This window comes from Phytobacter palmae (assembly GCF_039409775.1).
Lineage (GTDB): Bacteria > Pseudomonadota > Gammaproteobacteria > Enterobacterales > Enterobacteriaceae > Phytobacter > Phytobacter palmae.
In genome coordinates this window covers 1-50263 of sequence record NZ_JBCIVJ010000025.1, presented here as the reverse complement: position 1 = coordinate 50263, position 50263 = coordinate 1, and the positions used below count along the sequence as shown (strand labels likewise).

Genomic DNA, 50263 nt, shown 5'->3' with positions numbered 1-50263 from the left:
CGCATGATAAAGGAATTTTTCATGCCTGTTCTTTATATTCAGGTTCGTAAAAATCATATCACCGTTCGCGACATTGCGCGTAAGCAGAATGTATCCGGCAGCGGTGCCTTTAGCAGTCAACGTCTTCTTATTGCTGATTTTTTTAAAGCCGAAAAAGTACTGTGGGACCTTATCGAGCAGATTCGTCCCAGTTCATGGTTAAGGAAACTGCTGCGCACAGATCGCTTTGATATAGTTATCAGCGCGTTGGAAATGAATGAGGGTGGATTATCACCAGTCGAAGAACGTATCTTGCAGGAAGTCGTCGCTGGTGCGACACGGATGCGTTATCGTCGGTTGATAACCCACGCACAATCAACGCCACTGAGCGATGATGCTGTGATGGCGTTAATTGCGCAACGGTAAAAAGATTTAAGCGAGTAACCTCACTTCTGATAGCGTAAATGCAGCAGCGGATATGACCTGCCGGAATCATCCTTTTCGCTTCGCCCGGTTACCCTAAAACCCAGCTTAAGGTAGAACCCAATGGCTTGCTCGTTCTGCTCATTAACGTTGGTCGTTAAGTCGGGCGCCAGTAACAGAGCGTGTTCTACCAGTCGTTTCCCCACCCCGCTGCCGCGAACGTCAGGATCAATAAACAGTGCATCCATATGCTTTTCGGTGAGTAGCATAAACCCGACGGGTTCATCCTGTTCATTGGCGGCAACCCAAAGTGGCGCCGCCGGTAAAAACGCACTCACCTGTTCTTCCAGTTCTGCCCGATAATCTTTAGACAAAAAGTCATGTGTAGCATCGACTGAGCGGCACCAGATAGCTATCAGTCTCTCTCCTTCTTCAGGTCGCGAACGACGAATACTAATAACCATATTGTCTCCTGTTATGCGTGCTTATATTCTAACGCAAATACTTCCATGAAACTTTCTCACCTTCTACATGCAGACTCGACATTTGCTTTATTCCTGGGTATCTTCGGCTATCTGGATGTCTAAACGTTTAAACGTATGCAGTGAGGATATAAGTTATGCCGATTCGGGTGCAGGACGAGCTACCAGCCGTCAATTTCTTGCGTGATGAAAATGTCTTCGTGATGACGACATCGCGTGCTACAGGTCAGGAAATTCGTCCGCTCAAAGTGCTTATCCTCAACCTGATGCCGAAGAAGATTGAGACAGAGAACCAGTTTCTGAGGTTACTCTCCAACTCGCCACTGCAGGTGGACATCAAGCTACTGCGCATTGACGCGCGTGAATCACGCAATACGCCAGTGGAACACCTCAATAACTTCTACTGTAACTTCGATGAAATCAGCGAAGAAAACTTCGATGGCTTGATTGTCACCGGTGCGCCACTGGGTCTGGTCGAATTTAATGATGTTGCCTACTGGCCGCAGATTAAACAGGTACTGGAGTGGGCAAAAGATCATGTCACTTCCACACTGTTTGTCTGTTGGGCAGTACAAGCCGCACTGAATATCCTTTACGGTATTCCTAAGCAAACCCGTAGTGAAAAGCTTTCCGGCGTCTATGAGCACCACATTTTGCATCCACATGCTCTGCTGACCCGTGGTTTTGATGATACTTTCCTCGCACCGCACTCACGCTATGCCGATTTCCCCGCTGCGCTGATTCGTGATTATACCGACCTGGAAATCCTGGCTGAGACCGATCAGGGCGATGCCTATCTGTTTGCAAGTAAAGATAAGCGTATTGCCTTTGTTACTGGTCATCCTGAGTACGACGCAAATACCCTGGCGGGTGAATATTTCCGTGATGTTGAGGCCGGACTGTCGCCGGACATTCCCTATAACTATTTCCCGAAAAACGATCCCCGGAATAAACCACATGCGACATGGCGTAGCCATGGCAATCTGCTGTTTACCAACTGGCTGAACTATTACGTTTACCAGATTACGCCGTTTGATCTGAGCCATATGAATCCAACGCTTGATTAACGTTTCAGCAAGATCCTAAAGCGTTTCAGCATCCCATTTCAGGCACCTTCGGGTGCCTTTTTCATGCCTGAAATCCCCTCCATCAAATGATCAAATTTTAAATTTATTGTAATCAATAGGTTAACTTCATTTTTAAATTAAAATGGAAATTGTTTTTGATTTTGAAAATTAAATGAGTAGTCTTAATTGTGCTGAACGAAAACCATACAACGATCTTTCGTTCGCGTTGGGGAGTGTACGCGGATCAACGATGAGGAGCAGCGCAATGACACAACAGGCAACGACGACAGGTGAGTTGGCTTTTAACAAGCCTTATGGCGAAATGGAAAAGCAAATTCTGACCCCGGAAGCGGTCGAATTCCTTACTGAACTGGTGACACGCTTTACGCCACAGCGCAATAAGTTACTGGCCGCGCGTATGCGACAGCAGCAGGATATCGACAACGGAAAGCTGCCTGATTTTATTTCGGAAACGAATTCCATTCGCGAGGGTGACTGGACCATTCGAGGTATTCCACAGGATTTACAGGATCGCCGTGTTGAAATCACCGGGCCGGTTGAACGCAAGATGGTGATCAATGCGCTCAATGCCAATGTGAAAGTGTTCATGGCGGATTTCGAAGATTCCCTTTCGCCGGACTGGAATAAAGTGATTGATGGCCAAATTAATCTGCGTGATGCAGTGAACGGCACCATCAGCTATACCAACGAAGCCGGAAAAATCTACCAACTCAAACCCGATCCGGCGGTCCTGATATGTCGCGTCCGTGGCCTGCATCTGCCAGAAAAGCATGTCACCTGGCGCGGCGAAGCCATTCCCGGCAGTCTCTTCGACTTTGCACTTTATTTCTTCCACAACCATAAAGCGTTGCTGGCAAAAGGCAGCGGTCCTTACTTTTATCTGCCCAAGACCCAGGCGTGGCAGGAAGCGGCATGGTGGAGTGAAGTCTTCTGCTATGCCGAAGACCGCTTCGGCCTGCCGCGCGGCACCATCAAGGCCACTTTGCTGATTGAGACGCTGCCTGCCGTCTTCCAGATGGATGAAATCCTCTATGCGTTGCGTGACCACATTGTTGGTCTGAACTGTGGTCGTTGGGATTACATCTTTAGCTATATCAAAACCTTAAAAAACCACCCGGATCGTGTACTGCCCGATCGTCAGGTGGTCACGATGGATAAACCGTTCCTGAGCGCCTATTCGCGGCTGCTGATTAAGACCTGTCACCGCCGCGGCGCGTTCGCAATGGGCGGAATGGCGGCATTTATTCCCAGTAAAGATGCTGAGCGGAACAACCAGGTGCTCAATAAAGTGAAAGCGGACAAATTGCTGGAAGCCAACAACGGCCATGACGGCACGTGGATTGCGCATCCGGGGCTGGCAGATACCGCTATGGCTGTCTTTAACGAAGTGCTGGGTGCAAATAAAAACCAGCTGACGGTGACTCGCGAGAGCGATGCCCCCACCACGGCAGATCAACTGCTGGCTGCCTGCGATGGCGAACGGACAGAAGAGGGGATGCGCGCCAACATTCGCGTGGCCGTTCAGTACATTGAAGCGTGGATCTCCGGCAACGGCTGCGTACCGATTTACGGTCTGATGGAAGATGCGGCAACGGCTGAAATTTCGCGCACATCAATCTGGCAGTGGATCCATCACGAGAAAACGCTCAGCAATGGTAAGCCGGTCACGAAGGCCCTGTTCCGTCAAATGCTGGCCGAAGAGATGCTGGTGATTCAGGAAGAGCTGGGGGAACACCGCTTTAGTAGCGGACGTTTCGATGATGCCGCTCGCCTGATGGAACAGATCACGACCTCTGATGAGTTAATCGACTTCCTGACGTTGCCAGGCTACCGCCTGCTGGCCTGATGACCCAGGCAATTTTGTTCGCCATTAGTGGCCCCGGGCAGGGCTCAAAACCTTACGTACTCTAAGTACGCTGCGGTTTTGCGCGCCTTCCCGTGACCAGACTGCTTTCACCAATAACGCCTGGGAAGCCAGGACGATAATATGGAGCATCTGCACATGAAAACCCGTACCCAACAAATCGAAGAACTGCAAAAAGAATGGACTAAACCTCGCTGGGAAGGCATCACCCGTCCTTATAGCGCGGAAGAAGTGGTGAAATTACGTGGCTCGGTGAACCCGGAATGCACGCTGGCGCAGATGGGGGCAGCCAAAATGTGGCGTCTGCTGCATGGTGAGGCGAAAAAAGGCTATATCAACAGCCTTGGCGCGTTGACTGGCGGGCAGGCATTGCAGCAGGCGAAAGCAGGCATCGAAGCGATTTATCTGTCGGGCTGGCAGGTAGCGGCAGATGCGAACCTGGCCTCCAGCATGTATCCGGATCAATCGCTCTACCCGGCCAACTCCGTTCCGGCGGTGGTCGATCGGATCAACAACACCTTCCGCCGTGCGGATCAGATCCAATGGTCTGCCGGTATTGAACCAAACGATCCACGTTACACCGATTATTTCCTGCCGATCGTGGCGGACGCCGAAGCCGGTTTTGGCGGCGTGCTGAATGCCTTTGAACTGATGAAATCGATGATTGAAGCCGGTGCAGCGGCCGTTCACTTCGAAGATCAGCTGGCCTCGGTGAAAAAATGCGGTCATATGGGCGGGAAAGTGCTGGTACCGACACAAGAGGCGATTCAGAAACTGGTGGCCGCGCGTCTGGCGGCAGATGTAATGGGCGTACCGACGCTGGTGATTGCCCGTACCGATGCGGATGCTGCGGACCTGATCACTTCCGATTGCGACCCTTATGATAGCGAATTCATCACCGGCGAGCGTACCAGCGAAGGATTCTACCGTACCCGCGCTGGGATCGAACAGGCTATTAGCCGTGGTCTGGCGTATGCTCCGTACGCCGATCTGGTGTGGTGTGAAACCTCAACACCTGATCTGGCGCTGGCGAAACGCTTTGCCGATGCTATTCATGCGAAATTCCCGGGCAAACTGCTGGCGTATAACTGCTCACCGTCCTTCAACTGGCAGAAAAACCTGGATGATAAAACCATTGCCAGCTTCCAGCAGCAGCTGTCGGATATGGGCTACAAATATCAGTTTATTACCCTGGCGGGCATTCACAGTATGTGGTTCAACATGTTCGATCTCGCACACGCCTACGCACAGGGTGAGGGGATGCGGCACTACGTCGAAAAAGTGCAGCAGCCTGAATTTGCTGCCGCCAAAGAGGGCTACACCTTCGTTTCTCACCAGCAGGAGGTGGGCACCGGCTACTTCGATAAAGTGACCACCATTATTCAGGGCGGGGCGTCTTCTGTTACCGCGTTAACAGGCTCGACGGAAGAAGCTCAGTTCTGACGCCCCTCACTTTAACCCTCTCCCCACGGGAGAGGGGATCGGTGTTCAGGGCTGGCTGGATAATATTTCCTCCTCTCCCTGTCTGGAGAGGGGCAGGGTGAGGGGAAAGATGCGATGTCGCGTGGCATGGAATTACTGATTGCACAAACCATTCTGCAAGGTTTCGACGCGCAATACGGGCGCTTTCTGGAAGTCACTGCCGGCGCACAGCAGCGTTTCGAACTGGCTGACTGGCATGCCGTTCAGCAGGCGATGAAGCAGCGTATCCATCTTTACGATCACCACGTCGGGCTGGTTGTGGAACAGTTGCGCTGCATCACCGACAGCCAGCGACCGGACGCTGAATTTCTGCTGCGGGTGAAAGAGCATTACACTCGTCTTTTGCCGGATTACCCGCGCTTCGAAATTGCGGAGAGTTTTTTTAACTCCGTTTACTGCCGCTTGTTCGATCACCGCTCGCTTAGCCCCGAGCGCCTGTTTATTTTTAGCTCACAGCCGGAACGACGCTTTCGTACCATTCCGCGCCCGCTGGCAAAGGACTTCTGGCCTGAGCGTGGCTGGGAATCCCTGTTAACCAAGGTACTATCCGATCTGCCGTTGCGCCTGCCCTGGCAGGATAAAACGCGGGACGTTGGTTATATCATTACTCACCTGACAGAGACGTTTGGCGCAGATACGTTGCGTCAGTCCCATTTGCAGGTAGCAAACGAGCTGTTTTACCGTAATAAAGCGGCGTGGCTGGTGGGCAAATTGATCACCCCTGCGGGCACGTTTCCCTTCCTGTTGCCGATTCATCGTACGGACGAAGGCGAGCTGTTTGTCGATACCTGTCTGACTTCACACTCGGAAGCCAGTATCGTCTTCGGCTTCGCTCGCTCCTATTTTATGGTATATGCCCCGCTACCGGCAGCCACCGTCGAGTGGCTACGGGAGATCCTGCCGGGGAAAACCACTGCCGAACTGTATATGGCTATTGGTTGCCAGAAGCATGGTAAGACTGAAAGCTATCGCGAATACCTGAACTATATCCACGCCTCGGACGAACAGTTTATTGAGGCTCCGGGCATTCGCGGCATGGTGATGCTGGTCTTTACACTGCCGGGCTTTGATAGGGTCTTTAAGATCATCAAAGATAAATTCCCGCCACAAAAAGAGATGAGCGCGGCGCATGTACGTGCCTGCTATCAACTGGTAAAGGAACATGATCGCGTCGGGCGAATGGCGGATACGCAGGAGTTCGAACACTTTGTTCTGGAAAAGCGCCAGATTGACCCGGCGTTAATGGCGCTATTGCTCCAGGAGGCGCCGCAGAAAATCACGGACCTTGGGGATCGCATCTCCATCAGCCATCTCTATATTGAGCGTCGCATGGTGCCGCTTAATATCTGGTTTGAGCGGGTTCGTGGTTCGCAGTTGCGCGATGCGGTGGAAGAGTACGGGAACGCCATCCGTCAGCTTGCTGCAGCGAATATTTTTCCCGGCGATATGCTGTTTAAAAACTTTGGCGTCACCCGACACGGGCGCGTGGTGTTCTACGACTATGACGAGATCTGTTATATGACAGAGGTCAACTTCCGTGATATTCCACCGCCGCGTTATCCGGAAGATGAATTGAGTGCTGAACCCTGGTACAGCGTCGCGCCAGGGGATGTGTTCCCGGAGGAGTTCCGCCATTGGTTGTGCGCCGATCCGGAAATCGGCCCGCTGTTTGAAGAGATGCATGCCGATCTACTGCGTGCCGATTACTGGCGGAGCCTGCAGGAACGCATCAAAAATGGCCATGTTGAGGACGTCTATGCCTACCGTCGTCGCCAGCGCTTTTGCGTTCGCTATGGCAACCTGCAGCAGGCGGGGTAAACAGGCAGCCTGGTTTAAGCTACCTCAACGACGGCAAATTCTTCAAAAATCAGCTCCATATCCGCAGTCCAGGTGCCTTCACGTTCGAAGAATGCCTGATGCGCCGATTGCCAGTAAGCCAGGCTCAAATCACCTTCACCTTCCAGCGCGGCGAGCTCAGAACTCATTTCGTTAAAACGGATGAGCCTGAGCGCCAGAGTGCGTATCACGCATACCGCTTTACCTTTGCCGTCCAGCACTATGTGATATGCCCCAGGGGCCACGGGTGGTTGTTCTTGCTGATAGCTGGCAAGCGAGCAGCAGGTTCCGCGCTTCTTCCCCGCAACGACCAGGGCCGCCAGCTCGTCGGCCAGTTCCGGTGAATCGCCGAACGACCAGCAAAAAGCCGAAGGATATTTATCCTGCCAGTATGATTTCAGGTCAGCCATTTTGCCGCATTCCTCCCCAGGCGGCCGTCACCTCTTTGGCCCCTTTAATCGCCAGCGCGCCCAGCTCAGTCACACGGTCATCGGTGATGCGGGAAATCGGCCCCGAAATAGAGATCGCGGCAAACGGTACGCCGTGTTCATCATAAATGCAGGCGGCGACGCAGCGCAGGCCAAGTGCATGTTCTTCATCATCAAACGAGTACCCGCGCTTGCGAGTCTGGGCCAGGTCTTCTTTCAGATGCACTGGTGATACCAGCGTGGCATGGGTATAGGCATGCAACCCTTTGCGGTGCAGCAGACCGGAGACCTGGTCATCGTTCAAGTAGGCGAGAAACGCCTTGCCTGCGCCGGAAGCGTGCATCGGCAGCTTCCCGCCAATGGGCGCTGACATGCGCATCAGTTGGGTACACTGCACCTGGTCTATAATTATGGCCTGATGATCGCTTTGGTCGAGCACCGCAAGGTTGACCGTCTCGCCGGAATCTTCCATTAGTTTGCGCAGGATGGGATGGACTATCGCCATCAGGTTGCGGCTTTGCAAAAAGCTGCTGCCGACGATAAACGCGTGGGCACCAACGGACCAGTGACCGAGTTCGCCTACCTGTCGTACAAAGCCGAGCTGTTGCATGGTAGTGAGCAGACGGTGGGTGGTGGAGTTGGGCAGACCGGCCTGTTGCGCCAGCTCGGTGAGCGCAACGCTACCATGGGATTCGGCGATTGACTCAAGCAGTTTGAGTCCACGCGTCAGAGACTGGACTTGCCCGGTAGCCTGAGCGGCGGGGGCGGCGGGTTTTCTGCCGCGTTTAGCGGGAACAGTGGCAACCATGGCTGACTCCTTTTCTGTATCGTGGAAATCATTTTCGTTTTATTTAATTATAATGCAACTCTGACGCGGACTGATCGGATGAGTTCAAATGAACATCTCTCATGTTAACCCTGTGTGCCTTTTCCGCTCTGTCAGTTTGTGCCAGTATGTCCTGCTGGCCTTTTGGCCTGGTTGAGCGTTGTCGGGAGCACGTGTGAGCAGCAAAGTTGAGCAACTGCAACAGCAGTTAAAAGAACGAATTTTGGTTCTGGACGGGGGCATGGGCACCATGATTCAGAATCAGCGTCTCAGTGAGCAGGATTTTCGCGGCGAGCGATTCGCTGACTGGCCCTGCGACCTCAAAGGTAACAATGACCTGCTGGTTATTACAAAGCCTGAGGTGATTGCCGCTATCCATTCCGCCTATTTTGAAGCGGGCGCGGATATCATTGAGACCAATACCTTTAACTCCACAACTATCGCGATGGCGGATTACCAGATGGAATCCCTGTCAGCGGAGATCAACTTTGCGGCCGCCAGACTTGCCCGTGCATGTGCCGATGAATGGACTGCCCGTACGCCGGACAAACCGCGTTATGTCGCCGGTGTTCTTGGCCCAACCAACCGCACAGCCTCTATTTCGCCGGATGTTAACGATCCCGCGTTTCGTAATATCACTTTTGACCAGCTGGTGGCTGCCTATCGCGAGTCCACCAAAGCGCTGGTGGAAGGCGGTTGTGACCTGATCCTGATCGAAACGGTGTTCGATACCCTGAACGCCAAAGCTGCCATTTTCGCGGTGAAAGAAGAGCTGGAGGCGCTGGGCGTCGAACTGCCGATCATGATTTCCGGCACCATTACCGATGCATCCGGGCGTACGCTTTCCGGGCAAACCACAGAAGCCTTCTATAACTCATTGCGCCACGCCGATGCGCTCACCTTCGGCCTCAACTGCGCACTGGGGCCGGACGAGTTGCGCCAGTACGTGCAGGAACTCTCGCGTATTGCCGAATGCTACGTCACTGCGCACCCGAACGCAGGTTTACCAAACGCCTTTGGCGAATACGATCTTGATGCCGACACCATGGCCGCGCAAATTCGCGAATGGGCAGAGTCCGGCTTCCTGAACGTGGTTGGCGGCTGCTGCGGCACCACACCTGAACATATTAAAGCCATGAGCGATGCCGTCGCTGGCCTGCCCCCGCGTAAACTTCCGGAGATCCCCGTCGCCTGCCGTCTGGCGGGCCTGGAGCCACTGAATATTGGCGATGACAGCCTGTTTGTTAACGTAGGTGAACGCACCAACGTTACTGGTTCGGCAAAATTCAAGCGTCTCATCAAAGAAGAGAAGTACAACGAAGCGCTGGATGTGGCGCGTCAGCAGGTAGAGAACGGCGCGCAAATCATCGATATCAATATGGATGAGGGGATGCTCGACGCCGAAGCGGCGATGGTGCGTTTTCTCAACCTGATTGCTGGCGAACCGGACATTGCCCGTGTGCCAATTATGATCGATTCCTCAAAATGGGATGTGATCGAGAAAGGGCTGAAATGCATTCAGGGTAAAGGCATCGTTAACTCTATCTCAATGAAAGAGGGGGTGGATGCCTTTGTCCAGCATGCGAAGATGGTGCGCCGCTACGGTGCCGCCGTGGTGGTGATGGCCTTTGATGAAGTCGGACAGGCAGATACCCGCGAGCGCAAAATCGAAATTTGCCGTCGGGCGTACAATATTCTGACCAAAGAGGTGGGTTTCCCGCCTGAAGACATTATTTTTGACCCGAATATCTTTGCGGTCGCCACCGGGATCGAAGAGCACAACAACTACGCCCAGGACTTTATTGGCGCCTGCGAAGACATCAAACGCGAACTGCCCCATGCGTTGATCTCCGGCGGCGTCTCTAACGTCTCGTTCTCATTCCGTGGTAATGACCCGGTACGTGAAGCGATCCATGCGGTCTTCCTCTATTACGCCATCCGTAATGGCATGGACATGGGGATCGTCAACGCCGGACAACTGGCGATTTACGACGACCTGCCGACAGAACTGCGCGATGCGGTGGAAGATGTCATTCTTAACCGCCGCGATGACAGCACAGAACGCTTGCTGGATCTGGCGGAAAAATACCGTGGCAGCAAAACCGACGATACCGCCAACGCCCAGCAGGCGGAATGGCGGACCTGGGATGTGAAAAAGCGTCTGGAATATTCGCTGGTCAAAGGTATCACCGAGTTTATCGAAGAGGACACCGAAGAAGCCCGTCAGCAGGCTGCCCGCCCGATTGAGGTGATTGAAGGGCCGCTGATGGACGGCATGAACGTGGTCGGCGATCTGTTCGGCGAGGGCAAAATGTTCCTGCCGCAGGTGGTAAAATCCGCACGCGTTATGAAACAGGCGGTGGCCTACCTCGAGCCGTTTATTGAAGCCAGTAAAGAGAAAGGCTCCAGCAACGGCAAAATGGTTATCGCCACTGTGAAAGGCGATGTCCACGACATCGGCAAAAATATCGTCGGCGTGGTCTTGCAGTGTAATAACTACGAAATCGTCGACCTGGGCGTCATGGTGCCGACGGACAAAATCCTCAAAACTGCCCGTGAAGTGAACGCCGATCTGATTGGCCTGTCTGGCCTTATCACTCCGTCGCTGGATGAAATGGTCAACGTAGCGAAAGAGATGGAGCGTCAGGGCTTTACGATCCCGTTGCTGATTGGCGGCGCGACGACATCGAAAGCGCACACGGCGGTAAAAATCGAGCAGAACTACAGCGGCCCGACGGTCTATGTGCAAAACGCCTCGCGTACCGTGGGGGTGGTGTCATCGCTGCTGTCTGATGCCCAGCACGATGATTTTGTCGCCCGCACGCGTAAAGAGTACGAAACCGTCCGTATCCAGCATGGACGTAAAAAGCCGCGCACCCCGCCAGTGACGCTTGAGGCCGCCCGCGAAAACGATCTGGCATTCGACTGGCAGAGCTACACCCCGCCGGTGGCGCATCGCCTGGGCGTGCAGGAGGTAGAGGCAAGCATCGAAACCCTGCGTAACTACATCGACTGGACGCCGTTTTTTATGACCTGGTCGCTGGCCGGGAAATATCCGCGCATTCTCGAAGATGAGATTGTCGGGGAGGAGGCGCAGCGCCTGTTCAAAGATGCCAACGATATGCTTGACCAGTTGAGCGCGACAAAAGCGCTGAACCCGCGCGGTGTGGTGGGCTTATTCCCGGCGAACCGTGTCGGCGACGATGTTGAGATCTATCGCGATGAGACCCGCACTCAGGTGCTCGCGGTAAGTCGTCATCTGCGTCAGCAGACCGAGAAAGTCGGTTTCGCTAACTACTGTCTGGCCGATTTTGTCGCGCCGAAGCTGAGCGGTAAAGAAGATTACATTGGTGCGTTTGCCGTTACCGGTGGTCTTGAAGAGGACGCACTGGCAGAGGCGTACGACGCGCAGCATGATGATTACAACAAAATCATGGTCAAAGCGGTGGCAGATCGCCTGGCGGAAGCCTTTGCGGAATATCTGCATGAGCGTGTGCGCAAAGTCTATTGGGGCTATGCACCCAACGAGAACCTCAGCAATGAAGAGCTGATCCGCGAGAATTACCAGGGGATTCGCCCGGCGCCGGGATATCCAGCCTGTCCGGAGCACACGGAAAAGGGCACGATCTGGCAGTTGCTGGATGTGGAAACCCATACCGGTATGAAGCTGACGGAATCCTTCGCCATGTGGCCGGGTGCCTCGGTCTCCGGCTGGTATTTTAGCCACCCTGACAGCAAATATTTCGCCGTGGCGCAGATTCAGCGCGACCAGGTTGAAGACTACGCATTGCGTAAGGGAATGAGCGTGGCGGAAGTAGAACGCTGGCTGGCGCCGAATCTGGGCTATGACGCGGACTAATCGCAGCCTGTTATCCCTCTACCGGCCTGTTTTCAGGCCGGTTTTTTTATACCCGTCAGGTGCTTACTACAGACATATTTAAATCGCCGGAAATATTTTTTGATTATTTTTTATTAATCGTATGACAAATATAGTTTGTTATCTCTGGCCTTAAAATATATAACTGTACAGACGGTTGAGATCGTGCGGTAAAATAATAACGTATTAAAAGTGATACCTTAAAAATATATTAAAATTCCAGTGTTATTTTTGATACTTTAAAAGTCCCTCAATAAATCAGGTTATGTGATCGCTGTTAGTAACTCAGCATAGTTGCATTTAATAAAATAGCCAAATAAACACAGCGCTTTTATTACCTGAATCAGAGCCAAATAAATCTGGCTCTAATCTATATTACTGAGGCCATATTATGGAAACCGTTCAAAATACCCTCGTCGCTCGCGAAAGCAGTGGCTGGAGAAAAAGTGATACCGTCTGGATGCTGGGGCTGTACGGTACTGCGATCGGCGCAGGGGTGCTTTTCCTGCCGATCAACGCCGGGGTTGGTGGTTTAATTCCGTTAATCATCATGGCAATTCTCGCATTCCCGATGACATTTTTCGCCCACCGTGGTTTAACCCGTTTCGTTTTATCGGGTAAAAATCCGGGTGAAGATATTACGGAAGTGGTTGAAGAGCATTTCGGTATCGGTGCCGGTAAACTGATTACATTGCTCTACTTCTTCGCTATTTATCCGATCTTGTTGGTCTATAGCGTTGCAATTACCAACACCGTCGACAGCTTTATTACTCACCAGCTTGGCCTGGTTTCTCCACCGCGTGCCATTTTGTCACTGATTCTGATTATTGGCATGATGGCTATTGTCCGCTTTGGCGAAAAAATGATTGTTAAGGCGATGAGCGTACTGGTATTCCCGTTCGTTGCTGCGCTGATGATGCTGGCGCTGTATTTGATCCCGCAATGGAACGGTGCGGTTCTGGATACCTTATCACTGAACAACGCCGCGCCATCCGGTCACGGTCTGTGGATGACGCTGTGGCTGGCAATTCCGGTAATGGTTTTCTCGTTTAACCACTCGCCGATTATCTCCTCTTTTGCGGTGGCTAAACGCGAAGAGTACGGTCAGGATGCCGAGCGCAAATGTTCCCGTATACTTGGCTTTGCACATATCATGATGGTACTGACCGTGATGTTCTTTGTGTTCAGCTGCGTACTGAGCCTGTCCCCGGAAAACCTGGCGGAAGCGAAAGCACAAAACATCTCCATTCTCTCTTATCTGGCAAACCATTTTAACGCGCCAGTGATTGCCTGGATGGCGCCGATTATCGCCATGATTGCCATTACCAAATCTTTCCTCGGCCACTACCTCGGCGCGCGTGAAGGTTTCAACGGTATGGTGATTAAGTCTCTGCGTAGCAAAGGCAAATCCATTGAAATCAATAAACTGAACAAAATCACTGCGCTGTTTATGCTGGTGACCACCTGGATTGTTGCGACCCTGAACCCAAGCATCCTGGGCATGATTGAAACGCTGGGTGGCCCGGTTATCGCGATGATTCTGTTCCTGATGCCGATGTATGCCATCAACAAAGTACCGGCTATGCGCAAGTACAGCGGTCACATCAGCAACGCGTTTGTAGTGCTGATGGGCCTGATTGCCATCTCCGCCATCTTCTTCTCTCTGTTCAGCTAAGGTTTCAGCGCCGCCTGTCACAGGCGGCGCATCCGTTTTGCTTTGTAACCGCATGGGTGCCACATGATTAGCGTTTTCGATATTTTCAAAATCAGCATCGGGCCGTCCAGCTCACACACTGTTGGGCCGATGAAAGCAGGAAAACATTTTGTTGATACCCTGCAGGAAAAAGGCCTGCTGCATAAAGTGACTCGTCTGGTGGTGGATGTATATGGTTCCCTGTCATTAACAGGTAAAGGCCACCATACCGATATCGCGATTATCCTGGGGCTGTCCGGGTATTTGCCGGATACCGTCGATATCGATGCCATTCCCGGAATTATTCGCGATGTAAACACCATGCATCGTCTGTTTATTGAAGAAGGTCAGCGGGAAATTGAGTTCCCGGTGGCGGAATGCATGCGTTTTCACAATGAGTTTCTGCCGCTGCATGAAAATGGCATGAGCATTACGGCGTTTTGCGAAGGCAAAATCGTCCACTTCCAGACCTATTATTCTATCGGTGGCGGTTTTATCGTCACGGAGGAAAATTTTGGTAAGAATCAGGACGCGGATGTCGATCTTCCGTTCCCGTTCTATTCTGCCCGCAACCTGCTGGCGCATTGCCATGACAACTGCCTGTCTATTTCTGCGGTGATGATGAAAAATGAGATCGCCCGACACGGCAGGGAGTACGTGGAGCAAAACATGGCGAAAATCTGGGAGACCATGAGAAATGCCATTAACCGTGGTATGAACACGGAAGGCATTTTGCCCGGGCCGTTGAAAGTACCGCGTCGTGCCTCTGCACTGCATCGTGTACTGGCGCCGCAAAGCCAGTCTATTACACCGTTAAGCGCAATGGACTGGGTCAATATGTTTGCCATGGCCGTGGGCGAAGAGAACGCGGCGGGTGGGCGTGTGGTCACTGCGCCGACCAATGGTGCCTGCGGTATCATTCCGGCAGTACTGGCCTATTATGATCGCTTTATCAAGGCGGTGACGCCGGAAATTTATATGCGCTACTACCTGACGGCGGGCGCGATTGGCATTCTGTATAAGATGAATGCGTCTATTTCCGGGGCTGAAGTCGGCTGCCAGGGTGAAGTGGGCGTAGCCTGTTCGATGGCCTCCGCCGGACTGGCCGAGCTGCTGGGTGGCAGCCCGGAGAAAGTGTGCATCGCGGCAGAAATCGGCATGGAGCATAACCTTGGGTTGACCTGCGATCCGGTCGCCGGGCAGGTTCAGGTGCCGTGCATTGAGCGTAACGCGATTGCGGCAGTGAAGGCCATTAACTCAGCGAGCATGGCGATGTACCGCACCAGCGATCCGAAGGTCTCACTGGATAAAGTCATCGAAACGATGTTTGAGACGGGCAAAGACATGAACGCCAAATACCGTGAAACCGCACGAGGCGGTCTGGCGATTAAAGTCGCGGTATGTGAGTCCTGAGTCCCACAAAAAACCGCCTGTTTACAGGCGGTTTTTTTTGATGGTGCAAGCTTACCGGGACATCTCCCAAAACTATTTAGCTTTTTTCTCTGTATCAGGCGGCAGGAAAGACCATACCACACTGTGAGAAGCCGATGAGGTATACCATTCGTTAATGGTGGCGCTAGCGTCGCTGGCCTGCGCAGCGGCGGCAAATTTTTCTTTTGGCTGGTGGGCTTTTTTGCGGATGCGGATGCGCGAAGGGGTCGCGGCATTAATTTGCGCGTTAAAGGTGCGAATGTGCGAATCGAATAAAACCGACTCCAGCTGGTGCAGACGATCCAGACCACGCAGAATACCGATCAACGTACTCAGGGTAACAGACTCGCCTAATTCAACGCGTTTGATGGTTGCAGCGCCGACTTGTGCGCGCTCGGCCAGCTCAATCTGGGATAGCCCGAGCTGCATTCGCGTTTCTTTAATTCTGCGGCACAGTTCAGAAATAATTTCACTGTCGGACATAGTACTGAAACGCATCTTAATTCCCCTACTGCGTAATAACTCATGGCAGATTATTTAGCATATTAATTTATAAATAAAGCGGTTATTTTCTCTTTTGCGAGAGTAACAACATTGTTTTTCTTTAACAAAGTTTCTACAGAAGAAACGATAATTAAAGACAAGCCGCTGAATATGAAAGGCGCCACAGTTGTCCATTTTATTATTCATTCTCGTATTGATAATGCAGTTTACTCTGTTTTGTTTATCTCTTTATTACATCTTTCCCTTTATACTGGTAAAAAGCGCTATGCATAACAGGGAAGCAGTAATGATATGAGTTATAAAGATAAAATATTTACATTCTGGGGAGCGATGGATTTGCTGGCCATCGGGAGCTACCTTTTCTATTCCTTAAAAATGGGTCACGTACCGATCTGGTCCGATATCCAGCTTTTCTACAGCCAACTGACGTTAATGGAAGTCAGGGGTGCTGACCGTATTTTTCTGCAAACGCTCTTTTTTATCCACTCAGGGCTGTTGTTATCGCTATGTTTTTCGGCATACGCCTTTCTCGTAAAAAAGAACATACGTTTCCTGTTCATTGGGTTGCAGGAAATGATGCGTATTTTATCGCTCACCTGCTCGGTCGCCCTTTTTCCGCTGCTCCTGCAATTTATGCGAATTGATGACGCGTTCGTTGCCCTTATTTTGTTCGTTATTTCCGAAACGCTTAAGGTTGGTTCGTTGCTGTGGCTGAGAAAACGGGGATTGTTAACGTAATGTTGAATTCACATGTCTCTTTATGGTGCGTAAGTCTTTATACTTAGATTCAATAATCCTTGCTCTGACCGACAGAGCCTTTTCTCCCCGACTCGCAGGTTAAAACCGGGAAGAGGGGAAAACGAAAGGAATCGACAACGATTAGGAGAACCAGAATACGTGTTAATTTTGCTTCACTTACTCTCTTCTGTTGCCCTGTTAGTGTGGGGCACGCATATCGTACGTACCGGTGTCATGCGCGTTTTTGGCGCACGACTGCGCACAGTACTGAGCCGCAGTATTGAAAAGAAGTCTCTCGCTTTTAGCGCAGGGATTGGCGTGACCGCACTGGTACAAAGCAGCAATGCCACCACCATGCTGGTGACGTCGTTTGTTGCCCAGGACCTGGTGGCGCTCGCGCCAGCGCTGGTGATTGTGCTGGGAGCTGACGTGGGGACTGCGTTGATGGCGCGTGTTCTCACCTTCGATCTCTCGTGGTTATCACCGTTGCTGATATTCGTCGGCGTGATTTTTTTCCTGGGACGCAAACAAACACGCGAAGGCCAACTGGGGCGTGTCAGCATCGGTCTCGGCCTGATTTTACTGGCGCTTGAGCTGATTGTTCAGGCGGTAACCCCTATTACTCAGGCCGATGGCGTTCAGGTGATCTTCGCCTCGTTGACGGGCGACATCATTCTGGATGCTCTGATTGGCGCGGTGTTCGCAATCATCAGCTATTCAAGTCTGGCGGCGGTGTTACTGACCGCCACGCTGACCACGGCGGGGATCATCTCCTTCCCGGTGGCGCTCTGTCTGGTGATTGGCGCCAACCTTGGCTCTGGCCTGCTGGCGATGCTCAACAACAGTACCGCCAACGCCGCAGCACGGCGCGTGGCGCTGGGCAGTTTGCTGTTTAAGCTGGTAGGGAGCCTGATAATTCTGCCGTTTGTGCACTTACTGGCCGATGTGATGGGTAAGCTACCGCTGGCTAAAGCCGAACTGGTCATCTACTTCCACGTCTTCTACAACCTGATTCGCTGCCTGGCAATGGTGCCTTTTGTGGGTGTGATGGCGACCTTCTGTGAACGTTTGATTCGTGATGAACCGGAGCTGGATGCACGCCTGAAACCAAAACATCTGGACAGTTCCGCACTGGATACGCCAACGCTTGCGCTGGCAAACGCGGCCCGGGAAACACTACGGATGGGCGATGCGATGGAGCTGATGCTGGAAGGGTTACATAAAGTGATGCACGGTGCGCCCAGGGAGGAAAAAGACCTGCGTAAGCTCGCCGATGACATTAATGTGCTGTACACCGCTATCAAACTCTATCTTGCGCGTATGCCAAAAGAAGAGCTGGCGGAAGAGGAGTCAAAACGCTGGGCTGAGATTATTGAGATGTCGCTTAACCTGGAGCAGGCCTCTGACATTGTGGAGCGCATGGGCAGTGAAATCGCTGATAAATCACTGGCGGCACGGCGGGCTTTTTCCGTTGAAGGGTTGAAAGAGCTCGATACGTTACATGAACTGTTACTCAGCAATTTGAAACTGGCGATGTCGGTCTTTTTCTCCGCCGATGTGACCAGCGCGCGCCGCCTGCGTCGCAGTAAACACCGTTTTCGCATCCTCAACCGTCGTTACTCTCATGCTCATGTTGACAGGCTGCATCAGCAGAATGTGCAAAGTATTGAAACCAGCTCGCTGCACCTGGGGCTGTTGGGTGACATGAAACGCCTTAACTCGCTGTTCTGTTCGGTCGCTTACAGCGTGCTGGAGCAGCCGGATGAAGATGATGAAAGGGATGAGTATTAACCTCAGCGGTTTCGCGGTTGGTCAAAAGGCAATGAAGATATCAGGACCACGCTTCGTTGCCTTAAAACGCTGGCAGTAGGGAGCAAATCGTTTTCCGCCAGCGTCGGGATGCGAGAAAGCGCAGATTTTCTTAGCCTTCTGATAAGATATATTGCGCTTTTACAGGAGAATTTATGCTGCCAGACTCATCAACCCGATTAAATAAATACATCAGCGAAAGTGGAATTTGCTCGCGCCGCGAAGCCGATCGCTACATAGAACAAGGCAATGTTTTCCTCAACGGTAAACGTGCCACCATCGGCGATCAGGTCAAGCCTGGCGATGTCGTAAAGGTAAACGGTCAGTTGATTGAGCCACGCGAGGCCGAGGATCTGGTCTTTATCGCACTGAATAAACCCGTGGGTATTGTCAGTACTACGGAAGACAGTGAAAAAGACAACATTGTCGATTTTGTTAACCACAGTAAACGCGTTTTCCCCATTGGTCGTCTCGATAAAGACTCCCAGGGGCTGATTTTTCTCACCAACCATGGCGACCTGGTGAACAAGATTTTGCGTGCCGGCAATGATCATGAAAAAGAGTATCTGGTAACGGTGGACAAACCCGTGACCGATGAATTTATTCGTGGCATGGGAGCAGGCGTACCGATTCTGGGGACGGTGACGAAAAAGTGCAAAGTCAAAAAAGAGGCGCCGTTTGTCTTTCGTATCACCCTGATTCAGGGCCTGAATCGCCAGATTCGCCGTATGTGTGAACATTTTGGCTATGAAGTCACTAAGCTTGAGCGTACCCGGATTATGAATGTGGGGCTGGCTGGCCTGCCGCTCGGTGAATGGCGCGATCTGACCGATGACGAGTTGATCACGCTGTTTAAGCTTATTGAGAACTCATCGTCCGAGGCGAAGCCAAAGGCAAAGAATAAACCGAAAACTGCGACGACCACCGCAAAGAAACCCGCTTCCAGTGGGGCGAAAAATATGGCAAAAACCCCGGCGGAAATGGCTTCGCGTAAACGCTTTACTCAGCCGGGGCGCAAGAAGAAAGGGCGTTAACGTCTGCCGCGTGTCGAGGTGTTGGCCGACCAGGAAAAGGTGGCCGCTTCATCCGGTTTGTAAGCCTGCTTTTTCTTTATCTGGCGGGCTTTTTTTGCCTCCGCTTCACGCTCAACCATCAATTTATCGATGTACTCTTTTTTCACGCTGTTGGTTTCGACGTTGGTAAGAACCCGTCCGTGCGCAATACGCGCGCGGTCGAGCAAGGTTTTCAGTTCACGTTGCTCGCGCTCGGTCATCTCTTTTTGGGTAATACGGGGGAGTGCCATGTGGGTGCCCTCGGTCAGGAAGTGGATCCAGTGTACGGTACAGGCGTGAGGGCTTACAGCAAATTATCATCTGCAAACCACAATGATTCGTTTCCCCGGTACGCGAAGCGCCACCGGGGAAACGCGAATCTGACAAATACCGACCGGGCGACGGCTTATCAGCTCTCTTTTACTACTGCGCGTGGTTTGTCTGAGATCGGCTTACCGGACCAGTAACCCGCCAGCAGCGAGCCGGACAGATTATGCCAGACCGAGAACAGGGCGCCTGGCAGTGCAGCCAGCGGCGAGAAGTAGATTTTACCGAGCGCGGCAGCAAGGCCTGAGTTCTGCATTCCCACTTCGATGGCCAGTGTGCGGCAGGTGGATTCGTCAAAACCGAACAGACGACCACCCCAGTAGCCGCCCAGCAGGCCGATACTGTTGTGCAAAATCACCGCGACGATAACCACCACACCCACGGAAGCGATGTGCGAGGCGGAACCGGCCACCACGGCGCTGATAATCGCCAGGATACAAACCATCGAAAATGCGGGTAGATACGGCTCTACCGCCTTTACCACACGCGGAAACAGATGGTGGACAATCAAACCAAGCCCAATGGGAATAACCACAATTTGCAGGATACTCAGCAGCATACCCGTGATGTCCACCTGAATATGGGCATCGACATACAGACGCGTCAGCAGCGGTGTGGCGATCACGCCAACTAATGTGGAGACCGAAGAGATGGTCACGGAGAGCGCTACATCGCCCTTAGCCAGATAGATCATGACGTTGGAAGCCGTACCGCTGGCCACGCTACCCACCAGTACCATCCCGGCAGAGAGATCCGGCGGCATTTTGAAAATCATCGCCAGCAGCCAGGCGGCCAGCGGCATCACCAGATAGTGCAGGAAAATGCCTGCGGCAACCGGGGCCGGGCGGGAAAGCACGCGTTTGAAGTCGTCAATTTTCAGGTGCACACCCATGCCGAACATAATCAACATGAGTAGCGTGGTGACCCAGGGACCGATTGGGATAAAGGTCGAGGGTGTGTACCAGGCAAGCACAGAGAGCAGCAGCGCCCATAACGGGAACAGCCGGGTGAGTACAGCGAGCATAGTGTTTTCCTTTAAGGCGTTGTGTTGTGTTTCGTTATAAAAAAGGCCGGGTTCGAGCCCGGCCGTAAATACTGTTTATCGCGTGCGGAAATTTTATTCAAACAAATTAAGATGAAGAGGATTCATGTAGCAGAGCGGACGTTTTCCCAGCTCAGCCCGAAGCGAGCAAGGTATTTTCGCAGACGATCAGCATCATTGGGCCTGGCTTTTTTCAGGCGCGAAACGGCAAACAGTTCGCGCCCGGCATCGGAAAGAGAGTGGTGACGACGACAGACCTCCAGTACTGTTTCCAGTTGGCGTTGCTCAAACAGATCGACCTCCTCCGCTAACGGGGGAAGTGTGGGAGCGACCTGCCAGGCGTGCTGTAAACGTCCGATCTCTTCGTCGGCGATGGACAGAGTGATGCGCCCCTGTTCGGCCAGCGTCGCCATACGGGCAATCGACGAACTCAGTTCACGAAAGTTGCCGCGCCACTGTGCCTGCCCGGAACAGGCAAATGCCAGATAATGTTCGCGCGCGTCTTTGTCGAAACGGATGTGAGTCTGGGCTTCGGCGCTAAAGCGCTGGAGTTCGAATTCAATATTCGGCGCGATATCTTCCCGTCTTTCAGCGAGCCCCGGCAGGGCAAAAGTCCACATATTGATACGCGCGTAGAGATCTTCGCGGAATTTTCCTTCCAGTACCCACTGGCGCATGTCGCGGTGCGTTCCGGCGATAAGCTGAAAATCACTGTGGACCTCTTTATCTGCGCCAAAGGGGAAGAAGGTTTTTTCTTCAATGGCTTTAAGCAACATGGCCTGTTCATCCAGACCCAGCTCCGCAATTTCATCCAGAAACAGCACCCCCCCATCGGCTTCACGCAGTAGCCCTGTTCGCGGCGTTAGCGCGCCGGTAAAGGCCCCTTTTACATGACCAAACAACGTCGACATGGCGTTATCGCCGCGCAATGTGGCGCAGTTAACTGCGACGAGTTTGCCCGCAACCCGATAGCGGGACTGGCGCAACTGAAAAATACGTTTTGCCAGGAAGGACTTGCCCGCCCCGGTCGGGCCGGTCAGTAGAATCGGTGCCGTAGAACGCAAAGCCACCCGTTCAATTTGATCGATGAGTTTATTGAATGTCGCATTACGCGTATCGATACCGGCTTTGAGCAGCGAGACTGACTGCTGTTGTTCGCGTTGAAAGCGGCTGGTCAAGGTTGCATAGCGGCTTAAATCGAGATCGATAACCGAGTAAACGCCGGCGGCAATATCTTCTTCCGAAGCCCCTTTCGGTGCCGGGCTGGTTTGCAGCAGGCTGGCGGGCAGATAGCGGGCCTCTGTCAGTAGAAACCAGCAGATCTGCGCCACGTGCGTGCCGGTGGTGATATGCACCAGATACTCTTCGTTATCCGTATCGAAATCGTAGTGGCTGGCGAAATCCAGAAACGCGGCATACACCTCTTCAAAATCCCACGGATCGCGAATGTTCACTGTATGAGGGCGTACGGTAGTTTGCGGTGAAAGTAGGGCGATATCTTCCGCCAGCTGTTGGGCCATGCCTTCATCGCGCGGTTGATGGAGCAGCTCCAGCCGATCAACCGGAAAATCGGGCTGCTGGCATAACCCAACGGTTGGCCGCCATTTGCGAAAGCGATTGGCTCGCTTGCCGCGTTTATCCAAAACCGTTCCCGGTACGCCAATCACCACTCTGCGCTTTTGCATTTTTATCCTTAAAGATAAATAACGATAAATAAATATAAAAAAATTATCGGGATACCAGCAAGCAACCAGACGAATGAAAAATTAAAATACTTAAATATTAATCACTTAAATTTTTATTTTTCATTTGCACGTTCCTGGCACACTTCTGGCAATACCTGATACGTCACAACGCTGAGCACGCAGGGGATTATGCCCCGCCAGCGCACCTGGAACGGTAATACGTTATCCGTGGGGCGTTCTGTCAGCAGAGAGACACTTAAGGGTTCGATTCCCAACTCACCTGTCCGGTGAACACTGGTTGTGTTCGTAAACGCGCCATCGGGTTGTTCATGGTGGCAATGAACCGGCGCCGATAAGGGCTCCGGGTCGCAGGCAAAACAGGCTGGCAGTGATGGCCTGTTTCCCTCCGGCTCCGATCCTGCATTCGCGCTGGTACGTGAAAATTTAAGGAAAATCAAATGAATAAGAAAATCACTATTCGTCAGGGACAACTGGGCCTGCTGGTAAAAGCGGGTGATTACACAAAAATTCTAACGGCAGGAGAGCACCGCCTTTCCTGGTTTGGTAAGCAAGAGGTCATGTTCGTTGAGCTCAATGGCAGCGATGTGCCGGCAGAGCTGGCGAATTATCTGCGCCGTTTCAGACCTGAGTGGGTCGGGGCGTACTGCCTGAGCGTCGATACCGCCGGGCATGAAGTGGCCGCGCTCTACCGTGACGGAATCCTGGTGGAAATTATCCCCCCGGCGTCACGCCGCCTCTTCTGGCAGGACGGTAGCCTGAGCGTGGAGTTGACAGATACCCGGGATGTACGCGTACCGGAGAGCATCATGAATGCCGTATTGCAGCCACGTAGCGGCACAGCCGTTAAAGGACGGGATGCCATACTGACAGTTAGCGTCGCGGCATGGCACGTCGGTGTAGTAAAAATCGATGGTGTAACACAACCCTTGTTACCGCCGGGATTGAGCGCTTACTGGAAAGTGAACCATCTGGTTGATGCAGATGTTGTCGATACACGTTTGCAACTGATGGAAGTGTCCGGCCAGGAAATTCTGACCAAAGACAAAGTGAACCTGCGCATCAACCTGGGGGCGAACTGGCAATACAGCGATGTGTTACAGGCATTCAGCCAGTTGACCAAACCACTGGACCACCTGTATCGCGAATTGCAGTTTGCCCTGCGTGAAGCGGTGGGGACTCGTACGCTGGACGAACTGCTTGAAGACAAGCAGATCATCGATGAGGTGGTCAGTGCCCAGGTGAAAACACGTATGGCTCCCTTTGGTATGGATGTCGCATCGCTGGGTGTACGGGACATCGTGTTGCCGGGCGATATGAAAACCATCCTGGCGAAGCTGGTGGAAGCGGAAAAATCGGCGCAGGCGAATGTGATTCGTCGTCGTGAAGAAACGGCGGCAACCCGCTCATTGCTCAATACCGCGAAAGTAATGGAAAACAACCCGGTAGCGCTGCGCTTAAAAGAGCTGGAAACGCTGGAAAAAGTGGCTGAACGTATCGATAAAATCTCGGTATTCGGTGGCCTCGATAACGTCCTGAATGGGCTGGTGAGTATTAAAGGATAATCAAATGCAGCATAACGAATTTCAACTGCTGACGGCGCAGAACAGTGCGCCGATAAAAATGTGGACTCACGGGGTTCCGGTAGAGCCAGAGGCGCGTGAGCAGTTGCAGAACACCGCGAAGATGCCGTTTATTTTTCAGCATCTGGCGGTAATGCCCGATGTACATCTCGGTAAAGGTTCCACCATCGGCAGCGTGATCCCGACCAAAGGGGCCATTATCCCGGCGGCGGTTGGGGTGGATATTGGTTGCGGAATGATCGCCGTACGCACCTCGCTGGTGGCAAGCGATCTGCCGGATAACCTGAGCGGGCTTCGCAACGCAATCGAACAGGCGGTGCCGCATGGACGTACCAGCACGCGTTCCGGGCGTGATAAAGGGGCCTGGGAAACGCCGCCGCAGGAAGTGGATAGCCACTGGTCAATGCTGGCGGCGCGGTTTAAACGTCTGACGGATAACTATCCGCAGTTGTTGAAAACCAATAATTATCAGCATCTGGGAACGCTGGGTACGGGCAACCATTTTATTGAGGTCTGCCTGGATGAACAGCAGCGTGTGTGGGTGATGTTACATAGCGGTTCGCGTGGAGTGGGTAACGCCATCGGTACCCTGTTTATCTCACTGGCGCAGGAGGATATGCGGCAGCATATGGCGAACCTGCCGGATAAAAACCTGGCCTATTTCCGGGAGGGGAGTAAGCACTACGATGACTACATGGAAGCCGTGTCGTGGGCGCAGGATTTTGCCCGTCATAATCGGGAAGTGATGATGTCGCGCGTACTGGCGGCGCTGTCACGTATTGTAACAAAACCGTTTATGACCCAGCAGGAGGCGGTGAATTGTCACCATAACTACGTGCAAAAAGAGACCCATTTCGGCGAAGAGGTACTGGTAACGCGAAAAGGGGCGGTATCCGCGCAGAAGGGACAGATGGGAATTATTCCCGGTTCGATGGGGGCGAAAAGCTTTATCGTGCGTGGGTTGGGAAATGAAGAGAGCTTCTGCTCCTGTAGCCATGGCGCAGGGCGTACGATGAGCCGTACGGCAGCGAAAAAGCGCTTTACTGTTGATGACCAGATTCGGGCTACTGCTCACGTTGAGTGTCGTAAAGATAGTGACGTTATTGATGAAATCCCGATGGCCTATAAAGATATCGATGCGGTCATGGCGGCTCAGGCGTCGCTGGTGGAGATTGTTCACACTTTACGTCAGGTGGTATGCGTAAAAGGATAAATGAGATGACTTATAGCGGCGTGGATGCCGCCATGCGTGAACGCGTGCGGCAGCAATTAACAGAGGTGGAGCAGCGTTATGGCGTCAGAGTACTGTATGCCTGCGAATCCGGCAGCCGTGGCTGGGGCTTTGCCTCGCCGGACAGCGACTATGATGTGCGTTTTTTATATGTACATCCGCCGGAGTGGTATTTGCGGGTAGAGGCACCGCGTGACGTGATCGAACTGCCCATCGATGATGAGCTGGACGTGAGCGGCTGGGAGTGGCGTAAAGCCTTAGGCTTACTGAAAAGCGCTAACCCGACGCTTATTGAGTGGCTGGATTCGCCGGTGGTCTATCAGCAAGACGATGCCACCGTCTGTGCGCTTAAGGCGGAGATGCCGAAATGGTTTTCTGCCGTGCGGGCGCGCTGGCATTACTACTCCATGGCCCGCAGAAACTTTCACAGTTATTTGCAGGGCGATGAGGTGCGGTTAAAGAAATACTTTTATGTGCTGCGCCCATTGCTGGCGGTGCGTTGGGTAGAGGCGGGAAAAGGCGTGCCACCTATGCGCTTTGCCGAGCTGTTTGCCGGAAGCGAGCTGGATTGTGAATTGCGTCAGGATATCGCTGAACTGCTGGCACGTAAGCAGCGTGCAGGGGAAGCGGAATATGGCCAGCGTCTTCCACGATTGCATGCGTTTATCGCAGCCGAGATCGAAAGGGGAACTATTCCCCCTGCGTTACCGGAGAGCCGGGAAGGCGATGTCAGGACGCTGGACGCGTTGCTCTACCGGACGGTAATGGGGCTACGGCTGTAGCCCCGGTGGCGCTGCGCCACCGGGGAAATACCGCCTGCGATCACTCGAATAAATTATGATGCAGCTTCTGCACGACCTGCTCCGCTTCGCCGCCTGGCACCAGGAAACAGAGGTTGTGGCTGGACGCGCCGTAACAAATCATGCGGATGTTGAACGGGTCCAGCACGCCGAAAACTTCCTTGCCTACACCGCTGGCTTTCGACAAGTCGTTACCAATGATGGCCACCAGCGCGAGGTTCTCTTCCACTTCTACACGACAGAGTGAAGAAAGTTCGGTCAACAGACCTTGCGTAAGTAACGTATCGCCCGTCGACGTGGAGCCGGTGGTATCCAGCGTCAGCGCTACGCTCACCTCAGACGTGGTTATCAGGTCAACTGAAATGCTGTGGCGCGCCAGAATGCCGAACACTTCCGCAAGGAAGCCGCGGGAGTGCAGCATGTTCAGGCTGTGTAGCGTCAACAATGTCTGTTTGCGACGTAACGCCAGCGCGCGGAATAACGGTGGGTTACTGGTTTTGTTGCACACCAGTGTGCCGCCGGCCTTCGGATCTTTGCTGGAACCGACAAAGACCGGGATATCGCTACGAACGGCAGGCAGCAGGGTCGCCGGGTGCAGGACTTTCGCCCCGAAAGTTGCCATTTCAGCCGCTTCTTCAAAGGCAATTTCGTCAATGCGTTTGGCGGCAGGCACCACGCGCGGGTCGGTGGTATAGATACCGGGTACATCGGTCCAGATGTCGACGCGGGTCGCATGCAACGCTTCGCCGAGCAGCGCGGCGGTGTAGTCGCTGCCACCACGGCCCAGCGTGGTGGTGCGGCCTTTCGCTTCACTGCCAATAAAACCCTGAGTAATGATGATGCTGTCCGCCAGGCGCGGCGCAAGCTGCTGGGTAGCTAGTTCAGACAGGGCTGCCACATCGGGTTCGGCACGGCCAAAGCGATCGCTCGTACGCATCACTTTACGCACGTCAAACCACTGCGCCTGCACATTGCGTTCACGCAGGATTTCCACAAACAACAGAGTGGACATCAGTTCCCCGTGGCTGACCAGTTCATCGGTTAACGCATTGGAGGTGGCCAGCGATGCGGCTTCTGCCAGAGTGGTGATGTTTTCCAGCAGACGTTCGATCTCTTCGCGAATGATGTCCGGATTCGCCAGTCGTTCCAGAATATCGAACTGAATTTTGCGAATCGCATCGAGCTTAACGAAACGCTCGGTCGCCTCAAGCCCTTCGGCAAGCGCGACCAGCAAATTTGTGACGCCAGCGGAGGCGGAAAGCACGACCAGACGTACGCTCGCATCGGAAAGCACCACGTCCGCACTGTGGTTCATTGCATCAAAATTTGCCACGCTGGTACCGCCGAATTTGGCGACGACAAGCGGGGAAACGGAGTGACTCATTGTTATAACCTCGTGTCAGGGAAGCCTGGCGTATAACGTCAGACAAAATTATTCAGCCATGGCACAAGGGAAGAGCGAAAAGGGGTAGGCGCAGAGCAAAAGACAACTACGATTACACCCAGAAGTGCTCCACCACTTGTGAAACGCCCGACTGCGAACGTTTCTGGTGACAACTCAAGGGATTCAGCCCCTGTAGCCGATGATGAATGCCGCCATGCAATTCACCACCTCGGCGTTACTCCCCCTCAGGTGTTTTCTTTAGATTGGCTCTTCCAACACCGTACCTGGGTAACGCTCCTCTTCTGGCCCGCGCGCACGCAGGTAGCGCCCTAATAAATAAAGGCTGGCGGCATCGCTGTCAATGTTACGATTATGCGGATTTTTCATGCAGACGAATCGATTAGAAAAACGCCTTATGTTGGATGTATTTATCGCGTAAAAACGGTCGTTTTAGCGACGCTGCTGGACAGCGACACAAAAACCATCACAATTTTCATTCGCAGGCGCTACAATCGACCGCAGTCACAATTCTCAAATCAGAAGAGTATTGCTAATGAAAAACATCAACCCAACGCAGACCGCTGCCTGGCAGGCACTCCAGAAACATTTTGATGAAATGAAAGACGTCACCATTGCGGATCTGTTCGCGAAGGATGCCGATCGTTTCTCTAAGTTCTCCGCGACCTTCGACGACCTGATGCTGGTGGATTTCTCCAAAAACCGCATTACCGAAGAGACGCTGGCAAAACTGCAGGATCTGGCGAAAGAAACTGAGCTTGCCGACGCCATCAAATCCATGTTCTCCGGCGAGAAGATCAACCGTACCGAAGACCGTGCCGTGCTGCACGTGGCCCTGCGTAACCGTAGCAATACGCCAATCATCGTTGACGGCAAAGACGTCATGCCGGAAGTGAACGCGGTGCTGGAAAAGATGAAAACCTTCTCCGAAGCGATCATCTCCGGTAGCTGGAAAGGCTACACCGGCAAAGCGATCACCGACGTGGTGAACATCGGTATCGGCGGTTCTGACCTCGGCCCGTTCATGGTGACCGAAGCGCTGCGCCCCTATAAAAATCATCTGAATATGCACTTCGTTTCTAACGTCGATGGCACTCACATCGCCGAAGTGCTCAAGAAAGTAAACCCGGAAACCACACTGTTCCTGGTAGCGTCCAAAACCTTCACCACTCAGGAAACCATGACCAACGCCCACAGCGCGCGTGACTGGTTCCTGGCGACGGCAGGTGATAACAAACACGTGGCGAAACACTTTGCCGCGCTCTCTACCAACGGTAAAGCGGTTGGCGAGTTTGGTATCGACACGGCGAACATGTTTGAGTTCTGGGACTGGGTCGGCGGCCGTTACTCTCTGTGGTCTGCCATCGGTCTTTCCATCATTCTGTCCGTTGGCTTCGACAACTTTGTTGAGCTGCTCTCCGGCGCACATGCGATGGATAAACACTTCTCCACCACGGCTCCTGAGAAAAACCTGCCGGTGCTGCTGGCGCTGATTGGCATCTGGTACAACAACTTCTTTGGCGCTGAGACCGAAGCTATTCTGCCTTATGACCAGTACATGCACCGCTTTGCAGCCTACTTCCAGCAGGGCAACATGGAATCTAACGGCAAATATGTTGACCGTAACGGCAATGCGGTGGATTACCAGACTGGCCCTATTATCTGGGGTGAGCCGGGCACCAACGGTCAGCACGCGTTCTATCAGTTGATTCACCAGGGCACCAAAATGGTCCCTTGCGACTTTATCGCTCCGGCAATTACCCACAACCCGCTGTCGGACCACCATCCGAAACTGCTGTCTAACTTCTTCGCCCAGACCGAAGCATTAGCGTTCGGTAAATCCCGCGACGTGGTTGAAAAGGAATATGCGGACCAGGGTAAAGATCCGAAGACGCTGGAACACGTAGTGCCGTTCAAAGTGTTTGAAGGCAACCGTCCGACTAACTCCATCCTGCTGCGCGAAATTACGCCGTACAGCCTGGGGGCGTTGATTGCACTGTATGAGCATAAAATCTTTACCCAGGGCGCGATCCTCAACATCTTCACCTTCGACCAGTGGGGCGTTGAGCTTGGCAAACAACTGGCTAACCGTATTCTGCCGGAGCTGGGTGATGACAAAGAAGTCAGCAGCCATGACAGTTCCACGAATGGCCTGATTAATCTTTATAAAGCCTGGCGTTAATATCGTTAAGCGATAAAGATAAGCGAAATATGCAAATTAAAATGCCGACGTAATGTCGGCATTTTATTATCGGATAATTCTTGTTGTTCCGGCATCGACATAATTCTTCATTATGAGGTTATTCTGAAAAAACAGAATATCCAGTTAATTCCTCAGTGTTATTTTCAGATGTTACGTATACTTCCATATTGCTAGGGTACTTGTAAGTAAATGAAATTTAATGTTTTTATTTTAAATTAATAACGAAAACTTACCGCTTTTATCCAATTTTCTTAAAACCTCCCGCTTGGTTTCCCATTCGACAAATAGCCTGCTTTAGTTGTGTATACTCGTTCTCGCCTGTTTATTTTCAGGCAAATCTCCATTCATTCAATGAAGGGAAATTGATATGAAAAAAGCACTGTATGGCATTTTTGCCATTACCGCGCTTGCGGCGACTTCTGCTTTTGCGGCACCAATTGAGGTTGGTGACGCGGCAGGGTCGGCAGCGACGACTGTTTCTGCGGGTAGCTCCTCAGCAACCAGCGTCAGCACCGTAAGTTCTGCGGTGGGTGTTGCCCTTGCGGCAACCGGTGGCGGTGATGGCTCCAATACCGGAACCACGACCACCACGACCACCAGTACTCAATAACGGCGAGTACTTTAATCATAACCACACTTCGGTGTGGTTATTTCGTCCCACTCTGGAGAAGAGTCGTGAAGCGACCCGCAATCATCCTGATTTGCCTGCTGATTCAGGCCTGTTCATCCACCACGAAAGGGCTGGGCCATTCGCTCTGGAACAGCGTGTTCGGCACGCCTGGCGTCCAGTTAACCGATGACGAAATCCAAAACATGCCCTATGCCAGCCAGTATGTGCAGCTCAATGGCGGGCCGCAGCTCTTTGTTGTGCTCGCGTTCTCAGAAGACGGGCTGCAGAAGTGGGCGACGCAGGATCAGGCCATTTTCGTTACACAGCATTATCGCATTGTGAAAACCCTGACTAACGGCGACAACCTGCTGGAGGTGAATAACCTGGCGGCAGACCCGTTAGCCAATCCGAATCAAATTATCGATGGCGCGAGCTGGACCCGTACGATGGGCTGGACGGAGCACAAACAGGTGCGTTACGCGACGGCACGTTCGGTCTTCCACTGGAATGGCTCTGACACGGTCATGCTGGGCAGCGAATCCACGCATGTTCGCATTCTTGATGAAGAGATTACGACGGACCTGACCCACTGGCGTAACCGTTACTGGGTGGATGAAGACGGATTAATCCGTCAGTCGGAACAGTACCTCGGGGCGAACTGGTTCCCGGTCAGAACCACGCTTATCAAGGCGGCGAAATCATGAGGCTCTTATCCGCTACCGCGCTTTTACTCTGCTGCGCCTCTTCGCTGGTGCAGGCCGCTGGCAACGTTAATGTCTACATCGCAGGCGACAGTAAACCAAAGATACTTACTAACGCGGCGCGTCTGATTGATGTCGTTGGGCAGCCCCGTCTGGCACAAAGCTGGTGGCCGGGAGCCGTCATCAGCGAAAGGCAGGCCACGGCTGTTGAAGAGCAGCGTCAGCAGGCATTACTGGGCCGTCTTAGCGCGCTGGCCGCCGGTGAAGAGGGTGATGATGCGGCTGCGATAAACAGCCTGCGTCGCCAGATTCAGGCCCTGCGTGTGACGGGGCGGCAACAGGTCAATCTCGACCCGGATTATGTGCGAATCAAAACGCGTGCTAACCCGCCGCTGGAGGGCGAGTACAGCTTGTGGGTAGGGCCGCGTCCAACGACTGTCACCGTGTTGGGACTGGTCAGCCAGCCGGGTAAAAAGCCCTTTACGCCAGGGCGTGACGTGGTGAGCTACCTCGATGAGATGAGTTTGCTGAGCGGGGCGGATAAAAGCTATGCCTGGCTGATTTATCCCAATGGTCAGACAGAGAAAGTGCCGGTGGCGTACTGGAACCGACGCCATGTTGAACCCATGCCAGGCAGCGTGATTTTTGTCGGTTTTGCACCGGCATTATGGGGCGATCGCTACGAAGTGCTGAACGCTGACATTCTTCACTCACTGACGCATCGGATACCGGAAGAATAATGAAAAAATCGTTTGTCATCAGTGTCCTGGCGCTAAGTGTAAGTGCCGCCTGCCAGGCTGAAACGTATCCGGCACCCGTTGGCCCCTCACAATCTGATTTTGGTGGCGCCGGTCTGTTGCAAACCCCTACGGCCCGAATGGCGCCTGCGGGGGAGATAAGCCTCAACTATCGCGACAATGACCAGTACCGCTACTACTCCGGCTCCATGCAGCTTTTCCCGTGGCTGGAAACCACACTGCGTTATACCGATGTACGTACCCGGAAATACAGCAGCGTGGAGGCCTTCTCCGGTGAGCAGTCGTATAAAGATAAAGCCTTCGACCTGAAAGTGCGTTTGTGGGAAGAGGGATACTGGCTACCGCAGGTGGCGATTGGCGCGCGCGATATCGGCGGTACCGGCCTGTTTGACGGCGAGTACATAGTGGCGAATAAAGCCTGGGGACCGTTTGATTTCTCCCTCGGGCTTGGCTGGGGATATCTGGGCACTTCGGGCAACATCAAAAACCCACTGTGTACCTATAAACAAAAATTCTGTTATCGCGATAACAGCTATAACCAGGCGGGCTCTGTGGATGCCAGCCAGATGTTCCATGGCCCGACCGCGCTTTTCGGCGGGGTGGAATACCAGACGCCGTTGCAGCCGCTGCGTCTGAAACTGGAATATGAAGGCAACAACTATCAGCAGGACTTTGCCGGTAAGCTACCGCAAAAGAGCAAGTTTAACGTCGGCGCGATTTACCGGGTAACGGACTGGGCCGACGTTAACCTCAGCTATGAGCGTGGCAATACCTGGATGTTTGGTTTTACCCTGCGCAACAACTTCAATGAGTTACGCCCGAATTACAACGATAACTCACGTCCGAAGTATCAGCCGCAGCCCCAGGATGCCATTCTTCAGCACTCCGTCGTGGCTAATCAATTGACCTTGCTGAAATACAACGCCGGGTTTGCTAATCCACAAATTCAGGTGAAAGGCGACACGCTCTATGTGACCGGGGAGCAGGTGAAATATCGTGACTCACGGGAAGGCGTGGTGCGCGCAAATCGCATCATCATGAACGATTTGCCTGAGGGTATTCGCACGATCCGCGTGACGGAAAACCGTCTGAATATGCCGCAGGTCACCACCGAAACCGATGTTGCCAGCCTGCAACGTCATCTTGAAGGCGAACCGCTGGGCCAGGAAACGGAGCTGGTGCAACAGCGCGTTGAGCCGATTGTGCCGGATTCGCCGGAGCAGGGCTGGTATATCGAGAAATCGAGTTTTGATTTCCACATCGACCCGGTGTTAAACCAGTCTGTTGGTGGCCCGGAAAGCTTCTATATGTACCAGCTTGGGGCGATGGCGACCGCCGACTGGTGGCTGACCGACCATCTGCTGACAACGGGCAGCCTGTTTGCCAACATTGCCAATAACTACGACAAATTTAACTACACCAATCCGCCGCGGGATTCAAAACTGCCGCGTGTGCGTACCCGCGTGCGTGAGTATGTGCAAAACGACGTCTATGTGAATAACCTGCAGGCCAACTACTTCCAGTACATGGGTAACAATTTCTATGGGCAGGTGTACGCCGGTTATCTGGAAACCATGTATGGCGGTGCGGGGGCAGAAGTGCTGTGGCGTCCGGTTGACAGCAACTGGGCCTTCGGTATTGACGCCAACTACGTGAAACAGCGTGACTGGCGCAGCGCACAGGATCTGATGAAGTTTACGGATTATAGCGTTAAAACCGGACACTTAACGGCCTACTGGACACCGTCGTTCGCCCAGGATGTGCTTATCAAAGCGAGTGTCGGACAATATCTGGCGGGTGATAAAGGCGGCACACTGGAAGTGGCTAAACATTTCGACAGCGGAGTGGTTGTCGGCACGTATGCCACCATCACCAACGTCTCGCCGAAAGAGTACGGGGAGGGGGATTTCACCAAAGGGGTGTATGTCTCTATCCCGCTGGATCTGTTCACTTCCGGTGCCACCCGCAGCCGTGCGGCTGTGGGCTGGACGCCGCTGACGCGTGATGGCGGACAGATGCTGGGACGTAAGTTTGACCTCTACAGCATGACCAGCGATAAAAGTTTGAATTTCCGTTAATTTACCGTTGGCTTCCCCTCGCCTAAACCCTCTCCCCCCAGGGGAGAGGGTTTATAACCGCCGCAACAGCTTCGCCGGGTTACCTGCGTAAACCCCTTTCTCGGTAATCGGTCTGGTCACCACACTGCCAGCACCAATCACCACGCCATCGCAAATGGTCACCGCCAGAATGGTGGCGCCGCTGCCAATCGACACGTCATCACCCACTACGATCCTGCCCCAGCTTTCTCTGTCCGGGTTGGGTTTGCCATCCCGGAACATATCGTTAGCAAACATCACGCCATGGCCAATAAAGCAGCGCTCGCCAATGGTCACGTATTCACAGATAAAGCTGTGGGACTGGATTTTGCTACCCTTGCCGATTTTCGAATGCCCCTGAATTTCGACAAAAGGTCCAATGAAAACGTCCTCCGCCAGTTCGCAGTCATACAGATTCACCGGCTCATAAATCACCACGTTTTCGCCGCACATCACGTTACGGATGGCAGCCTGCCGAATAGTCGCACTCATCACTACTCCTTAAATAGCTTTGCCCAGAATATGCAGCGTGCTCTGCTGCGAGGCGGTACTGAACACGGTATCGCGCAGATGTTGGAAACCGTGGCGTTCATAGAATCGACGGGCCTGCAGGTTGGCCTCCAGCACTTCCAGCCAGAGAAAATGTTCACCCTGCGCCCGCGCGCGACGAATGACCTCCTCAATAACCTGTTCTCCATAACCTTTACCGGTCGCCTGCGGCAGAAAATAGAGTTTATGCAGTAGTGTGCCTGACGGGCCCTGGGGGCCAGCGGCAGCATGCCAACTGAATTTGGCAAAGCCGACCGGGATACCATCAGAATGAGCAATCAGCCAGCAGCAACGCTCGTCCTGCACACTCTGCCGCAGAACGGGCAGTGCATATTCCTGTACGAGAAAATTCGCCAGTTCATCTTTTTCCTGCCATAAATGGGCGAAATGATGGAGGTAGCTGGCATACGCCATATCGTGGAGCAGTTCGGCATCACCAACCTGCGCCTTACAAATTGTAAGCATTAGATTTATCGCTCCCTGTTTGCATGCTTGCAGAGCGATATGTCATCACGAGACAGCACAAAATATAAGCAAAAAATCTAGATCTGGATCACATTTTTGCGCTATACAGAAAGCTCGCCACAGAGAATGAGGTGCCGGTATGACAATGCCATCGCTAACTGTTCGTCCACGCGTTGAGTTTATCTCCACCGTTCTCCAGACCGTGCTGAATCTGGGTTTATTGAGTCTTGGCCTGATTCTGGTTGTCTTTCTGGGTAAGGAGACGCTGCATCTGGCGGATGTCCTTTTCGCGCCTGAACAAACCAGCAAGTATGCGCTGGTGGAAGGGCTGGTGGTTTACTTTCTTTACTTTGAATTTATCGCGCTGATTGTGAAGTACTTTCAGTCCGGTTTTCACTTCCCGCTACGTTACTTTATCTACATTGGGATCACTGCGATTGTGCGGCTGATCATTGTCGATCATAAATCTCCGATGGATGTGCTGATTTATTCTGGCGCGATCCTGCTTTTGGTGATCACCCTTTGGCTGTGTAACTCTAAGCGCCTGAAACGCGAGTAAAAAAATGGCGCTCCGAAGAGCGCCTAACAACAGTCACAAGTTAACTCGTCATATTTCGAATTGCAGGGGGGGTAGGCGGCCTCGTCTACCCCCGTCACATACGTTGTGTAAGTGACGGGTGATGTTCTCTCTTACCGCCTTCCTGCAACCCGAGTTATTTAGAGTTTCGGGGTCAATGTTCCAATGAGGACTACAGTGGCATATAACGATGAAAATTAACCTTTTACACCGCCTGCGGTGAGGCCGTTAACCAGCCAACGCTGCGCAAGTAGAAAGACAACCGTAATCGGGATGGCTGACAGCACCGCTGCTGCTGCAAAGTCGCCCCACAGATAGTTTTGCGGGTTGAGGTATTGCTGCATGCCAACGGCCAGGGTGTAGCTGTTTACATCACGCAGTAGCAACGAGGCTACTGGTACTTCGGTGATCGCAGCGATAAACGACAGAATGAACACTACCGCCAGAATCGGCACTGACAACGGCAACAGCACCAGACGGAATGCCTGCCACGGCGTCGCGCCATCCAGCGCAGCCGCTTCCTCCAAAGAGTTGTCGATCGTTTCGAAATAACCTTTAATCGTCCAGACGTGCAGGGCGATGCCGCCCATATAGGCGAAAATGACCCCGCCGTGGGTGTTCAGGCCGATAAACGGAAGGTACTGGCCCAGACGGTCAAACAAGGCGTAGAGGGCAACCAGCGACAGCACCGCCGGGAACATCTGGAAAATCAGCATCCCTTTCAACAGCGTCGCTTTACCGGGAAAGCGCATACGGGCAAAGGCATATGCGCAGGTGGTTGAGAGCGCCACTACGCCAATGGCGGTAATCGCTGCAATCTTAATGGAGTTCCACAACCACAGTAGCACCGGGAAGGGGGGCGGCGTCACGCGGCCATCGGCGTGCTCCACGCTAAAGCCCAGCGCCAGTTTCCAGTGTTCCCACGAGATGCTTTCCGGAATCAGACTCCCGGTGGCGAAGTTGCCTTCACGCAGAGAGATAGTGACGACCATCAACAACGGGAACATGATTGCGGCGATAAACACCAGCAATAATAAATGGGTAATGAATAACCTTAACTTTTGCGATTTCGCCTGGACCATAGCCATAATCATCGCCCTCCTTAATCAAATTTCATACGTGTGGCTTTCAAGTTGACGATGGCAAGCGCGCCTACCAGCAGGAAAATCAGCGTGGCGATAGCGGCGGCGAGGCCAAAATCTTGCCCACCGCCGCCTTCAAAGGCAATGCGATAGGTGTAGCTGACCAGCAGGTCGGTATAACCCGCAGGCGTGGTGGTGCCGATACGATCCGGGCCACCGTTAGTCAACAACTGAATCAACACGAAGTTATTAAAGTTAAAGGCGAAACTGGCAATCATCAGCGGCGTGAGCGGCTTGATCAGCAGCGGGAAAGTGATACGGAAAAAGTTCTGGAACGGCCCGGCGCCATCCATTGCCGAGGCTTCATACAAATCGTCCGGAATCGCTTTCAGCAGCCCCATGCACAGAATCATCATGTACGGATAACCGAGCCAGGTGTTGACGATAATGATCATCGAACGTGCCGTGGTCGGGTCGCTAAACCACGCCGGTTTGATGCCAAACAGCGCGCTCAACATCATGTTGATCTCACCGAAGCTCTGGTTAAACAGCCCCTTGAAGATCAGAATCGAGATAAACGACGGCACAGCGTAAGGCAGGATCAGCAGGACGCGGTAGATGGCCTTGCCTTTGAGCGATTCCCACTGCACCAGGCACGCAAGCACCATGCCGACTGCGACAGTCAACACGACGGTTAGCAGCGAGAAGACCACCGTCCAGACGAAAATCTCAATAAACGGTTTCTGGATACCTTCATCGGTAAAGACGCGCATGAAGTTATCCCAGCCGATGGTCACGGTATAGCCCGGGCTGAGCTTTTCGTCTCCCCAACTGTTATCGGCGTTAACAGCCTGATAGAAACCGAGACTGTTATTGGGACGGTATTTCACACCGCTCTGCTTGTTGGTGAGCGTGCCGTCCTCCGCCATGCTGTACAGCGGCGTGGTACCCGAGAACTGGCGCAGCGAGCTCATCACAACATTGCTGTTATCTGGCAACACGGCGGTCAACTGGTTGAGTGCCGTGCGGTTTTGCGTGACATCACGCAGAGTGCCGCGTTCGCCCGCAGGCAGAGCATCTGTCTCTTTTAAGGCGATTTTTTGCTCGCCGCCGAGTTTAAAGGCGTCCGAAAGATAGTTTTTGCCGCTTTCACCGTCGGTCAGCGCCAGTCGCCAGCTTCCCTCTGTTGGAAACAGGGTAAAGTTATAGGTTTTTCCCGCCTGATAAGAGCGGTCCATCAGCACCTGCTGCGCGCGTTCTTGCGTGAGCTGGTGGGTGCTGCTGTAGTTAGTGAACGCAATGGCGATGGTACAAATCAGCGGGAACAGGACAAACAGCCCCATCCCTGCCAGGCCCGGATAGACATAACGCCAGGCGTAGGTTTTACGGTTAGCAAAAATATACAGGCCAGCCGAGCTTAAAATCAGCGTCGTGATGGCGAAAAGATATTCCCCTTGTGCATACATTAAAACTACAAGGTATCCCACCAGTAAGCCCAGCAGACCGGTCACTGACCATTTCAGCGCGTCACTTTGCCACCAGTGCTTCTTTTTAATGACATCCATGGGGAGCTTCCTCTTACACTTTTTCCTTCACGCTGACGCTTTGTTGGCCAGGGATGCTTACCCCAGTCACTTACTACTGTAAGCTCCTGGGGTTTGCATTTTTTCCGCCTCAAGGCAGCGCGAATGGAGACGTGTAAACAACGTATTCAACAATCCTTATTCCCGAAGGAATAAGGGACTACAGCCTTACTTAGTGATACGGCCCTGCGCGTCTTTCAGCGCGGCATCGACGGTCTGACGACCACTCACTGCGTTGATCACGGCGGTGCGGGTGGCGTACCAGAAGGCAGCCATCTGCGGGATGTTTGGCATGATTTCGCCTTTCTGGGCGTTATCCATTGTTGCCGCGATACGTGGATCTTTCGCTAACTGCTCCTGGAAGGATTTCAGTGCTACTGCGCCGAGCGGTTTGTCTTTATTCACTTCACCCAGACCCTGATCGGTAATCAGGTAGTTTTCCAGAAACTCTTTTGCCAGCTCTTTATTGGGGCTGGCGGCGTTAATACCGGCGCTCAGTACGCCAACGAACGGTTTGGACGCTTTGCCTTTAAAGGTTGGCAAAGAGGTTACGCCGTAGTTGATTTTGCTCTTATCAATGTTGCCCCACGCCCATGGACCGTTGATGGTCAGCGCAGTCTCGCCTTTGTTAAATGCGGCTTCGGCGATGGAGTAATCCGTATCCGCATTCATATGTTTGTCTTTGATGAGCTTAACAAGGAAATTCAGACCCGCTTTCGCGCCTGCGCTGTCCACACCGACATCTTTCACGTCATATTTGCCGTTTTCAAATTTGAAGGCGTAACCGCCATCAGCGGCAATCAGCGGCCAGGTGAAGTACGGTTCTTGCAGGTTGAACATCAGCGCGCTCTTACCTTTCGCCTTCAGCTCTTTATCCAGCGCCGGGATCTCTTCCCAGGTTTTTGGCGGGTTCGGTACGAGATCTTTGTTGTAAATCAGTGAGAGGGATTCCACGGCCACCGGGTAGGCTATCAGCTTGCCGTTGTAACGCACTGCATCCCAGGTGAACGGGAATAACTTGTCCTGGAAGGCTTTATCCGGGGTCACTTCCGCCAGCAGGCCAGACTGTGCATAGCCGCCAAAACGGTCATGGGCCCAGAAAATAATGTCCGGGCCATCGCCGGTGGCCGCAACTTGCGGGAATTTCTCTTCCAGCTTGTCCGGGTGCTCAACGGTGACCTTTATACCGGTATCTTTCTCGAATTTTTTACCCACTTCGGCCAGGCCGTTATAGCCTTTGTCGCCGTTGATCCAGATAACCAGCTTACCTTCTTCAATTTTTGCGAGGGCAGAAGCGGAGAACATCATCGTCGTCAGTGCGGACAATGCGAGGATGCGTGCGCCTGTTTTGAATTTCATATATCCCGTCCTTTAGGTGATGTGCTCGTGGATATGTTTGGTGGTCTAACGGGGTGTAGTCTCCTTTGTTGGCAAGCGCTTCTCATCCTCCTTAAACCTACGCCCCTGGGGGTATTTGTGTGATCTCTGTTACATAAAGTTTCTTTATGTGTGTTAGCGCACATAAAAAACCACCGATTTTTGCCGCCTGCGTCACGAAAATCGCCCTGGCCTCCGGCGCCACGGGGCAGACTCGTCCCTCTCATCCTCCCGTCTCCTCCCCCATAAAAAAGCAAGGGGGTGGAGGATTCGCCAGCGTTATCAATAGCCCATAGTCAGCCCATCTTGAATGTTTCTGTAAGTGACAGGTTGTAACGAAGGGAGAGGGGCATGGCGAGCGTACAGCTGCGGAATGTAACGAAAGCCTGGGGCGATGTGGTGGTGTCAAAAGACATCAATCTCGACATCCACGAAGGAGAGTTCGTGGTGTTTGTCGGTCCGTCAGGCTGTGGGAAGTCGACGCTGCTGCGCATGATTGCGGGTCTGGAAACCATTACCAGCGGCGATTTGTTTATTGGCGATGCTCGTATGAACGATATCCCACCCGCCGAGCGCGGCGTGGGCATGGTGTTCCAGTCTTACGCACTTTATCCCCACCTTTCCGTGGCGGAGAACATGTCATTCGGTTTAAAGCTGGCCGGAGCGAAAAAAGAGGTCATTAACCAGCGGGTCACTCAGGTAGCTGAGGTCCTGCAACTGGCGCATTTACTGGATCGTAAACCGAAAGCCTTGTCTGGCGGTCAGCGTCAGCGTGTGGCGATTGGCCGTACGCTGGTGGCGGAACCGCGCGTTTTTCTGCTGGATGAACCGTTATCCAACCTTGATGCCGCGCTGCGTGTACAGATGCGCATTGAGATTTCACGTCTGCATAAGCGCCTGGGTCGCACGATGATTTACGTCACCCACGATCAGGTGGAAGCGATGACGCTGGCCGACAAAATCGTGGTGCTGGACGCCGGTCGCGTCGCACAAGTGGGTAAACCGCTTGAGCTTTACCACTATCCGTCAGATCGCTTTGTCGCCGGGTTTATTGGTTCGCCGAAAATGAATTTCCTGCCGGTTAAGGTTACCGCTACCGCCATTGAACAAGTCCAGGTCGAACTGCCTAACCGCCAGCAGGTCTGGCTGCCTGTCGACAGCGCCAATGTGCAGGTCGGCAGCAATATGTCACTCGGTATCCGCCCTGAACACCTGCTGCCCAGCGACATCGCCGATGTCACCCTGGAAGGCGAAGTTCAGGTCGTCGAACAGCTAGGTCACGAAACGCAAATTCACATCCAGATCCCCGCCATCCGTCAGAACCTGGTCTACCGCCAGAATGACGTGGTGTTGGTAGAAGAGGGGGCCACATTCGCTATCGGTCTGCCACCGGAGCGCTGTCATCTTTTCCGTGAAGATGGCACCGCCTGTCGTCGGTTGCATAAAGAGCCGGGCGTTTAAGGTCTCCCACTAAAAAAGCAAAACGCTAAGCCATTCGCGTCGGCATCAAAGCGGCAAGCGAATGAACCCCAGGGAACGTACCGCGAGTACGTGACCAGGGGGAAGGGGCGCAGCCATTGAAGAGGCAGTCCGAAGGGTGACGCGTTTAAAGAAAAGCAATGATCTCAGGAGATAGAATGATGACTACTCTGCGCAAAGTTCCACTGGCAATCGCCATCGCTGCGGGCATTTTGTCTGCCCAGGCGGGCGCTGTCGATTTTAAAGGCTATGCCCGTTCGGGTATTGGCTGGACCGGCAGCGGCGGCGAGCAGCAGTGCTTCCAGGCCACCGGTGCTCAAAGTAAGTATCGTCTTGGTAACGAATGCGAAACCTACGCCGAACTGAAACTGGGCCAGGAAGTATGGAAAGAAGGCGACAAGAGCTTCTACTTCGATACCAACGTAGCCTACTCCGTTGCCCAACGGAATGACTGGGAAGCGACCAGCCCTGCGTTCCGTGAAGCCAACGTTCAGGGTAAAAACCTGATCGACGCGCTGCCTGGCTCCACCATCTGGGCAGGTAAACGCTTCTATCAACGTCATGACGTTCATATGATCGACTTCTACTACTGGGATATCTCTGGTCCTGGTGCGGGTCTTGAAAACGTTGATCTTGGCTTCGGTAAACTCTCTTTAGCGGCAACCCGTTCATCTGAAGCGGGCGGTTCCGGTACCTTCGCTGACCGTGACTCGCTGGGTAATCGCGTATATGACAACCTGGTGCCGAACGATGTCTTCGACATGCGTTTAGCGCAAATGGCTATCAACCCTGGCGGTACGCTGGAGTTAGGTGTGGATTACGGTCACACCAACCTGCCGGATAAATATGACCTGGCGCCGGGCGCATCGAAAGATGGCTGGATGTTCACCGCTGAACATACCCAGAGCATGATGAAGGGTTACAACAAGTTTGTTCTGCAATACGCAACAGACTCCATGACCTCTAACGGTAAAGGTATTCCGCAGGGCGGCAGCATCAACAACAACGGTTCACTGTGGCGTGTTCTGGATCACGGGGCAATCAACCTTGCTGACAGCTGGGACCTGATGTATGTCGGTATGTACCAGGATATCAACCGTGACGACAACAACGGTACCAAGTGGTGGACTGTGGGCGTACGTCCTATGTACAAATGGACGCCGATCATGAGCACCCTGCTGGAAGTGGGTTATGACAACGTCAAATCCCAGCGCACCAGCGAAACCAACAACCAGTACAAAATCACCCTTGCTCAACAGTGGCAGGCTGGCGACAGCATCTGGTCTCGTCCGGCGATTCGTGTTTTCGCAACCTATGCGAAATGGGATGAGAAATGGGGCTATGCCAATAGCGATTCCGGTGCCGGTTACACCTCTGGCGTAGCATATCGCGATACCTCTGCGAAAACCTTCAGCCGTGGTGATAACGACGAGTGGAGCTTCGGCGCCCAGATGGAAATCTGGTGGTAATTCTCACCACCTGACGTACCGAAACAAGAGGGGCGCAAGCCCCTCAATTCTTCGAGATAGCGCGCTATTGCCGGGCGTTAGCTGTCTCTCGTAAAGAAGGTGATAACAATGAAAATGAAAAAAAGTTTCGTCGCCCTGTGCCTGACCGCGGGTTTACTCGCCGCAGCGCCTGGGGTTAGCTTCGCAGATGTTAACATTGTCCCGCAAAATACCACGGCGGCCCCTGCCATTCCGGCCTCCGCACTCCAGCAACTGAGCTGGACGCCTGTCGATCAAAGCAAAACACAAACAACTGAGCTTGCCACCACGGGCCAGCGCCTGAATGTGGCGGGTATCAGTGGCCCGGTGGCCGCATACAGTGTCCCGGCGAACATCGGTGAACTGACGCTCACGCTCAGTAGTGAAGTGAATAAACAAACCAGCGTTTTTGCTCCAAACGTGTTGGTGCTCGACCAGAACATGTCACCTGCCGCGTACTTCCCCAGCAGCTTTTTCACCTATCAGGAGCCGGGAGTGATGAGTGCCGACAGGCTGGAAGGGGTGATGCGCCTGACGCCTGCACTGGGCCAGCAAAAGATCTATCTGCTGGTCTTCACAACCGAGAACGATCTGCGCCAGACCACCAAACTGATAGACCCGGCTAAATCCTACGCCAAAGGTACGGGTAACGCGGTACCGGATATCCCCGATCCGATAGCACGTCACGTTACTGAGGGTGTGGTGAAACTGAAAGTGAAAACCAGCAGCGGTTCCAGCGTGCTGGTTGGCCCGCTGTTTGGTTCATCCGGACCAGGGCCGGTGACGGTAGGCAATACTGCCGCGCCTGCCACAGCCTATAGCGCACCGGCGGCCGCACCTGCTGCTGTGGCTGGCGCACCAGCCTCTGCGCCTGCACCTGCCGCGAAAAGTGAGCCGATGCTGAATGACACTGAAAGCTATTTCAACCAGGCCATTAAACAGGCCGCAGCAAAAGGCGATATCGATAAGGCCCTGAAATTACTGAATGAAGCTGAGCGTCTCGGGTCCACATCCGCCCGGAAAACCTTTATCAGCAGTGTAAAAGGCAAGGGGTGACCGTCTCCCCGCAATGCTGATGTTTGCAACAACTGGTGCGTCGCCTGACGCACCCTTTTTTCCGGCGCAACGACGCTGTTGCATATCTGTTGCGCTTATGAAAACTGAATGAAGTTTCCCCGCCGAGGCAGCCTGTTCTGCGATACAATAATGTGACGTTATGTATTGGAGAGTAAGGCATGTCACACCCCGCGCTTACGCAATTGCGTGCGCTGCGCTATTTTGACGCACTTCCCGCGCTCGATCCGCAGCAACTGGACTGGCTGTTGCTGGAAGATTCCATGACGAAACGTTTTGAGCAACAGGGTAAACAGGTGTCCGTGACGCTTATCCAGGAAGGATTTGTAACGTCCGATATGCTTGATGGCGAGCGCCATTTGTTGCCTGACGATTCGAGGTACTGGCTGCGGGAGATCCTGCTGTGCGCTGATGGCGAACCCTGGCTTGCCGGACGCACCGTCGTGCCGGAGTCGACCCTGACCGGTCCTGAACTTGCACTGCAGAAGTTGGGTACCACGCCGCTTGGGCGTTATCTCTTTACATCATCTACGCTGACACGAGATTTTATTGAAGTTGGTCGCTATGAGACGCTGTGGGGAAGACGCTCCCGCCTGCGCCTGGGAGGGAAACCTCTCCTGCTGACTGAACTGTTTTTGCCTGCGTCACCGCTGTACTAAGAGGAAAAAAAATGGAGTGGAGTCTCTCGCAGAATAAGCTGCTGGCTTTTCATCGACTCATGCGCACGGACAAGCCCATTGGTGCGCTGCTGCTGCTCTGGCCAACGCTGTGGGCGCTGTGGGTGGCAACGCCGGGCGTTCCTCCCCTGTGGATCCTGATGGTTTTTGTGGCAGGGGTCTGGCTGATGCGTGCGGCAGGCTGCGTGGTAAATGACTATGCGGACCGTAAATTTGACGGGCATGTGAAACGCACGGCCAATCGTCCGCTGCCCAGTGGGGCCGTCACGGAAAACGAAGCGCGGATACTGTTTGTGGTTTTGGTGGTGCTGGCGTTTGCCCTGGTATTAACGCTTAACACCATGACCATTCTGCTCTCCGTTGCGGCGCTTCTGCTTGCCTGGGTATATCCGTTTATGAAGCGGTATACCCATTTGCCACAGGTGGTGCTGGGGGCGGCATTTGGCTGGTCGATTCCGATGGCGTTTGCTGCGGTGAGCGAATCGGTGCCGCTGAGTTGCTGGATAATGTTTCTCGCCAATATCTTGTGGGCGGTGGCCTACGATACGCAGTACGCCATGGTTGATCGCGACGATGACCTGAAAATTGGCATCAAGTCGACCGCCATTCTGTTTGGTCGCCACGATAAGCTCATCATCGGCATTCTACAGGTGGCGGTCCTGGCGCTGATGGTGGCGATTGGTGCGCTCAATGGCTTAGGCTGGCACTTCTACTGGTCGGTCATTGTCGCGGGGGCGCTGTTTGCTTATCAGCAGAAGCTCATTGTGAATCGCGATCGTGACGCCTGTTTTAAAGCGTTTATGAATAATAACTACGTGGGGCTGGTACTGTTTATCGGTCTGGCGACAAGTTACCTGGCGTAAGACGATTTCCCGGATGCGGCGTTACCTTATCGGGGCTACCGTAAGCGCAAAGCTTCGTGTAGCCCCGATAAGCGAAGCGCATCGGGGAAGTTACCGGATGCGATGCTTTACTCCGCCTGCGTCGCGCTCTCAATTGTCAAACGCACATCTGAGGTAATCAGCTCAGCTAAAAGCTGATATACCGCCAGCGTCTGTTCGGGCTCTGCATCTCCGGTATCACTGATATACCCTTCATCACGCAGCGTCAGCACCAGAGTACTGAAAACTGCCTTATCGAAGAATTCCGGGGCATTGATACCGTGCAGAACAGACAGACGTTGCGCCAGAGTGCGGCTCTCTTTCTCCAGCGTGCTGCGGTTCATCGCCGGATTTGCGCTCAGCAACCAGAAAGTGATGGCATAACGTTGCAACGTTTCGCGCGCGCCAGCCGCCAGCAATTGCAGAGTGCGGGAATGTGCCGGATTGATATAGAGCTGGCCATCCTTCATGGTGATCAGCCCCTGGCGCAGCAATTCCTGCGCAAGATTTTCCAGCACGCCGGCCAGCTCTTCTTTTTCCCAACGCAAGAAAAGCTCAGCTTTCAGCATCGGGTAGAGCAGTTCCACATGGCGCAGCATTTCGTCCTGAGAGATATGACGATGCTGGGTGATAATGGCCGCCATCAGCGATGGCAACATCAGCATATGCGCAATGTTGTTGCGATAGTAGGTCATCAGTACCGCCTGCTCGCGCGGCAGAATGATGATGTCGCCAATCGTATCTTTCTCTACCTCGAACTTATTCATCTGCAGGGCGTGCTCAATAAGCGCGTCCGCACTGACGGTGGGTACCGTTATATCGGCCGCATAAGGCACATTGCGCATCAGGTTGAGGTAGCAGTTCAACTGCTCGGTAAGCTGTTCACGGGTCAATGAACGCTGGCGAGAAGCCAGAAGCGCGGTACAGCAGAGGTTCATCGCGTTTGCCGCGCCGGCATTGTTAATACGCACCATCAGATCAGCAGCAATCGCATTCACTGTCGGCGTCAGCCAGGCAGGACGGACAGCCTCTATGGGATCGATGGACTCACGCCATTCCGGTACGCGATGGTTCAGATAGTTCATCAGCGGAATGGGTTCGCCAAAGTTGACATAGCCCTGACCGAGATTACGCAGCTTACTCAAACCGCGTACCATCTGGGCAAAACCTTCTTTTTCTTTCGTCGCGCCGCGCAGTTCTTTGGCGTAGGTGCCAACTTCCATGACGTGCTCATAGCCAATGTAGATTGGCACCAGCGTGATCGGACGCGTGCCTCCACGGAGCATAGCCTGAATCGTCATAGACAGCGTACCGGTCTTCGGATCCAACAGACGACCCGTACGAGAACGCCCACCTTCAACAAAGTATTCTACTGAATAGCCGCGGTTAAACAGCTCACCCAGATACTCGCGGAAAACTGTCGAGTAGAGCTTGTTGCCCTTAAAGGTACGACGAATAAAAAACGCGCCCAGACGACGGAAAATAGGCCCCGCCGGCCAGAAGTTCAGGTTAATACCGGCAGCGATATGCGGCGGCACCAGCCCCTGATGATAGAGCACGTAGGAGAGCAGCAAATAGTCCATATGGCTGCGATGGCAGGGCACATAGACAATCTCATGACCATCATGGGCGAGCTGACGAACACGTTCCGCGTTATGCACATTAATGCCCTGGTACAGACGGTTCCAGGTAAAACCGAGGATACGGTCTGACAGACGGATCATCTCGTAAGAGAAGTTTGCTGCGATCTCTTCCATCAGCGCAATTGCGTTTTGTTGCGCTTTATCATGGGAGATCTTCTTGCTGCGCGCTTCGTCTTCTACCGCGCGGGCGATGGCTTTAGAGGAGAGCAGCTTATTAAACAGGTCCTGACGGGCAGGTAAACGCGGCCCCACTGCGGCCAGGCGCTGACGGGCGAAGTGCATACGCGCTACGCGGGCCAGCTTTTGCGCAATGATTTTATCCGTACCGTGCTCGGTTGCCATATGACGCAGCGAAACCGGCGGCGAGAAACGCACAAAGCTGTCGCGGCCAAGCCATGAGATCGCGAAAAACTTCTGAATACCGTTTAGCATACGCAGCGGCGGGTTGACCTCGCCCTTTTCGCGCCCGGGAGAACGACCGAACATCATCGACACAGGCACCATCTGAACATCCAGATCGGGATGGCTGCGGTGCAGATCGAGATAGTCATGGAACAACTTGACCGACTCTTCTTTTGGCGTGTACCAGGTAAAGACGCGCGGTCCGCCGTGAATAAAGATATAACGCGGCAGCTCCGCTCCGTCGATTTCAAGCGGTTCGAGGGGGTCGGGCAAATCATGCGCCAGACATTGAGCGCGCAAGGTTAGCAAGTCTGCCTTCGAATTATAAGGCAAAACGTACATAATAGGGCGTGACGTATCGAGTCCTAATTCCTGGGCGGGTTCCGCCGGGATAGACTTGCTTTTTACCAGGACGCTTAATGGTAAATTAAGTAATTTGTAGTAAATTCGTGGCCAGCCGGACATAAACGATGTAAAGCCTCTGGTTAATAATGCCATTGCGCGGCAAGAATATCAGAAAGTCCGCAGAATTTCTTTTCTACCTCTATAAGCTTACATAGACATTGACGTTCATTACATAAAAAGGTTGTTTTTCATGGCCAACAATACCACTGGAATTACCCGCATCATTAAAGCGGCAGGCTATTCATGGAAAGGGGTGCGCGCAGCGTGGATTAACGAAGCTGCTTTTCGTCAGGAAGGTGTTGCGGTCATTATTGCTATCATCATTGCGGCTTTTGTGGACGTTGACGCTATCACGCGTGTTCTGTTGATTGGTTCTGTCGTGCTGGTGATGATTGTGGAAATCCTCAATAGTGCGATTGAAGCGGTGGTTGACCGTATTGGGTCTGAATTTCACGAACTCTCAGGGCGTGCGAAGGACATGGGGTCTGCAGCCGTACTAATGGCCATTCTTCTGGCACTGTTCACCTGGGTTTCTCTGCTGTGGGGCTATTTTCGATAACGCTTCCAGAAATACGTTAAGACTACGCTTTTTGCTTAATTTTGGTTTCAAAATCACCTTTAGCTGTATATACTCACAGCATAACTGTATATACACCCAGGGGGCGGAATGAAAGCTTTAACGGCCAGGCAGCAAGAGGTGTTCGATCTTATTCGCGATCGAATCAACCAGACAGGTATGCCGCCGACGCGTGCGGAGATCGCGCAACAGTTGGGGTTCCGTTCCCCAAACGCGGCAGAGGAACACTTGAAAGCGCTTGCGCGTAAGGGCGTTATTGAGATTGTATCGGGTGCGTCTCGCGGTATTCGTCTGCTTCTTGAAGAAGAAGATGATGCTGGCTTACCGCTTATCGGGCGTGTCGCTGCTGGCGAACCTTTGCTGGCGCAACAGCATATCGAAGGACACTATCAGGTCGATCCCTCTCTCTTCAAACCTAACGCTGATTTTCTGCTTCGTGTAAGCGGTATGTCGATGAAAGATATCGGCATCATGGATGGCGACCTGCTGGCTGTTCATAAAACTCAGGATGTTCGTAACGGACAGGTTGTTGTGGCGCGTATTGACGATGAAGTGACGGTCAAACGCCTGAAAAAACAGGGCAATACTGTACAGCTATTGCCTGAAAACAGTGAGTTTTCCCCCATTGTGGTTAACCTGCGTGAGCAGAACTTCACTATTGAAGGGCTGGCGGTTGGCGTTATCCGCAACGGTGAATGGCTGTAATATCCTTCTGATCCGTGGCGGCAATTCTGCTGTCACGGTTGCTTTCTTTTCCTGACAAAGCTTTAACTTTTGCTTTATCCCCCTGATCCCACTCAGTTTTGTTCTGCATATCTATTCCGTTAATTTCCATTCTGGTGGTTAAAAATTCCGAATATAGATTCATGGCCGCTATCCTTAACTACAATAATTATCACGTTCAGGATATTTAGAGCGTAACGAAAGGAATAACGCTGTCCATGACCAACGATGAGGAGATGACAATGAATAAAGACGAAGTCAGCGGCAACTGGAAACAGTTCAAAGGTAAAGCGAAAGAGCAGTGGGGTAAATTGACCGACGATGATATGACTATCATCGAAGGTAAACGTGACCAACTGGTCGGTAAAATCCAGGAACGTTACGGCTATGCCAAAGATCAGGCAGAAAAAGAAGTCGTCGACTGGGAAACGCGGAATGATTACCGCTGGTAGCCTTCACATCCCCCTCAATGTGTAGACCCTCATGGCTACCCTGCCCGAACGGTACATGGATGTACCACCCTCAAATGGCTTATCTGCTTAAAAGAGAAAATCGCGACTAGCGCGATTTTTTTTTCAACTGAATCGTGTGGTCATGATGGCATTCGCCGGGATGTCGGCACGCTTCAACCTCAGCGCAATCAGCGCATAATCCATGGGCTTCAATAACATTATGGCGTAGCGCAAAACCGCGTTTTGCCGCCAGCGCATGCATAATATCTTCCACGCCCTCCGCCTGTTCTTCTTTTACCACGCCACAACGGTCACAGATAAACATCGCAGAAGTGTGCGTCGGTTGATCGAAAAGATGGCAAAGCACATAGCTGTTCGTGGACTCCACTTTATGCACAAACCCTTGTTCTAAAAGAAAATCAAGCGCGCGATAAACGGTAGGGGGTTTAGCTTGAGGCTCTGCCTCACGCAGAAGGTCGAGCAGATCGTAAGCGCTGATGGCCCCCTGTTGCAGACTCATCAGGCGTAACACTTCGAGGCGCTGGGGAGTCAGGCGCACATTCCGTTGCACACACAGTTTTTCGGCCTGCGCGAGCATCTCTTGCGAAGTGGACTTATCCATAGGCGTTCTCTCATGAAATAGCGATATAAGCCTCCACTTTATCATGTTCTGTACTAAACGCCGAGATCGCGACCGCGCCTTCACCTTTCGCAATCGCCATGTGTCTTCTATAAATATTGATGGTCACTTCATATAACAACATCTTCTGTAACTTTTTATTACATTCAGTAGAAATAGGATATTTTTTGGATGTTATTCGCAGCAATAGAGCTTCCCTGTCCATGTCACAACTAGCAGGGG

Annotated in this window: 45 protein-coding genes and 1 riboswitch; of the genes, 28 read left to right on the top strand and 17 right to left on the bottom strand. The window is 53.0% G+C overall.

Annotation, left to right across the window (positions count from 1 at the left end; genetic code table 11):
• Positions 1–21 precede the first annotated feature (21 nt).
• Positions 22–405, top strand: a complete 384-nt coding sequence (locus AAIG39_RS22100) for a YjaA family stress response protein (RefSeq protein WP_090088931.1) — start codon at positions 22–24, stop codon at positions 403–405.
• Positions 406–425: 20 nt separating this feature from the next.
• Here the strand turns inward: AAIG39_RS22100 and AAIG39_RS22095 are convergent, their stop codons facing one another.
• On the bottom strand, positions 426–866 hold the full coding sequence (locus AAIG39_RS22095) for an acetyltransferase (RefSeq protein WP_090088934.1): 441 nt from the start codon (positions 864–866) through the stop codon (positions 426–428).
• A gap of 155 nt (positions 867–1021) precedes the next feature.
• Between AAIG39_RS22095 and metA the strand changes: the two genes are divergently transcribed.
• The 4 genes from metA (at position 1022) to aceK (ending at position 7136) form a co-directional block, all read left to right on the top strand.
• Positions 1022–1951: a homoserine O-acetyltransferase MetA gene (gene metA / locus AAIG39_RS22090; RefSeq protein ID WP_090088936.1), complete on the top strand. Its 930-nt coding sequence runs from the start codon at positions 1022–1024 to the stop codon at positions 1949–1951.
• Between the two features lie 265 nt (positions 1952–2216).
• Positions 2217–3818 (top strand): malate synthase A, encoded by a 1602-nt coding sequence (gene aceB / locus AAIG39_RS22085; RefSeq protein WP_343194751.1) that lies wholly within the window; start codon positions 2217–2219, stop codon positions 3816–3818.
• 156 nt (positions 3819–3974) lie between these two features.
• Positions 3975–5279, top strand: coding sequence for an isocitrate lyase (aceA, locus tag AAIG39_RS22080; RefSeq protein WP_090089029.1), 1305 nt, complete (start codon positions 3975–3977; stop codon positions 5277–5279).
• A 114-nt stretch (positions 5280–5393) separates the two neighbouring features.
• The gene (gene aceK, locus AAIG39_RS22075) at positions 5394–7136 is read left to right on the top strand and encodes a bifunctional isocitrate dehydrogenase kinase/phosphatase (RefSeq protein ID WP_090088941.1); all 1743 of its coding nucleotides are present in this window, start codon (positions 5394–5396) and stop codon (positions 7134–7136) included.
• 14 nt (positions 7137–7150) lie between these two features.
• On the opposite strand, the gene AAIG39_RS22070 is transcribed toward aceK, so the two are convergent.
• Entirely contained in the window at positions 7151–7555 is a 405-nt protein-coding gene (locus AAIG39_RS22070) for an ASCH domain-containing protein (protein WP_090089031.1), read from the bottom strand.
• A 1-nt stretch (position 7556) separates the two neighbouring features.
• The gene (iclR, locus tag AAIG39_RS22065) at positions 7557–8390 is read right to left on the bottom strand and encodes a glyoxylate bypass operon transcriptional repressor IclR (protein ID WP_090088943.1); all 834 of its coding nucleotides are present in this window, start codon (positions 8388–8390) and stop codon (positions 7557–7559) included.
• 193 nt (positions 8391–8583) lie between these two features.
• On the opposite strand from iclR, the gene metH reads away from it, so the two are divergent.
• The 3 genes from metH (at position 8584) to AAIG39_RS22050 (ending at position 15391) form a co-directional block, all read left to right on the top strand.
• Positions 8584–12267 carry a methionine synthase gene (gene metH / locus AAIG39_RS22060; RefSeq protein ID WP_343194750.1) on the top strand — a complete coding sequence of 1228 codons (3684 nt, stop codon included), beginning with the start codon at positions 8584–8586 and terminating at the stop codon, positions 12265–12267.
• Between the two features lie 409 nt (positions 12268–12676).
• On the top strand, positions 12677–13960 hold the full coding sequence (locus AAIG39_RS22055) for an HAAAP family serine/threonine permease (protein ID WP_090088948.1): 1284 nt from the start codon (positions 12677–12679) through the stop codon (positions 13958–13960).
• 63 nt (positions 13961–14023) lie between these two features.
• Positions 14024–15391 carry an L-serine ammonia-lyase gene (locus tag AAIG39_RS22050; protein WP_249569863.1) on the top strand — a complete coding sequence of 456 codons (1368 nt, stop codon included), beginning with the start codon at positions 14024–14026 and terminating at the stop codon, positions 15389–15391.
• 72 nt (positions 15392–15463) lie between these two features.
• On the opposite strand, the gene AAIG39_RS22045 is transcribed toward AAIG39_RS22050, so the two are convergent.
• Entirely contained in the window at positions 15464–15907 is a 444-nt protein-coding gene (locus AAIG39_RS22045; RefSeq protein ID WP_090088952.1) for a helix-turn-helix domain-containing protein, read from the bottom strand.
• 297 nt (positions 15908–16204) lie between these two features.
• Here AAIG39_RS22045 and AAIG39_RS22040 point away from each other — a divergent pair, with 297 nt between their 5' ends.
• The 3 genes from AAIG39_RS22040 to rluF all read left to right on the top strand — a co-directional run bounded on the left by AAIG39_RS22040 (position 16205) and on the right by rluF (position 19494).
• The gene (locus AAIG39_RS22040; protein ID WP_090088954.1) at positions 16205–16651 is read left to right on the top strand and encodes a hypothetical protein; all 447 of its coding nucleotides are present in this window, start codon (positions 16205–16207) and stop codon (positions 16649–16651) included.
• A gap of 159 nt (positions 16652–16810) precedes the next feature.
• Positions 16811–18442 (top strand): Na/Pi cotransporter family protein, encoded by a 1632-nt coding sequence (locus tag AAIG39_RS22035; protein ID WP_343194749.1) that lies wholly within the window; start codon positions 16811–16813, stop codon positions 18440–18442.
• A gap of 173 nt (positions 18443–18615) precedes the next feature.
• Positions 18616–19494, top strand: coding sequence for a 23S rRNA pseudouridine(2604) synthase RluF (rluF, locus tag AAIG39_RS22030; RefSeq protein WP_249569861.1), 879 nt, complete (start codon positions 18616–18618; stop codon positions 19492–19494).
• On the opposite strand, the gene AAIG39_RS22025 is transcribed toward rluF, so the two are convergent.
• The 3 genes from AAIG39_RS22025 to rtcR all read right to left on the bottom strand — a co-directional run bounded on the left by AAIG39_RS22025 (position 19491) and on the right by rtcR (position 22566).
• Positions 19491–19763: a YjbD family protein gene (locus AAIG39_RS22025; RefSeq protein ID WP_343194748.1), complete on the bottom strand. Its 273-nt coding sequence runs from the start codon at positions 19761–19763 to the stop codon at positions 19491–19493. The genes rluF and AAIG39_RS22025 overlap by 4 nt on opposite strands.
• 158 nt (positions 19764–19921) lie before the next feature.
• A complete protein-coding gene (gene panS, locus AAIG39_RS22020) occupies positions 19922–20863 on the bottom strand; it encodes a ketopantoate/pantoate/pantothenate transporter PanS (protein ID WP_090088962.1) in 942 nt (313 codons plus the stop codon).
• A gap of 122 nt (positions 20864–20985) precedes the next feature.
• Positions 20986–22566, bottom strand: a complete 1581-nt coding sequence (gene rtcR / locus AAIG39_RS22015; RefSeq protein WP_343194747.1) for an RNA repair transcriptional activator RtcR — start codon at positions 22564–22566, stop codon at positions 20986–20988.
• Between the two features lie 458 nt (positions 22567–23024).
• On the opposite strand from rtcR, the gene AAIG39_RS22010 reads away from it, so the two are divergent.
• Genes AAIG39_RS22010 through AAIG39_RS22000 form a run of 3 tightly spaced genes read left to right on the top strand, consistent with a single transcriptional unit; the run spans position 23025 to position 26180 of the window.
• Complete coding sequence (locus tag AAIG39_RS22010; RefSeq protein ID WP_090088966.1) at positions 23025–24149, top strand: slipin family protein; 1125 nt, start codon at positions 23025–23027, stop codon at positions 24147–24149.
• A 4-nt stretch (positions 24150–24153) separates the two neighbouring features.
• Positions 24154–25380: an RtcB family protein gene (locus AAIG39_RS22005; RefSeq protein ID WP_090088968.1), complete on the top strand. Its 1227-nt coding sequence runs from the start codon at positions 24154–24156 to the stop codon at positions 25378–25380.
• 5 nt (positions 25381–25385) lie between these two features.
• Positions 25386–26180, top strand: a complete 795-nt coding sequence (locus tag AAIG39_RS22000; RefSeq protein ID WP_090088970.1) for a nucleotidyltransferase domain-containing protein — start codon at positions 25386–25388, stop codon at positions 26178–26180.
• 40 nt (positions 26181–26220) lie between these two features.
• On the opposite strand, the gene lysC is transcribed toward AAIG39_RS22000, so the two are convergent.
• The gene (lysC, locus tag AAIG39_RS21995; protein ID WP_090088972.1) at positions 26221–27582 is read right to left on the bottom strand and encodes a lysine-sensitive aspartokinase 3; all 1362 of its coding nucleotides are present in this window, start codon (positions 27580–27582) and stop codon (positions 26221–26223) included.
• Positions 27583–27696: 114 nt separating this feature from the next.
• Positions 27697–27892: riboswitch (Lysine riboswitch) on the bottom strand.
• Between the two features lie 243 nt (positions 27893–28135).
• On the opposite strand from lysC, the gene pgi reads away from it, so the two are divergent.
• The 5 genes from pgi to AAIG39_RS21970 all read left to right on the top strand — a co-directional run bounded on the left by pgi (position 28136) and on the right by AAIG39_RS21970 (position 33950).
• Positions 28136–29782 (top strand): glucose-6-phosphate isomerase, encoded by a 1647-nt coding sequence (gene pgi / locus AAIG39_RS21990; protein WP_343194746.1) that lies wholly within the window; start codon positions 28136–28138, stop codon positions 29780–29782.
• Between the two features lie 388 nt (positions 29783–30170).
• Entirely contained in the window at positions 30171–30413 is a 243-nt protein-coding gene (gene yjbE / locus AAIG39_RS21985; RefSeq protein WP_047372205.1) for an exopolysaccharide production protein YjbE, read from the top strand.
• 65 nt (positions 30414–30478) lie between these two features.
• On the top strand, positions 30479–31117 hold the full coding sequence (locus AAIG39_RS21980) for a YjbF family lipoprotein (protein ID WP_090088976.1): 639 nt from the start codon (positions 30479–30481) through the stop codon (positions 31115–31117).
• Positions 31114–31854, top strand: a complete 741-nt coding sequence (locus tag AAIG39_RS21975; RefSeq protein WP_343194745.1) for a capsule biosynthesis GfcC family protein — start codon at positions 31114–31116, stop codon at positions 31852–31854. Before AAIG39_RS21980 ends, AAIG39_RS21975 begins: the two co-directional genes overlap by 4 nt.
• Entirely contained in the window at positions 31854–33950 is a 2097-nt protein-coding gene (locus tag AAIG39_RS21970) for a YjbH domain-containing protein (RefSeq protein ID WP_090088980.1), read from the top strand. The genes AAIG39_RS21975 and AAIG39_RS21970 overlap by 1 nt, the downstream gene beginning before the upstream one ends.
• Before the next feature lie 51 nt (positions 33951–34001).
• Here AAIG39_RS21970 and AAIG39_RS21965 read toward each other — a convergent pair whose 3' ends face one another.
• A complete protein-coding gene (locus tag AAIG39_RS21965; protein ID WP_343194744.1) occupies positions 34002–34460 on the bottom strand; it encodes an acyltransferase in 459 nt (152 codons plus the stop codon).
• 9 nt (positions 34461–34469) lie between these two features.
• Positions 34470–34982, bottom strand: a complete 513-nt coding sequence (locus tag AAIG39_RS21960) for a GNAT family N-acetyltransferase (RefSeq protein ID WP_090088985.1) — start codon at positions 34980–34982, stop codon at positions 34470–34472.
• A 145-nt stretch (positions 34983–35127) separates the two neighbouring features.
• Here AAIG39_RS21960 and psiE point away from each other — a divergent pair, with 145 nt between their 5' ends.
• Positions 35128–35541 carry a phosphate-starvation-inducible protein PsiE gene (psiE, locus tag AAIG39_RS21955; protein WP_039077938.1) on the top strand — a complete coding sequence of 138 codons (414 nt, stop codon included), beginning with the start codon at positions 35128–35130 and terminating at the stop codon, positions 35539–35541.
• A 215-nt stretch (positions 35542–35756) separates the two neighbouring features.
• Here the strand turns inward: psiE and malG are convergent, their stop codons facing one another.
• The 3 genes from malG to malE form a co-directional block, all read right to left on the bottom strand.
• Complete coding sequence (gene malG, locus AAIG39_RS21950) at positions 35757–36647, bottom strand: maltose ABC transporter permease MalG (protein WP_090089033.1); 891 nt, start codon at positions 36645–36647, stop codon at positions 35757–35759.
• A 14-nt stretch (positions 36648–36661) separates the two neighbouring features.
• Positions 36662–38206, bottom strand: coding sequence for a maltose ABC transporter permease MalF (malF, locus tag AAIG39_RS21945; protein WP_249569855.1), 1545 nt, complete (start codon positions 38204–38206; stop codon positions 36662–36664).
• 186 nt (positions 38207–38392) lie between these two features.
• Entirely contained in the window at positions 38393–39583 is a 1191-nt protein-coding gene (malE, locus tag AAIG39_RS21940) for a maltose/maltodextrin ABC transporter substrate-binding protein MalE (RefSeq protein ID WP_090088988.1), read from the bottom strand.
• A gap of 369 nt (positions 39584–39952) precedes the next feature.
• Between malE and malK the strand changes: the two genes are divergently transcribed.
• The 5 genes from malK (at position 39953) to ubiA (ending at position 45181) form a co-directional block, all read left to right on the top strand.
• Positions 39953–41062 carry a maltose/maltodextrin ABC transporter ATP-binding protein MalK gene (gene malK, locus AAIG39_RS21935; protein ID WP_090088990.1) on the top strand — a complete coding sequence of 370 codons (1110 nt, stop codon included), beginning with the start codon at positions 39953–39955 and terminating at the stop codon, positions 41060–41062.
• 176 nt (positions 41063–41238) lie between these two features.
• The gene (locus tag AAIG39_RS21930) at positions 41239–42549 is read left to right on the top strand and encodes a maltoporin (RefSeq protein WP_090088993.1); all 1311 of its coding nucleotides are present in this window, start codon (positions 41239–41241) and stop codon (positions 42547–42549) included.
• Positions 42550–42657: 108 nt separating this feature from the next.
• Positions 42658–43623, top strand: coding sequence for a maltose operon protein MalM (malM, locus tag AAIG39_RS21925; RefSeq protein WP_249569853.1), 966 nt, complete (start codon positions 42658–42660; stop codon positions 43621–43623).
• A gap of 179 nt (positions 43624–43802) precedes the next feature.
• Positions 43803–44300 carry a chorismate lyase gene (gene ubiC / locus AAIG39_RS21920; protein ID WP_090088999.1) on the top strand — a complete coding sequence of 166 codons (498 nt, stop codon included), beginning with the start codon at positions 43803–43805 and terminating at the stop codon, positions 44298–44300.
• Positions 44301–44311: 11 nt separating this feature from the next.
• Positions 44312–45181: a 4-hydroxybenzoate octaprenyltransferase gene (gene ubiA, locus AAIG39_RS21915; protein WP_090089001.1), complete on the top strand. Its 870-nt coding sequence runs from the start codon at positions 44312–44314 to the stop codon at positions 45179–45181.
• A 107-nt stretch (positions 45182–45288) separates the two neighbouring features.
• Here ubiA and plsB read toward each other — a convergent pair whose 3' ends face one another.
• On the bottom strand, positions 45289–47709 hold the full coding sequence (gene plsB, locus AAIG39_RS21910) for a glycerol-3-phosphate 1-O-acyltransferase PlsB (protein ID WP_090089003.1): 2421 nt from the start codon (positions 47707–47709) through the stop codon (positions 45289–45291).
• Positions 47710–47839: 130 nt separating this feature from the next.
• On the opposite strand from plsB, the gene AAIG39_RS21905 reads away from it, so the two are divergent.
• Together AAIG39_RS21905 and lexA are read left to right on the top strand one after the other, a co-directional pair.
• A complete protein-coding gene (locus AAIG39_RS21905) occupies positions 47840–48208 on the top strand; it encodes a diacylglycerol kinase (protein ID WP_090089005.1) in 369 nt (122 codons plus the stop codon).
• A gap of 108 nt (positions 48209–48316) precedes the next feature.
• On the top strand, positions 48317–48931 hold the full coding sequence (gene lexA / locus AAIG39_RS21900; RefSeq protein ID WP_090089007.1) for a transcriptional repressor LexA: 615 nt from the start codon (positions 48317–48319) through the stop codon (positions 48929–48931).
• Here lexA and AAIG39_RS21895 read toward each other — a convergent pair.
• A complete protein-coding gene (locus AAIG39_RS21895) occupies positions 48906–49094 on the bottom strand; it encodes a hypothetical protein (protein WP_343194743.1) in 189 nt (62 codons plus the stop codon). The genes lexA and AAIG39_RS21895 overlap by 26 nt on opposite strands.
• Before the next feature lie 97 nt (positions 49095–49191).
• On the opposite strand from AAIG39_RS21895, the gene AAIG39_RS21890 reads away from it, so the two are divergent.
• On the top strand, positions 49192–49401 hold the full coding sequence (locus tag AAIG39_RS21890) for a CsbD family protein (protein ID WP_039077936.1): 210 nt from the start codon (positions 49192–49194) through the stop codon (positions 49399–49401).
• Positions 49402–49507: 106 nt separating this feature from the next.
• Here the strand turns inward: AAIG39_RS21890 and zur are convergent, their stop codons facing one another.
• Both zur and AAIG39_RS21880 read right to left on the bottom strand, forming a co-directional pair.
• Positions 49508–50023 (bottom strand): zinc uptake transcriptional repressor Zur, encoded by a 516-nt coding sequence (gene zur / locus AAIG39_RS21885; RefSeq protein ID WP_047372189.1) that lies wholly within the window; start codon positions 50021–50023, stop codon positions 49508–49510.
• Positions 50024–50033: 10 nt separating this feature from the next.
• A partial coding sequence (locus tag AAIG39_RS21880; RefSeq protein WP_343194742.1) for a hypothetical protein occupies positions 50034–50263 on the bottom strand: 230 nt, incomplete at its 5' end.

Excerpts from the sequence above, each read along its gene's own strand:
- AAIG39_RS21905 (WP_090089005.1), top strand. The coding sequence starts at position 47,840 with ATGGCCAACAATACCACTGGAATTACCCGCATCATTAAAGCGGCAGGC.
- panS (WP_090088962.1), bottom strand. The coding sequence starts at position 20,863 with ATGCTCGCTGTACTCACCCGGCTGTTCCCGTTATGGGCGCTGCTGCTC.
- AAIG39_RS21975 (WP_343194745.1), top strand. The coding sequence starts at position 31,114 with ATGAGGCTCTTATCCGCTACCGCGCTTTTACTCTGCTGCGCCTCTTCG.
- malG (WP_090089033.1), bottom strand. The coding sequence starts at position 36,647 with ATGGCTATGGTCCAGGCGAAATCGCAAAAGTTAAGGTTATTCATTACC.
- zur (WP_047372189.1), bottom strand. The coding sequence starts at position 50,023 with ATGGATAAGTCCACTTCGCAAGAGATGCTCGCGCAGGCCGAAAAACTG.
- malF (WP_249569855.1), bottom strand. The coding sequence starts at position 38,206 with ATGGATGTCATTAAAAAGAAGCACTGGTGGCAAAGTGACGCGCTGAAA.
- ubiA (WP_090089001.1), top strand. The coding sequence starts at position 44,312 with ATGGAGTGGAGTCTCTCGCAGAATAAGCTGCTGGCTTTTCATCGACTC.
- AAIG39_RS21895 (WP_343194743.1), bottom strand. The coding sequence starts at position 49,094 with ATGAATCTATATTCGGAATTTTTAACCACCAGAATGGAAATTAACGGA.
- rtcR (WP_343194747.1), bottom strand. The coding sequence starts at position 22,566 with ATGCAAAAGCGCAGAGTGGTGATTGGCGTACCGGGAACGGTTTTGGAT.
- malM (WP_249569853.1), top strand. The coding sequence starts at position 42,658 with ATGAAAATGAAAAAAAGTTTCGTCGCCCTGTGCCTGACCGCGGGTTTA.
- AAIG39_RS22050 (WP_249569863.1), top strand. The coding sequence starts at position 14,024 with ATGATTAGCGTTTTCGATATTTTCAAAATCAGCATCGGGCCGTCCAGC.
- psiE (WP_039077938.1), top strand. The coding sequence starts at position 35,128 with ATGCCATCGCTAACTGTTCGTCCACGCGTTGAGTTTATCTCCACCGTT.
- AAIG39_RS21890 (WP_039077936.1), top strand. The coding sequence starts at position 49,192 with ATGAATAAAGACGAAGTCAGCGGCAACTGGAAACAGTTCAAAGGTAAA.
- aceK (WP_090088941.1), top strand. The coding sequence starts at position 5,394 with ATGTCGCGTGGCATGGAATTACTGATTGCACAAACCATTCTGCAAGGT.
- lexA (WP_090089007.1), top strand. The coding sequence starts at position 48,317 with ATGAAAGCTTTAACGGCCAGGCAGCAAGAGGTGTTCGATCTTATTCGC.
- aceB (WP_343194751.1), top strand. The coding sequence starts at position 2,217 with ATGACACAACAGGCAACGACGACAGGTGAGTTGGCTTTTAACAAGCCT.
- pgi (WP_343194746.1), top strand. The coding sequence starts at position 28,136 with ATGAAAAACATCAACCCAACGCAGACCGCTGCCTGGCAGGCACTCCAG.
- AAIG39_RS22045 (WP_090088952.1), bottom strand. The coding sequence starts at position 15,907 with ATGCGTTTCAGTACTATGTCCGACAGTGAAATTATTTCTGAACTGTGC.
- malE (WP_090088988.1), bottom strand. The coding sequence starts at position 39,583 with ATGAAATTCAAAACAGGCGCACGCATCCTCGCATTGTCCGCACTGACG.
- malK (WP_090088990.1), top strand. The coding sequence starts at position 39,953 with ATGGCGAGCGTACAGCTGCGGAATGTAACGAAAGCCTGGGGCGATGTG.
- AAIG39_RS21960 (WP_090088985.1), bottom strand. The coding sequence starts at position 34,982 with ATGCTTACAATTTGTAAGGCGCAGGTTGGTGATGCCGAACTGCTCCAC.
- iclR (WP_090088943.1), bottom strand. The coding sequence starts at position 8,390 with ATGGTTGCCACTGTTCCCGCTAAACGCGGCAGAAAACCCGCCGCCCCC.
- metA (WP_090088936.1), top strand. The coding sequence starts at position 1,022 with ATGCCGATTCGGGTGCAGGACGAGCTACCAGCCGTCAATTTCTTGCGT.
- AAIG39_RS21930 (WP_090088993.1), top strand. The coding sequence starts at position 41,239 with ATGATGACTACTCTGCGCAAAGTTCCACTGGCAATCGCCATCGCTGCG.
- AAIG39_RS22000 (WP_090088970.1), top strand. The coding sequence starts at position 25,386 with ATGACTTATAGCGGCGTGGATGCCGCCATGCGTGAACGCGTGCGGCAG.
- AAIG39_RS22005 (WP_090088968.1), top strand. The coding sequence starts at position 24,154 with ATGCAGCATAACGAATTTCAACTGCTGACGGCGCAGAACAGTGCGCCG.
- AAIG39_RS21965 (WP_343194744.1), bottom strand. The coding sequence starts at position 34,460 with ATGAGTGCGACTATTCGGCAGGCTGCCATCCGTAACGTGATGTGCGGC.
- plsB (WP_090089003.1), bottom strand. The coding sequence starts at position 47,709 with ATGTCCGGCTGGCCACGAATTTACTACAAATTACTTAATTTACCATTA.
- AAIG39_RS22025 (WP_343194748.1), bottom strand. The coding sequence starts at position 19,763 with ATGGCACTCCCCCGTATTACCCAAAAAGAGATGACCGAGCGCGAGCAA.
- AAIG39_RS21970 (WP_090088980.1), top strand. The coding sequence starts at position 31,854 with ATGAAAAAATCGTTTGTCATCAGTGTCCTGGCGCTAAGTGTAAGTGCC.
- AAIG39_RS22040 (WP_090088954.1), top strand. The coding sequence starts at position 16,205 with ATGAGTTATAAAGATAAAATATTTACATTCTGGGGAGCGATGGATTTG.
- ubiC (WP_090088999.1), top strand. The coding sequence starts at position 43,803 with ATGTCACACCCCGCGCTTACGCAATTGCGTGCGCTGCGCTATTTTGAC.
- AAIG39_RS22095 (WP_090088934.1), bottom strand. The coding sequence starts at position 866 with ATGGTTATTAGTATTCGTCGTTCGCGACCTGAAGAAGGAGAGAGACTG.
- AAIG39_RS22055 (WP_090088948.1), top strand. The coding sequence starts at position 12,677 with ATGGAAACCGTTCAAAATACCCTCGTCGCTCGCGAAAGCAGTGGCTGG.
- yjbE (WP_047372205.1), top strand. The coding sequence starts at position 30,171 with ATGAAAAAAGCACTGTATGGCATTTTTGCCATTACCGCGCTTGCGGCG.
- AAIG39_RS22010 (WP_090088966.1), top strand. The coding sequence starts at position 23,025 with ATGAATAAGAAAATCACTATTCGTCAGGGACAACTGGGCCTGCTGGTA.
- aceA (WP_090089029.1), top strand. The coding sequence starts at position 3,975 with ATGAAAACCCGTACCCAACAAATCGAAGAACTGCAAAAAGAATGGACT.
- rluF (WP_249569861.1), top strand. The coding sequence starts at position 18,616 with ATGCTGCCAGACTCATCAACCCGATTAAATAAATACATCAGCGAAAGT.
- lysC (WP_090088972.1), bottom strand. The coding sequence starts at position 27,582 with ATGAGTCACTCCGTTTCCCCGCTTGTCGTCGCCAAATTCGGCGGTACC.
- AAIG39_RS22100 (WP_090088931.1), top strand. The coding sequence starts at position 22 with ATGCCTGTTCTTTATATTCAGGTTCGTAAAAATCATATCACCGTTCGC.